Here is a 57,671-nt window from a genome sequence, read left to right as displayed (position 1 = left end):
TTACAACTTTTGTCGGTGCTGAATAAAGACAATGTGAGCGACTATTATAAGCAGGCATTAAACTTATTGCCGGTCATTGCCACGGTAACGGAAACCGAAGATGGACCGTTAGCTGATTACGATGACGTTTTTGTGGCAAGAGAATTAGCTATTTTTGTCGATTGGTTACTAAAAGAGCATTTAGATTACGCATTGACGGATAATGAGCAACAAATGATTGCGGCTACGTTTGCAGCCTTAACCGACAATGCACTGGCGCAGCCAAAAGTGGGCATGCATCGTGATTACCATAGCCGTAATTTACTGATAAATGATCAAGCGTTAGCGGTGATTGACTTTCAAGATGCAGTCCATGGGCCGGTGACTTATGATGCGGTATCATTGCTGCGCGATTGTTACGTGCGTTGGCCAGACGATATCGTTAATCACTTGATGCGATATCATTATCAACTTGCTATAGCTCATCAATTGATTGATGAAAATGTTGATTTTGCTACCTATACAAAGTGGTTTGATTTAATGGGATTACAACGTCATATCAAAGCTGCGGGTATTTTTGCGCGGTTATATCATCGTGACGGTAAGCGCGGTTATCTGGCTGATATTCCATTAACCTTGCAATATGTCGCAGATATTGGGATGAAATACCCACAAATTGCCGATTTTAGTCTGTGGGTTCACAGGGTGATTTTACCGTTAGTAAACCACAAAAATACTCATGAGGCGGTAAGCGAAGCATGAAAGCGATGATACTGGCTGCAGGACGCGGGGAGCGTTTGCGCCCGTTAACCGACTCCTTACCTAAACCATTAGTGAGCGTTGCAGGTAAACCTTTAATTGAATATCACTTAGAAAAGCTCGCGTTAATTGGCGTGACTGAGGTCGTGATCAATCAAGCTTGGTTAGGGCATAAGTTACCTGAAATGCTAGGCGATGGGAGTCGATGGGGTTTGCAGATTAACTACAGCGAAGAAACCACGGCGTTAGAAACCGCTGGGGGTATCAAGCAAGCATTACCTTGTTTGGGGGACGAACCTTTTTTGGTGATCAATGGTGATATTTTTATCGATCACTTGCCCGACATCAGCTTGGCTTATCAACGCGTTTGCCAAGGTGAAGCACAAGCTTTTTTGTGGTTAGTGGATAATCCAGAACATCATCCACAGGGCGATTTTGCTATTGATGCCCAAGGTCAATTAACCTTGAGCGATGAAAAAAGGTTAACGTTTGCTGGACTGGGGATTTATCATCCTCAATTATTTAGCCAGTTGCCTGAAGGTAAACAGGCTTTGGGGCCTTTGCTTAAACAAGCCATTGGCCAGCAACAAATACAAGGTGAGCATTTTGATGCTTATTGGTGCGATGTCGGCACACTTGAGCGCCTGGATAAATTACAGCGCCGGTTAGTTGATATAGAGACTCAGTTACCGCTTTAAGCTACGCCTTTGATAATGGCTAGCTGTTTATTAATTATTAACCGTAGTGGAAAACAACATGCGAATTTGGGGTAAAGTTTTTGGATTTATCATTGGGTATATGTTCGGGCGTTTCTTTGGTGCAATTTTAGGATTATGGTTAGGCCATGCTTTCGATAGGCGCCAAGGGTTAACCTCGATAATGCGTAAAGGCAGTGAACGTCAGGCGATGTTTTTTAATTCAACATTTGCCGTAATGGGCCATGTTGCTAAAGCGTCAGGGCGAGTGACTGAAACCGATATTCGTATAGCGACCATGTTAATGGATCAAATGAAGTTGTCTGGTCAGTCACGTATCGATGCGCAAACGGCTTTTCGTCAAGGCCGCCAAGCTGATTTTGATTTGCTAAAGCAGCTAGAACTGTTTCGACAAGCCACTCAAGGACGAGTCGAGTTAGCGCAAATGTTCTTGGAAATCCAAATTCAAACAGCCTTGGCCGATGGTGAATTACATGCCAATGAAAAGCAAATATTGTCGGTTATTGCCACTAAGCTTGGCCTTGCTGCACAACTGGATGCTTTACTGGCACGTTGGCAAGCTGAGTTTAGTCATCATCAGTCGCCACAAGGTAATAAAATGCCGCTTACTGATGCCTATGTGCTGTTAGGCGTGCAAGAATCTGCTAGCGATCAAGACGTAAAACGAACTTACCGTAAGTTGATGAATGAACATCATCCAGACAAGCTTGTGGCTAAAGGCTTACCTGAAGAGATGATGGAATTAGCCAACACCAAAGCACAAGATATTCAAGCCGCTTACGAGCGCATTAAAACCTCTAGAGGAATGCGTTAGCGCAAGCCAGTAACGTATTTTTGTAAACAATGGAATGGGGCAATAAATGAAAATAGTGGTATTAGATGGTTATACACTTAATCCGGGTGATTTGAGTTGGCAAGCGCTTGAGGCTTTAGGCGAATGTGATATTTACGACCATACCACACTCGAACAAATCGTCAGTCGCTGTCAAGGTGCGCAAATCGTGCTGACCAATAAAACGCTATTGAGTGCCGCGACCTTAAAGCAACTGCCCGCATTAAGCTATATCGGTGTTCTTGCCACAGGAACCAATGTGGTCGATGTTGATGCAGCAACCGCGCAGGGTATTGTTGTCACTAATATACCTGCTTATGGTCCTGATGCCGTAGCACAAATGGTGTTTGCCCATATTTTACATCATAAGCAACAAGTTGCCTTACATGACCAAGCCGTAAAACAAGGACAATGGGTAACGCAACGAGATTTTTGTTTTACCTTATCACCCTTAACCTCATTAAAAGGCCTCACGCTGGGTGTGGTAGGTTATGGTGATATTGGCCAACAGGTTGCCAATTTAGGTGTCGCGTTTGGCATGAAAGTGTTGATTACCAGTGCTAAACCTAAAACCAATTTACCTGATGCTATTCAATGGTGTGAACGCGACATCCTGCTTCAACAAGCCGATATTATTTCGCTGCATTGTCCGCTGAGTACAGCAACCAAATACATGATCAATAGCGACAGTTTACGCTTACTTAAACCGGGTTGTTTATTAGTGAATACCGCCCGTGGCGATTTGATTAATGAAAATGATCTCGCTCAATGGCTTAACAATGGTAACGGCTTTGCGGCAGTTGACGTGTTATCCACTGAGCCGCCAAGTAGCAATAATCCGTTACTTAGTGCAGCCAACATTACTATCACGCCGCATATTGCATGGGCGACATTACAAGCTAGGCAAAATCTACTTAATATTGCGCTTGAAAATGTTCTCTATTTTCAACAAGGTAAAATGTTGAATAGAATTAACGGCTAAAGCTATCACTAAACCAACCACTTTTAACCAGTTTAGTCTCGAGTTTAAAGCTTAGATTAAAATTTAGAGTCTCGAGTTTAGAGTCTCGAGTTTAGAGTTTAGAGTTTAAAGTTTAGAGTTTAAAGCTTAAAGCTTATAACTTAGATATAGTGCTGGGTGTTTAGATCTGTCATTTATAGCGTTCGATTAACACTCACAACTAGAGCGGATAACGACACATGTCACTATGGAAAGTCCTGTTTGATTTTGTTGATAAAGAACGTAGCAGATTTAATAATGTGCGCCACGATACCCATGCGCTGCAATTTGAAATTGAATCAAATATTCATTTTGTTGTGGATGGTTTGGCGCAACAACTCAGTGCAGCCGAGATTATCAAGGGGCTAGAAACCCAAGCGTTCGATAAAGCGATACTGTCGGGATTACATATTCGTCAGGCTAAGTTAGTACCGCGAACTATTGAGGGTTATAAAGAGTTCGATAAATACCTAGGTGAGCCAAGCGGCGTGTTGATTAAAAAACTGTACATAAAAATAACGGTACTGAAAAAACTGATTCACGCGGGTAAGCTTGATCAAGATCTTAAACTTAAAGCGCTGTTTCGTTTGCTAATGTTAGTCCACTTTCACTTAGCAGATAAACCACTGCCTAAACCAATGCCAACAGTAAAAAACTAAGCCGCAGATACTCCACGGCTTAGTTCATCGATATTCAGCTAGGTGACAGAACAATATCCTGTGACGTTAAAATAATATCCTGTGACGTTAAAACAGTACCTTGATATGGCTGGCAACGGTTTTCGCTTTTTCGACCGCTTGTTCTACCGAGTTATCGCGGGCTAGCGCTACACCTAAGCGCCGGCGGCCATCAATGTCTGGCTTACCAAACAAGCGTAATTGAGTATCGGCTGGCGCTAAGGCGGCAGCCATACCCTGGTAACGGATATTGGTGGATGTGCCTTCAGCAAGAATAACCGCAGAAGCACTCGGACCATGCTGCACAATATTGCTTATTGGTAAGCCTAAAATCGCACGTACATGCAAGGCAAACTCAGATAAATCCTGGCTGATTAAGGTCACTAAACCTGTATCATGTGGCCTTGGCGACACTTCAGAAAAATACACTTCATCACCACGAATAAATAGCTCAACACCAAAGAGTCCATATCCACCTAATGCCTCAACAACTCGTTGGCTCATGGCTTGTGCCTTGTGTAATACCTCAGCCGACATCGCCTGCGGTTGCCACGATTCACGATAATCGCCATCTTCTTGTCTATGGCCAATTGGGTCGCAAAAATGGATGCCATTTACGGCGCTAATCGTCAGTAAGGTAATTTCGTAATCAAACGGAATAAAAGCTTCAACAATTACTCGTCCTTTACCTGCACGACCACCTTCTTGGGCGTAAGCCCATGCTTGCTGAATGGTTTGTGCTGACTTAATCACACTCTGGCCTTTTCCAGACGAACTCATTACTGGCTTAACCACGCATGGAATACCAATGTCAGTAACGGCCTGTTCAAATTCAGCTAGAGTGTCACAGAAAAAGTACTTTGATGTTGGTATCGCTAAGGTTTCTGCCGCAAGTCGGCGTATGCCCTCACGGTCCATAGTGAGTTTGGCTGCGTTAGCGGTTGGCACCACATGCAAACCTTGTTGTTCTAGTTCCACTAACGTTTGGGTGGCAATAGCTTCAATTTCTGGAATGACTAAATCCGGCTGTTCAAGCTCGATAACTGCTTTTAATGCTTTTGCATCCAGCATGTTAATCACATGAAAACGATGGGCAATTTGCATTGCTGGGGCATTGGGGTAGCGATCAACTCCGATAACTTCAATTCCGTAACGTTGTAGCTCAATGGCAACTTCTTTGCCGAGTTCACCGCAACCTAATAGCATCGCCTTAATCGTGCCAGAAGTATTTGCTGTGCCAAATGTAGTAGCAATAGACATGGTAATTTACAGCCTCTGTGTAGGGATATTCTTATATGCCGAACAGTGTAACGAGATGAGGTATTAAAAATCCAATATAAAATGCACTAATTGGCTAAAAACGCCTGTATTTCGAGGTTTTTTGTGATGAAAGATTGTATTTAATTACGACAAGTCTAGATGTATCGGTGTGTAGAAGTGTCGTTGTTGAAAACACCAAGTGTGAGTGGGTAAGTGTCATAATACTATAGTGTTGAATTAGAGGGTGCTGACTCAAAAGAGTAAGTTAAAAAAGCCAACATTATTGGATTAATGTTGGCTAGATTCTATTTGAATTTGGCGTTAACTAAGGTTTAACGAGTAACTCAGCAGCGGTTAAAATTAGCTCTGGCGCAGGGCGAACCTTGTAGTTTGGATTCACATATTGAAAATGAATTAAACCACTTTTATCTGCCAAATAGACAGCTGGCACGGGTAACACTAAGCGTTTTTCACCTGCAGGGGTAGTAAACAGTTCATTGGTTACCGCTAAACTGGCAGTATATTTTTTAGTGATATCTGCACTGGTGTAATAGGCTAAACCAAATGCTTGCGATACCGCCATTGAGGTGTCAGACAGCAATAAATAATCGAGTTCTTGTTTATTCATCGACGCGCGCATCTTTTCTGGCGTGTCTGGTGAAATTCCCACTAATTGAAAACCCATCTCAATCAGTTTTGGTTCAATGGCTTTTAACTGACCCATTTGCGAATTACAAAATGGACACCAACCGCCACGGTAAAAGAAAAATATAGTCGGCTTTTGCGCCACAAGTTTACTGAGTTCAACCGCTTTACCATCAACATCTTGCAGGGTTATTGCTGGTATCTGGTGGCCATTGAGCAGTGGCATGACATTGTTCTCGTCACTGGCAATAGGCTTAGCCACACTGGCTAAACTGGTTAACGTAAGTGCGGTGGCAATAAGCAGAGTTTTTAACATGATAAGTCCTTATAGAGTAATGTCCCGACTAAAGTAGACCTCATAATCACACAATTCATTTCATTCAAACACAAAAAAAGCGCCTAAGCGCTTTTTTCTATTACCATTAACTCTTTCAAGTTGAGTTATTTAATCTTTTTGTATTTAACCGTGCTGCTGACTTTACCCACTTTAACACGACGTCCGTCCATGTTTTTCTCAGCAATCATCTGGGCGCCAGCGTTATCACCACGTTGTTGTTTTTTAGCAAAACTACGGCGCTTTTCAATCTGCTTAAGCAGTACTTCACGGCTACCGACTTCATAACCCGGTACTGTGACTCGACGAATTGGCTGACCGATGAGCTTTTCAATATCAGCTAGAGTGCGTTCTTCTTCGCGGCTCACAAACGAAATTGCCACACCGGTTTTACCTGCACGACCTGTACGGCCAATACGGTGCACGTAATCTTCGGCTAAAAATGGTAAATCGTAGTTAACAACATATTCAAGATTTTTAATATCAAGCCCACGAGCGGCGACTTCGGTGGCCACTAATACGCGAATTTTACCTTCAACAAATTCACGTAACGCACGACGACGGCTGCCTTGTGCTTTCTCGCCATGAACCACACCCGATGGAATACCATCTAAGTTAAGCTCTTTGACCAATTTGTCTGCTGCGTCACGAGTCGCGGTAAACACCAACACTTGTTGCCAGTTTTTGGTACCAATAAGTTCAGATATTAATTCACGCTTACGGCGCTGCTCTACTGGATATACCACCTGGCTAACGGTGTCGGCAGTAGTGTTTTGTTTATCAACAGTAATCACTTTAGGCTTTTCAAGCATGTCATTCGCCAGCTTTTTAACCTCAGAAGAGAAGGTCGCAGAGAACAACATGTTTTGACGCTTTTTGTTTACTGCCTGGAGAATCTTTTTAATGTCAGCACTAAAGCCCATATCAAGCATACGGTCGGCTTCATCGAGTACTAAAAACTCAACATTCGACAAACTTAAGTTACACGCCACAATGTGTTCAAGTAAACGACCTGGTGTAGCAACAATAACGTCGGCACCGCGTTTAAGTTTTTGTGATTGGGTCTCTATTTTAACGCCACCATAAATGGTTAATACCGTTAAATTAAGATGCTTACTGTAAGCGCTAATGTTGTCTGCAACCTGTGCGGCAAGCTCACGAGTTGGAGTCAGAATTAAGGTACGAGTGTTAGACGGCATCGTCTCTTTTGGGTTATCACACATTCTTTGTAATATAGGCAGTGCAAATGCTGCTGTTTTACCCGTGCCTGTTTGAGCGCTTGCTAGGACATCTTCACCACGACGGATCGCTGGGATCGCTTGTTGTTGAATTGGCGTCATAGATTGATAACCGCACTCAGCGATCGCGCGTAATATTTCTGGGGCGAAGCTAAAAGATTCGAATTTCATGGTGCGGTTCCTGTATGTACATCAAGACAAAGCGATTTAGTTGCAACAAGCTAAGTTAGCTGCACAAGGTCAATCTAGAGTATTTGGGCCTATAGCCATTGTTAATGGCAGATATCATGCTTAACTGGGTTGATTAACGTCTTAGGATAGTTGAAAAACGTTAAGCTTGAATGATACACCCAATTGAGTGCCATCGATAAGCGGCCGCGGAGTATAACAAACTTTTGTTTAAATCCTGAACTTTATCTGTGTCAAAAGGGAAGATTTTTTAGAACAGAATAGTTTAGATGATATGGATTGATAGTCATGGCAATTACAGCATCTTAAGTGCGGGGCTGCTAACTCGTTTTTGAACATTTCCGAGTTAGAACATTAATCAATTTATATTTTTTCAGATAAGGTTTTGTACTGAAAACTGCTGAGTCAGTGGTAAAATTCACAGCTCGACTTCACAATTGCACAGACTACTGTTCACAACTGATACCTTCTACTGGTGAGCTCGGCACACTCTGCTGATTAAATTGCCTTCTTCAGCGCAACAAAAAGCCCCAATGATTGGGGCTAATTTAGGAGTGAATAAGTTAACAACATTAAACGCGACCTAAATTCGATTGGTCATACCTGTCCTGATAAATATTCTCTATTGGTTTTTTACACATTCACTAACAATAACTCCATAATTAGATATGTCTTTTCGCACCCTTAAGAAAATATTCCAAGTCCCCTTTATTACTTTTGCTATTCCTTTTACAACCTCACCACAAGAAATATCCAACCCACCACTCTCCTTTAGGGCTACATAGCTTCCAAGCCTAATTGATTTCTGATAGAGCTCTTTTGCTTTAGTTAAATTAGGTTGAACACCATGCCCGTAACGATAAATACGAGCTAACATCAATGTGGCTACTAGTCCGTCCATATTCGCAGCTATCAAATACAACTGTTTTGATTTTATGTAGTCTTGATCCACACCGACACCGAAAAAGTAAAGCCTTCCAAGAGCTGTATAAGCATACATGTCATCACTTAAATCAATCGCTTTTTTATAATATGTAGCCGCTTTTGAAAAGTCTTGTTCAATAGTCGCTGTTGATGGCATTTCATACAGCCGCCCTATTTCGACCAACGCCTCATCTATTCCATTTTTAGCCATACTTTTATATAGATAAATAGCTTGGTCGTATTTATTTTCACTCACCAGACGTATTGCATCATCCCATAAAGACAGTTCATCATACTCTGGATGCATTATAGAGCCCTCTTCAGTTTATTCCTCCCCCAACACCAGATATTGAAACACATTAATGGTATGAGGAAAAGTAAGCCAAATGAAGTTCTACTGAACTGAGTGGGTAATCGGCCCTAACATTGAAAGGGGCATAAATGATTTGCATACCTTGCTCGCAATTGGTGTGATTCAACTCAGAACTTGAGGACGTTGAAGAAAATAGCGTGAGCCTGACAGGACGTCAGGCTAGCTTTCGTTGGCCAGGGATGGCCTATCGGAAGCGTTAGCATTTTCGAATAAGGCCGAAGCAAGTTTCAAATGAAATTAAAAGCTCATTCAATCCCCATGGCGACCTTTTCGCAGCTGTTGTTTTGTAAATAGCGAAAATGTTGCGGGGCGGCTGGGATTTCCAAGAGGGAATAGCCGTTGATTTCCTCTTGGTCTGGTGTGGGCGAAGCACCACGACGTTAGTGACCGCAGGTCATAGCCTAACCAACGTTGGGGCAAAACCAAGTTAGCTTATATGGTTGTTGAAAACAAAAAGGCCAGCCTCGGCGGCTGGCCTTAATATTGAATTTATAATTGAGTTTATAATTGAGTTTACAATTGGGTTAAATCGCCCCGCCACCCATGTAAAAGGCGACTAAACCAAGGGTGATTAAGATAACCCCAAGTCGCAGTTTACGCCATTCGCCGCTGCATATGCGGCCAATAACCAAGGTAACAAACCCAAGCATAATCCCAGTAACGATATTACAGCTTAAAATAATAAATACCGCGCAGGTTAGGCCTGCCATTGCGTCCACTTTATCGTCAAAATTAAGCTTGGTGACGTTACTCAGCATCAGTAATCCAACATACATTAGCGCTGGAGCTGTCGCATAAGCAGGTACTAAAAAGCTTAACGGCGCTAAGAACATCATTATCAAAAATAGTAAGCCGACGATGGTCGCGGTCAGGCCGGTTTTGCCACCTGCTGCAGTTCCCGCTGCGGATTCAATATAAACAGCGGCTGGAGCGCCGCCGACTACGCCAGCAAAAATACTGCTGACTGAATCTGATGTCAGTGCTTTTCCACCACCAACAATATTGTCTTTATCATCGAGAAGTTCCGCTTGCCCTGCAACCGCTCTAATTGTGCCAGTTGCATCGAAGATAGCGGTCATCACTAATGCCAACACAATAGGCAGGACCACTGGATTCAGTGCGCCCATAATATCGAGCTGGCCAATTAGCGACGTTTCAGACATCAAGTCAGGTAAAGCAAATAGGCCTTGATAAGTCACGCTAGGATCAAATATTAACCCAAAGATCGATAGCCCGACGATGACCAACAATATGCCACCCGGTGTGCCTCGGCGCTCAAGCCCAATTGTCATAGCAAGACCAATTATTGTTGCTATAACCGGTAAACTATTAATATCACCAAGCTTTACGGGTAAACCGGCATCGTTTGATACAATCAATTTCACGCTATTGGTCGCGATAAGGAGTAAAAACAAACCAATACCAATACCCGTACCGTGAGCAATACCGGTTGGCAGGTTAGTGAGTACCCATTGACGAATGCCAGTGACACTTACAAGTGTAAATACGATACCCATTAGGAAAATAGCGCCAAGGGTGACAGGAATCGATATTCCCTGACCTAGCACCATGCTAAATGCAGTAAATGCGGTGAGTGATATTGCACAACCAATGGCCATTGGCAAATTAGCCCATAGCCCCATGAGCAACGAACCAAACGCGGCAATTAAACAGGTAGCGATAAATACCGCCGCAGGGTCAAATCCCGCAGTGCCCAACATGTTTGGCACCACAATCACCGAATAAACCATAGCCAAAAACGTCGTTAAGCCAGCAATGACTTCACGTTTTAAGGTACTTCCACGGGCAGAAATATTGAAATAGCGATCCAAAAACGAATCAGAAACAGCAGCAGAATTAGAGAGAGTCTGTTCAGACTTCATAGTGATTATACCTTTTGATCTCTTAAATTATCAGTTAACCAATGGTTATTCATTGGCGACACGGCTATGGCAGGTAGAGCCCCAAACGAGAACGACTTAGGTGAGAGATCCACTTGGCGCATATAGCGTTAGTGACCTGCGAGTATTGTGGTAAACAAATTTGTTATTCACATGTCTGGTAAAATTTACTCTTACCAACACAGCCTTTGTTGGCGCGGAGTTTACAACAATCGACAATGGGGAAATAGGAAGCGGCTAACATTTTTTTGCTATGTGGGTAAAAAACGCACCACAAAAACAGATTGCTCGTATATCTCACCATAAAAGTCACTCGTTGTGGTAATGACAGCCTTTGAGCATTTATCACTAATAACTGATTACCGTCTTGGCATGGCAATTTAATACCATTTTTTAGGAATTATAATGTTTGCTGTGAGTAGGTAGATTCACTGGCGTTTTAGTTTGCACTTGATGGTGCTTTATTTAAAAGGGCTTTGGACTTGTTATTGCTCCAAAGCCCTATATTCAGTGCTTACGCGTTATGTTCAACTGGATGGCACTTAAATCGCGACAGTCACTTTATTGAGCCATGCTAACTCGTCACCTTGCATTAATGGCGCTAAGGTTTGACGTACTTTTTGTTGATATTGATTAAACCAATTCACTTCAAAGTCGGTTAGCAATGATTTGTCGATTAAGCGTGCATCCATTGGAATATGGGTTAATACATCAAACTCATACATTTCACGCTCTGCACCTGCCAACGCTTGGCAATGTTGCACGGTGACGAGGTTTTCGATGCGAATACCAAAACCATCGGCGCGGTAATAACCAGGCTCATTCGACAATACCATGCCTGGCAGTAATGCCACGCCATTGACGTTTTTACCAATGCGCTGCGGGCCTTCGTGAACACTTAAAAAGTGACCGACTCCATGGCCAGTACCGTGGTCATAATCAAAACCATGTTGCCATAAATATTGGCGAGCAAACGCATCGAGTTGCACACCAGAGGTGCCTTTAGGGAAGCGGGCTGTATCAAGGGCTATGTGGCCTTTTAATACCAGCGTGACCATTTTTCTCTGCTCGTCTGTCACCTTGCCAATGGCGATGGTGCGGGTGACGTCGGTGGTGCCGTCTATGTACTGAGCGCCAGAATCGACCAAGTAAATACTGTTCATGGTCATGGTGCTTGGGGTGCCATTATTATGGTTGTAATGGCACATAGCGGCATTGGCACCAGTGGCAGAAATAGTGTCAAAGCTTGGCTCGCGGTACAGCGAGTCTTGTAATCTAAAGCTTTCTAATTTGTCAGCCAGTTGTGCTTCATCGTGCATAATGTTCTGTTCAACTTGGCTGTCTAACCAGGCTAAAAAGCGGCTGACGGCAACACCATCACGAATATGACACGCTCGTATACCAGCTAATTCGGCGTTATTTTTTTGTGCTTTAGGTAATGCAACCGGGTCGGTACCCACAATCAGTTTAGCACCGCCTTTTTGTGCCAGTAATTGCGAATAGGCGTTGGCAGAATGAGGGTCGGCCAATAGCTTAACCCCATTCATTTGCGCTAATACGGTTGCCAGTTCTGCTTCATCTTTAAAGCTCACCCCAGCACCTACGTGTTGTTCAATATTTTGCGGCACTTTAGCTAAATCGGTAAAAAAGGTCATATCGCCATTACTAGATAATAATCCGCAGCCAAGTATGACGGGGAAGCGTGGAACATCGTTTCCACGGATATTTAGTAACCAACAACATGAATCTAATGCGGCAATAAGGGCTACATCGGCGCCTTGCTTGTTAACCAGCTGACCAATTTGTTGACGTTTGTCGACGCTATTACGTCCTGCACCTTGGTGGCTAAATAAAGTCATGGTGGATGCTGACGGTGCAGGGCGGTCTAACCAACTCACATCAATCGGGTTGTTATCTACTTCAACTAAATTGATTTGGGCTTTATCAAATTGCGCTTTGGTTTGTTGATACCAAGCAAGGGTATGTAGGCGACTGTCGATGCCGACGTTAGCGCCTGCAGCTAATGTATCAATTAACCAGTCAATTTGCGGGTCGTCATACAGGCTTAAATATTCAAATAAGTTACCGTCTACTTGTTGGCGTACTTGCACTGTGTAACGGCCGTCGGTAAATATTGCTGCGCGGTCTTTTAACACGATTGCCATGCCAGCAGAACCCGTAAAGCCAGTGGCCCAATGTAAACGCTCGTTACGAGCAGGGACATACTCACCTAAATATTCGTCAGCGCGAGGAATGATGAATGCATCTATTTGGTTTACTTCAAGCTGTTGGCGAATGGCGTTAAGACGCGTAGCAATAATATTGGACATGGTTTCTCCGTTGGAGGCGACTGATGAACTCAGCTCTGTAGAATGAACTGCGATTATCGCAAGCGTGACGGCAAACTGGCAAGTGAAGTCGCTGACATAATGTGGAGCAGACTGATTAAAATTGTAAACTTATATTGTATACAATGGTAACAAAGCGATACAGACGGTATCCTTGTCGGTATTGATTATCTTGTATATTGGAACAAGGTAAGACGATTTGATTTCCACAGACTCTAGATAAATAACAATAAAAATAACCAAAGGAAAACCTATGACAATCGGTGTCGGCGGCGTTAGCCCGCAACAAGCATTAGCCACACTCACGAATATGACTCACGGTGTAGCAGCGATAAGTGATGATGAATTTAATCAACGAATTCAACATGCACAACGATTGATGGCGCAACATGGTTTAGAAGCAATCTATGTGAATGCTGGTACTAATTTGTACTATTTTACGGGTACTCGTTGGTTTTCTAGCGAACGTATGGTGGGTGCTATTATCCCCGCTGTGGGTGAGGTTCAGTATATTGCACCTGCATTTGAACTCGACACGTTACAGGGTTATATGACCATAAAAGGTCAAGTAAATACGTGGCATGAAGATGAAAGCCCATATCAGTTATTTGCCGACGTGCTGGATAACATCGGCTTGAACCAAGCAAAAATCGGTATTGATGAGTCAACCGCCTTTTTTATTAGCGATGGCATTGCCCAAGCAGCTCCTCAGCATCGATTTGTAAGTGCGACAACAGTAACGGCAGGGTGTCGGATGATTAAGTCGGTTGCTGAAATTGCCTTAATGCAACGCGCTAAAGACATGACCCTTGAAGTGCATAAAGCCACCGCCAGTATCTTACGTGAGGGCATCACCACTACAGAAGTGGAAGACTTTATTAACCAAGCTCACTATGCCGTGGGCGCAGCCAAAGGTTCGTATTTTTGCATCGTGCTATTTGGTGAAGATACAGCGTATCCGCATGGGGTTAAATCACCTAAAGCGCTTGAGAAAAATGACACGGTATTGATTGATACCGGTTGCCAGTTACAAGGCTATAACTCTGATATTACTCGTACTTACGTATTTGGTGAGCCTAATGCTCGTCAGCGTCAATTATGGCAACTTGAACAGGATGCACAAATTGCTGCGTTTGATGCTGCTACCTTAGGAACCTTGTGTAGTGAAGTGGATGCAGCTGCTCGTGTCGTGTTAGAAGCCGCAGGCTTTGGTCCAGATTACAACGTGCCAGGTTTACCTCATCGTACTGGTCATGGTATCGGTTTAGATATTCATGAATGGCCATATTTGGTGCGTAATGATGTTACGCCACTGGCGGTTGGTATGTGTTTTAGCAACGAGCCAATGTTATGTGTACCTGGGGAGTTTGGGATCCGTCATGAAGACCATTTTTACATGACAGCGCAAGGGCCTAAATGGTTTACAGCGCCAGCGAAGTCGATTGATGATCCGTTTTATCTAGCATGATAATCAAATATTTATGGAGTAAAGGCTCAATTGCAATAACCAAGAGCCGATAATCAATAGTAAAAAGCCTCCGACATGGAGGCTTTTTCATTTTCTGCTTAAACTGATCTTCATTGCTGATTAGTTGATTTCAAATAACTCAACATCAAAAATCAGTACTGAGCCACCTTCAATTTTACCTGTTGAGCGATTGCCGTAAGCCAATTGGCTTGGAATATAAAAACGGAATTTATCGCCAATATTCATGAGTTGTACACCTTCAGTCCAACCGGCTATCACTTGATTTAAACCAAAGCTGATTGTTTCGCCGCGATCAACAGAGCTGTCGAATACGCTACCGTCAGTGAGTGTGCCGTGATAATGCACGGTAACCTTGCTTTTTGCGCTAGGGTGTTCAGTATTATCGCTTTTAACGAGTACTTCATATTGTAAGCCAGATAAGGTTTGGCTGACGCCTTCGCGTTTGGCATTTTCAGCTAAAAAAATCTTACCTTTCTCAATATTTTCTTTAGCGGCTTTAGAATTGTTAGATTGAGTGAAAAAATAAAAAATAACGCCCGCAATGACCAGTACGGCCAAAATCATACGCATAATTGATCTCGAATTGTTAGGTAGATAGTGTGGCTAGTTTAGCGTAAAAATTGCTGGGCTAATACTCATCAACACGATTGAAGCGATAATTGAACCAACAGCTTAACGGTATGCATCGAATAACGGATGCCACTGCTGATAACACAATAAGCTGACTCCAACTGAGTTGAGTACGATGCAACACCACAATATCCGTTTAAAAGACGATTTTTGGGTTTTATGACGTAAGTGATACTGGCCGAGTAGCGCTGCTGGCCAGCCGCCAATTAAAGAAAAAAACTGTAAGGTACTTTCTTTTATGCGCCATTGCCCCTGTTTAGCGGCCGATTTATCACGATAATACAAACTAAAAGTGACCAGATTAATTAGGCCATATACCCCAGCTAACCAGGGCTGAATAGTGGCAAAAATAGCGCTAATGAGCAGCAACATCAACCAAGCAAACTTATTCATTTTAGTGCCTGCTCTGTGAGATTAATTTTATCATATTGATTTCGTCATACTGATGAGATTAATCAGCATTGCACACAATGGTAGTTGCATAGATTCTTCTTTTAAGTGTATATGTTTCATTAGCTTGTGCGGGAGACTAATACACGCCAAAGCTTTTCTAATGGGCCTTGATTGAATTTGCGTAAATAGACATCCGCTAACAACAGTTGAAATACACTGTAGATAATCGCAATTGAGACGTAACCTATCCGGTCTAGTGAGTACAGCCAGTCTGGTGCGATATAACGTAACAGTAAAATACCGACTATTGACTGGAGAATGTACAAACTAAACGCCATCCGCCCGACGTTTTGCAGTAGCTTCAGTCTATGTGGCGTATTTTGGCAGAATTTAACAATAATGTGGATGTAAATCAAAGCCGTCGCAATAGCGCTGAACCACAATAAAAGATCAGACATCGACTCCAACATCTGATTGCCACTTAGACTTAATATCGAGTCTAATGATGCTAATGTGATGGCCCAAAATACACATTGCCACAGGGTTTTATTATCCAATCCATCAACAAAGATATTGCGTCTATATAACGCCATCCCTAAAAGCATTAAGCCGGTGATATACCACATTAACGTTAATGGAATAACCGCCAGCATGTACGCAAACATGGTTAGGTGCAGGGTCAGTTGTTGTTGGTAGCTGCCTGTCCAAGCAGCAAGTTGCTCGATGAAGAAAGCAGAATCTCGTGAATAAACTTGATCGTCTGGCATGAGCGAAATAAGTGCGATGGGTATAAATGATAAAAAGATAAACCATTTAGCTTTACGAATTAGTTCATCGGCACTGAGGCTAATGTAGCGAAAAGCCAATAATCCACTGACACCATAAGACAATAATATATCGCCAGGAAAGATGAAAATAGCGTGTATTACGCCAAAGGCAATTAACCAATACAGACGGCTTTTTATGCGTTTATTCTGCTGAGTAGTGGTGGCTGTCTCCATTCTCATTTGCTGGCGTTGGTATTGGATTAGCATTCCCACCCCAAAAATCATCGCAAATAGGCTAAAGAAACGACCTTCTAAAAAGAAATTGCTAAAAATGAGTAGGATAATGTCGCTGGTGGGTTGAACCTCATGAGGAGCGTAACCGAAAAAACTATTGCCCATAAAATAGATATTAAGGAAGAAAATACCTAATACGCCAAGCCCTCTGATAGCGTCAAGATTAGCCAAACGAGCTTGTTGGACCGGAGCGCTATGCTCATCCATGTAGGTTACAGTGTTAATCGCTTAATTCCTTTTATTTTTAGCTGTTTATAAACCCTCTTTATTCATTAAAGAGGCGCTGTTAGAGATTACCAGCCAAAAGCGGTAATGCAACTAGATAATACGTTTAGGTGAGGCAAGATGATGATAAAAAACCAAGCGTTCAGTATTAATACCGAACGCTTGGTTTGTGAAGTATGCAGTTTGGTTTATTTGGTTGTTTGCACTTCAAGAAACGGGATAGTACCAGTAGGTAGCATGGTTGTTGGTAAGCGCCCATCCCAACGTTCCGCTTTAGTCAATTCAACTAAATTTTGATTTTGCGCTAGCGCTTCAGCACGAATTTTAATGGCTGATGCTTCTGCGTTACCTTTAATACGGATACTTTCTGCTTCGGCAATTGCGCGGGCCAATTGTGAGTCTGCTTCCGCTTGTGCTTGAGTGACAGCAATTTGGGCACTAACACGCTCTTTTTCAAGATTCTGTAATTGGGTTTGTACTTCTACTTCTGCACGCATTCTGTCTTCTACTGATTTCTCGTATGCGTTGCTAAAGTCGATATTTTCAATCTGTACCGAATTAATGGTCACCGGGCCTTTAATCGATTTAGTAATGGCGTCAGTCACATCAATACCAAACTTGATACGTTCTTGGACGGCAGAAATAGCAGTGTATTTACCAAAAATATTCTCAATTTGGGTTGGCACTTGGCGGTCGAGTAAGCGCGACACCATTAAGTCGATACTTTTGAAATTAGCATATACTTCTTCAACACGATCTGGCGGTATGCTAAATGTGACAGATGCGCGTAAGGTGGCTGGTTGTTGATCGCGGCTATACGCCTGTAAACCTTGGTAGTTTGCGGTGTGAGTTTGGGTTGATATTTTAACCACGGTATCCATCAGTGGAATTTTAAATCCAAGACCGGGTTCTGCAGTATCAATAATTTTACCGTTACGCAGCAATACCCCACGTTCGCCCTGATCAATGGTATACCAGCTACCATATAAACTGATCAGCATTAGCAGTAAAACTACGACAGGAATGATTTTACCGAGATGATTTGTGTTAGCTTGCGCCAGACCATTTTTTAACATTATGCTTCCCTAGCAAAAGTGAATAAAGGTGATTAAATTACTTAGTTATTTTTGAGGTTTCTCTGAAATCCATAGCTTAATATGCCCTTGGACCACCACAACACCGTTAGTGTCATAGGCTTTTACGTCGACTAACATATCACCCACTTGCCATTGTTCTGGTTTTACCTCTGCCACACATAAAATGTCGCTGCCCGCTTTGGCGGTGTAATCAACGCTCATGCCTTTAGGGATCCAGCGTAAATGAGCCGGGATAGATGCTTCTGCCATCGTACCCATGGCCATTTCCAGACCATTACAAATGGCAATCACATGCACGGTTCCAATATGATTTTGGACTTTCTTGCGCTTTTTGATTAAACATTCGCAGCGGTTAACGCGTAAATCACTTATGTAAGGGTGTACTGTGCCAAAATAGGGCGCCATTCGAGACACCATTTTAGAAAAAATCTGTTTACCAAATGGATAAGCAGTGACTTTCTTATATAGCGACATGACTTTATTGGGTTTAGTTGGGATCATAAATGAACTCTAATCGTTATCTGGTCGGACGAGATTAACATTGTTGTAACCTGCGGAAAAGCCCCGTTGAATATTTTCCATCGCTCATTGCAAAGGGCACAGGTATAATTTACGTGATTAGACACATTAAGGATGAATTTTGAAAACTGACTCACTGTTATTGAATTATTTCAAAGGTATGGCCATGGGCGCTGCAGATGTTGTGCCGGGCGTGTCGGGTGGCACTATTGCGTTTATTACCGGTATTTTAGACCCATTATTGGATGGCATTCGCAAAATAAACTGGTCGTTAGTGGGCATTATCAAACAAAAAGGCATTAAAGCCGCCTTTTTACACATTAACGGTCCTTTTCTCGTGTGTGTATTTGGTGGGATCCTCACCAGTATTTTTACCTTAGCTAAATTGATTTCTTGGCTATTGGTTACTCACCCCATTCCTGTGTGGTCGTTCTTTTTTGGATTAATTTTATTTTCAGTGGTTCATATGCTTAAGCAAGTGAACAAATTCACTGCTATGCGGATTGCCATGTTCATTGTCGGTGTCGCCTTTGCGTGGGCTATTACAGTGTTACATCCTATTGAAATGCAGGTGAGTTACCTTAATTTCTTCTTTTGTGGTGCTATTGCTATTTGCGCCATGATATTACCTGGGATTTCAGGCAGCTTTATTTTGTTGCTTTTAGGGATGTATCCAGCGGTATTAGCGGCAGCTAAAGGCTTTGATATTGTTTATTTAGCCTGTTTTGCGATTGGTGCTGTGATTGGATTATTAAGTTTTAGTCATGTGTTATCGGCCTTGTTACGTAAATTCCATGACACGACGTTATTATTTTTAACGGGATTAATGCTCGGGACGCTAGGTAAAATTTGGCCATGGAAACAAGTGATCAGTTGGCGCGAGAATTCTAAGGGTGAATTAGTGCCTTTGGTTGAGCAAAATTTATCTCCGTTTCAGTTTGAGCAAATCACTGGCGAATCATCACAAATTATCATTGCCATAGTGTGTCTGCTGGTGGGGATTGGTTTGGTGTGGGGATTAGAACGCGTCGGCAACAAAGCGAATAGTTAATCCTGTTGAAGCTTAATCTGGGCCGTTCAGGTGGAAGACAAGTAAAAGATGAATAATGAAGCAGAACTTAGGTTCTGTTTTTTTGTGTGCGTTATTTGACTAATATGTAGGCTCATATTGCAAAAACGATAAATAACCCTATAAATAATGAACTTAATGGGTGTTTTATTCGTATTTTTGCTTAATAGTATATGTAGTTAGCATGACATCTTTTTTTATCCCACTTTGGGAATATTACAGTTGCCACAGGAGTGCATAATATGCCAAATATCGATACATTTGTGCCAGAAAAAATCCAAATTGGGATCAGCAGTTGCTTGTTGGGTAACCAAGTCCGCTTTGATGGCGGACACAAAAACTCTTATTACTGTAGACAAGAAATAGAACCATTTTTTGAATACACCACTGTTTGCCCTGAAATGGCGATTGGCATGGGCGCACCACGCAAAAGTATCCGTCAAATACGAGATGGCGATGTAGTGCATATTCGCAGTGCTGATGGAACGCTCGATGTGACAGACAAGCTTAATGAATACTCCCAAGCCAAAGTGGAAGAGCTTGATTACCTTGGCGGTTATATTTTATGTGCCAAATCACCAACCTGTGGCATGGAAAGGGTTACCGAGTACAAAATTGGTACCAATCATGGCACTAAAACCGGCATCGGTGTTTTTGCAAAAAAATTAATGGAACGCTACCCATTTCTGCCTGTAGAAGAAGAAGGCCGTTTGCATGATTTGCCATTAAGAGAAAACTTTTTTACCCGTGTATTTGCTTATAACGATTGGAAGCAAATGACTAAATCGGGCATCACTAAGCATAAGTTAATGCAGTTCCATTCGCGTTATAAGTATCTATTAATGGCCCACAGCCCGCAGTGGTATCGCGATTTAGGACCTATACTGGCTGATATTCAAGATGTTGAGCAAACTGCGCAACAATATTTTGAAGGCTTTATGACGGCACTTAAAATTATTGCCACCCGTAAAAATCACACCAGTACTTTGCAGCATATTCAAGGCTATTTTAAGAAGCAATTGACCGCTGAACAGAAAGAAGAGTTGAGTGAGTCAATTTTAAAGTATCGCCAAGGGTTATTGCCTTTGCTGGTGCCAATCACCTTGATTAACCATTATGTACGTGAGTTTCATACCCCGTATATTCAAGAGCAGGTGTATTTAAATCCACATCCAGAAGCGCTTAAGCTTCGTTATGCTTATTAGGTCTATTGTGAATGACTTCTATGAATAGTTTGATGTGGTTTAGGCAAGATTTACGGGTGGCAGATAATCCGGCTTTAGTGGCTGCGTGTGAGTTTGCTGCCAGTAATCATAGTCATGTTCGAGCTGTGTATTTTGTCACACCAGCACAATGGGCGCAGCATGATGTTGCACCGATACAAATTGATTTTATCCAGCGACATGTCAATTTGTTAGCGCAGGCATTGGCGGTGTTAGGTATTCATCTAGATGTGTTGCACGCACAAGACTTTGATGAAGTACAAACCCTGTTAGCCGCTTATATCGCACAACATGATATAGCAACTGTGTATGCTGCTAATGAGCCTGAAATAAATGAACGTCGTCGAGACCGCGCTTTAATCGATAGCGGTGTACCATTAACGTTAATCGACCAAGATTGTGTATTAGCAGCTGGGCAAGTGAAAAACTTGGCTGGTGATATGTACAAAGTCTTTAGCCCTTTTGCTAAAAAGTGGAAAAGCATTGCCGGCCAGCGCGCGATTGTTCCGGTCGCGGTGCCTGCGCCAATCGCTGCTGTACTTCCAGCCCCTAGCGAAATCGTATTTAACTGCGATAAAATGTCTAGTGAGCAATGGTCTGCTGGAGAAGGCGCTGCAAAGCGAATACTCGATCAATTTCTGGCAAACCAAGTTGCAGATTATCAAGCTGAGAGGGATTTTCCAGCCCTTGAAGGAACCAGTCGATTATCGCCTTTTTTAGCTATTGGGGTTATTAGTTCTCGTCAATGTGTCGCAGCGATATTAGCGCGTTATCCTCAAGCCTTAGTTGATGACACTTGCCCCGCAAAAACGTGGTTAAATGAATTGATTTGGCGTGAGTTTTATCGCCATTTACTGGTGGCATTTCCACGCTTATCCATGAACCATAACTTTAATGAGTTAGGCGACGGCATTGTGTGGCGTAATAATCTTGCTGAGTTTACCGCCTGGTGTGATGGCCAAACAGGCTATCCAATTATTGATGCTGCTATGCGTCAATTAAATCAAACCGGTTGGATGCATAATCGATTACGCATGGTGGTAGCCAGCTTTTTAACTAAACACCTATTGGTGGATTGGCGTTGGGGCGAGCGATATTTTAGGCAAAAACTAATTGATGGTGACTTAGCCGCCAATAATGGTGGTTGGCAATGGTCAGCAGGAACAGGCTGCGATGCGCAACCTTATTTTCGCGTATTTAACCCAATGACCCAAAGTAGCAAGTTCGACCCTGATGCCAGTTTCATAAAGCATTATGTTCCCGAATTGTCTACTTGGTCTTTGGCCGATATTCATCAACCCAAAACCATCAATGTTAATGACTTATTTGCACAACGCCAGGATGACCGATACCCACAACCTATTGTTGAACACAAGATGGCACGCTTGCGGGCGATAGAAGTACTAAGTGCGCTAAAGCGTGGTTAATTGTTTCGATCAACATTTAACGCAGTTAGCAAGACAAAGGGCTGTTTGAGAGCCGTTTTTTATCTTGAACTCAGGTTACTGAGTCCATTTTAGTTCGAGAAATCAGCAACAACACAATTAAGCCGCTATTATCTCTTATGATAATAGCGGCTTTTTTTGCGTTAGATCACACTATGAGCTTGGCTGGTGAGTGGATTGATGAGTATTGATTGAAGCACATCAATTAACAGCATAGAATGGCTATATTAAAGATTTATATATTATACATGTTTAAATCTTGTTGATGTTAATCCACTAAGTGAGTGCACTGCTTATGCTGAATATTGATGATCCTGCTGAAATTGATAACACTCCTGCAATATGGCGTTTGGGTTTTAGACCGTTTTTTTTAGGTGGAGCAAGTGTCGCAGCGTTATACATCCCGTTGTGGTTAATGGGCTGGTTTACTCCGCAATATAGCTTATTTAACAGTGAGTTTTGGGCCAATGTTGTGCCGCTATGGTGGCATCCTCACGAAATGTTATTTGGTTTCGCTATGGCTATTGTGTGCGGTTTTTTACTCACAGCAGTACAAGCGTGGACCAATCAACCCACCATTACGGGACGCGCGTTAATGGTCACCTTTGGTTGTTGGCTCATTGCCCGCTTAATGTTGCTATTACCAATGAACATTCCTTTGATACTACCTGCAATATTTGACAGCTTATTTTTAGGGTTAAGTGCGTTGGCATTGTGGCGCTGTATTTATCCGGTTAAACAATGGCGCAATATAGGTTTTCCTATCATGCTGGTGGTCGCATTGTTGGTTAATTTAGCCAGTTATTACGCCTTGTCCGAACGTAACTTTTCGTTATCGACCCAATTATGGCAAGGAATGATTTGGTGGCTTGCCATGGTTATTACCATTGTTGGCGGTCGAGTGATCCCATTTTTTACCGCAATGAAAATTCAACAACCCAAGCCTGATCCCATTAATGTGTTAGAAAATACATTATTATTAGCAATGGGTTTACTGTTTATTCAAGCAATAAGTCACTGGTTCCCCAAAGGAGTTGAACAAGCACTTTTAGCAGTAGCAGGCATATTGCATTTAGTCCGTTTTGCTCGTTGGCAAGCACATAAAACCCTAAAAGAGCCGATGCTGTGGTCATTGCATATTTCGTATCTATCGTTGCCAATCACATTGTTATTAATGGCAATCAACATTGATAACGAATATGCCTATCGTACCTTATTGCATTTATTTGCTATTGGCGGCATCGCATCATTATGTTTATCAATGATTTCTCGCGTTTCACTTGGGCATACTAGTCGCAATATCTATCAAGGCCCCAACATGACGTGGGCATTTTTATGTTTGCCTCTCGCTGCTGTTTTACGTGCAGGAATGCCTTTGTTGATGCCTGAGTACACCCAAATTTGGTTATGGGCAGCTGGAGCATGTTGGTTTGTCGGTTTTGGTTTATTTGTGTGGTTTTACGCGCCGATTTTACTACGACCACGTCTTGATGGCCGTCCTGGATAACGTGAGCTAAATTGATGACGCAAGTTAACGAAACAGTTAACTATACTAAACAGTTCAAAAGTAGTGCTACAGACTTATCGAACAGTGTAGCGCTGTAAATTAAGAGATTGGAGAAAGGTTAGCAATATGATGGATCTACTTATCGATGTAATAATGAAAGCGACTCGGCCAATGCGAAGCAAGGTAGGGTTAAGCATTATTATTAGCGCAATGGCATTGCTGAGTTTAACGTCTTGGTCGCTTCAAAGTGCTGAAGTGGATCCTAATCAACTTAAGTTTCCACAACAATATGACTCTTGGCAAGCAACAGAAGAACAAGTCGAACGAGACGATATACTGGCGCAATATCCTGCCAATATCATTTTATGGGCGGGTTCGTCATTTGCCAAAGAATACCATAGCCCTCGAGGGCATCAGTTTGCTGTTGCTGACGTGACGCATACCTTGCGTACTGGTGTTGCAATAGCTGAAGGCGACAAAGGTTTATCTGCCAGTTGCTGGACCTGTAAAACACCTGATGCTCCTAGATTGATCAAAGAAATGGGTATGCAAGGTTTTTCAGGTGCTAATTTTGTCGATTTAGGCCGTGAAATCAAATCCGTTGTTTATTGCAGTGATTGTCATGTTGATGGCAGTGCTAAACTCGCATTACCACGCCCTCATGCGCAAAATGCGATGGAAAAAATTAAACTGCCTTTTGATAAGCAAGACCGCAGCATGCAAGGCGCTCAGGTTTGTGGTCAATGTCATGTGAGTTATTATTTCCAGCCTGAAAATAATAACAAAGTTAATATTCCATGGATTTTTGGCAGCACTGCTGATGAAATTGAAAAATATTACGACACTCGTCGCTTTTACGAATGGATCCACCCCATTTCTAAAACCCCAATATTAAAAGCGCGTCATCCAGAGTTTGAGCATTGGAGCCGTTCGGCTCATGCTAAGCAAGGTGTGACGTGTATAACTTGTCATATGCCGCCTGCGACCGATGAAAAAGGCGCTACATTTACTGACCATAAGGTGGGTGGCGCATTAGACAATTTTGATCGTAGTTGTGCAAATTGTCATAGCAGTAAAGCGGCCATCACCAAAAAGCTTGATAAAACCAAAGCCAATATTGATGCTAAATCACGAAATGTAGAGTCATTGCTGATTAAAGCACATTACGAAGCCAAAGCGGCTTGGGATGCCGGAGCCACATGGCCGCAAATGAATGATGCGATTATGGCTATTCGTCATTCACAATGGCGCTGGGATTTTGCCACCGCATCGCATGGTATGTACGCTCATAATCCTAAAGAAGGGATTGAGTTACTGGATAAATCAACTGAACAGGTTACGTATGCCCGTGAAGCATTAGCCCGCATATTGAGTCAAATGTCTGTTACCGAAGTTGAGTATCCAGATTACAGTACCAAACAAAAAGCCCATGCCGCTATTGGATTTATTGAAGCTGATGCCATTAAAGCCAAACAAGCTTTTATTAAACAAGAAGTTGATAAGTACTGGCAGCCGGTAGCCAAAAAGGGTTACTAAAGAACAGTTTCAATTTATAAACGTTATTAACGCCTAAGCCATGCTTAGGCGTGTTACTTTGTGATTCGTTTAAAGGGTGATCTACTTCCTGCGCTATCTCGTATGGATACCAAGTTAGTTTTTATTTACTGCACGGCCATGAAATACTGTTATCTTATTGTCATATAAGGCATTGTTATATCTGGTTGCGTGTATTCTTTCTTGGTCGTGTAATAGGAGTCCGTTAATGCAAGGTGCACAGTCGACAGTTGATACTCAATCCGAATCATTAAATGCTGACCGCTCTGCGTCCGTTAATGGTCATCCGGTTATTGTTGATGACTTTATTAATATGTATCAACAGCTTAATAAAGATAATCTATTCTTACTACGTCAAGTTTATCGGGATGATATTTGCTTTCGAGATCCCATGCATCATGTAGAGGGAATCGAAGCATTAACCGATTATTTTGCCAACATGTATCAAAATGTCACCCACATTGAATTTGATATTAAAGAAGTGGTGATCAGTGCTGATAAGCAACAAGCTGCATTGTATTGGACTATGAGCTATTCACACCCTAAATTAAGTAAGGGACAGCTGATTAATGTTGAAGGCATGTCACAACTTAAATTCTCTGATAAGATTTTTTCTCACCGTGATTATTTTGATCTGGGCCAAATGCTGTACGAGCAAGTGCCGTTTTTAGGTGGATTAATTGGCTTACTCAAAAATAGGGTGACTAAGTAATGGCAATGGTTTCTGCGGATACAACAGCGGTTTTGATAACCGGTGCAAGTTCTGGTATTGGTTTAGCTTTAGCGGAGCATTATCTGGCTAAAGGCGTGGCCGTTATAGCCTGTGGTCGAAATGCCCAAGCCTTACAAGCCATAACTGGTGCCACTCCGCTTGAATTTGATATTACCGATAGTTCTCAGGTACAAGCCGCCGCCGCCAAACTTAAGCAACTGTTACACGATAATCACTGGCAGTTGCAGCAGGTGATTCTTAATGCTGGCAGCTGTGAATACATTGACGATGCATTGCATTTCGACTCAGCGCTATTTGCCAGAGTCATCAATACTAATGTGGTTGCCATGGGTTACTGCCTTGAGCATTTTTTACCTTTATTGAGCCGTGGTGCGCAACTCGGGTTAATGAGTTCAAGTGCCACTTATTTACCGTTTCCGCGTGCCGAAGCTTATGGTTCATCAAAAGCGGCTATTGGTTATTTAGGCCGTAGTTTACGAGTTGACCTTGCTCAGCATGGTATTGGGGTGAGCGTTATTTGTCCGGGCTTTGTTAAAACCCCGTTAACCGCCAAAAACGACTTTGCTATGCCAATGCAAATCACCGCTAAGCAAGCGGCTGAGGCTATTTATAATGGTATGCAGCGTCAACGCCGTGAAATCCATTTCCCAACTAAATTTACTTGGTTACTTAAATTAGCCTCTTTATTGCCAGAAAAATTACTAGTATTTTTGCTGGCACCTAAATAGTAAACCCAAGTCAATTCACCACAAGAACAAGTATTAGCGTCAAGGATTAACTAAATGAAAAATATTGCTGTAATTGGTACTGGGATTTCGGGGTTAACGTGTGCCCACCTATTAAGCCGTGAACACACGGTAACCGTGTTTGAGGCTAATGATTATATTGGTGGCCATACAGCGACCATTGATGTGGAAGTAGCAGGGCAGCAATACGCAATAGACTCTGGTTTTATTGTGTTTAATGACCGGACTTATCCGCTATTTGAAACATTAATGGCACAACTTAATATTAAGTCTTTACCGACTGAAATGAGTTTTAGTGTTAATAATGCACTCACTGGGCTTGAATATAATGGTCATAATTTGTGGAGCTTATTTGCCCAACGTCGTAATTTGTTACGCCCAAGTTTTTACCGGTTTTTAGGTGAAATTGTTCGTTTCAACAATGGTTGTAAAGTTATTTATGAGGCCGACAATTACCCAACGTCTTCACTCGGTGAGTATCTTGATCAACAAGGTTTCTCAGCCTTTTTCTGTGAGCATTACATTTTGCCTATGGGCGCGGCGATTTGGTCTGCCAGTATTGATGATATGCGCGGCTTTTCATTGCGATTCTTTATTCGTTTTTTCCAGCATCATGGTTTATTAAATATTAATGATCGCCCGCAATGGTATGTACTTGAAGGTGGATCGCGCAGTTATATCCCAGCCTTAACCGCACCGTTTAAAGAACGTATCCAGCTTAATTCTCCAGTGAGTGGTATCAAACGTAGCGATGATGGTGTGTATGTTCAAGTTGCTAACGGTGAATGGCAGCACTTCGACGATGTAGTGTTGAGTTGCCATAGCGATCAAGCGTTAGCGATGTTAACCGATGCCACTCAAGATGAGATCGACGTGTTAGGCGCAATGGAATATCAAAATAATGAAGTGGTGCTGCACACAGATATTAATTTATTGCCTAAGCGTAAAGCGGCATGGGCAAGTTGGAACTATCGTTTAGATGGTGTTAATCAGCAAGATATTGCTCAGCGTCCGGCTAGCGTGACGTATAATATGAATATTTTGCAGTGTTTACCGAGTAGTGCACCTACATTTTGTGTCACCTTAAATCAAACTGCATCGATTGATGAAAGTAAAATTTTGCGAAAGTTTAATTATGCTCACCCAGTATTTAATGATGCCAGCATGAAGTCGCAAGCGAAAAAATCACTCATTAATGGTAAACATAATACCTATTTTGCTGGTGCTTACTGGCATAATGGATTTCATGAAGACGGCGTTCGTAGCGCAGTTGAAGTATGCGATCTGTTTGGGATTAGTCTATGAGTCAAACCACATCGATAATGGAACATGATCAATTAAACAGTGGCATTTATTGCGGCAAGATAAACCATCGCCGTCATACGCCTAAGTTGCACAGTTTTGGTTATAACATTGCGATGATGGCAATTGATTTAGATGAACTGCCGGCATTAACGGCGGTCAGTAAATTGTTTTCCACAGACAAGTTTACTCCGCTTAAATTTATCCCTGGCGATTACCTCAATTCCCTAAAGCAGCAATTTGGTGAGCAACTTGTGCTGAGCTCGGCGAGCCGAGGGGATGATGCCGGCGCATTAAAGCAACGCGTGTTGGCAACCATTAAGCATTTAGGTGCCACACAAACATGCGATAAAGTGATATTTTCTGGGCAGATACGCCATTTTGGTTTTTATTTTAGTCCGGTCAATTTTTACTTTTGTTATCATCAAAATGACATGGTTTATATGCTTGCCGAGGTCAGTAATACCCCTTGGAATGAGCGCCATTGTTATCTGGTTGATATTGCGAATACCGTTCAAACAGACAAAGTCTTTCATGTGTCTCCGTTTATGAATTTAGACATGCATTACTTGTGGCGTATTACGCCTCCGGCCAAAAACTTGAAAGTGACCATCGAAAATCGAAATGCCAATAACGATAAATTATTTGATGCCGGTTTAGTGTTAAAACGCCAATCGATAAATTCGCGATCTATGCGCCGATTTATGCTGAATTATCCCTTGATGACTAGCAAAATTATGCTGGGTATTTATTGGCAGGCAATGAAGCTATTTATTAAACGAATCCCTTTTGTAGGCAAGCAAACGATTAAAGCTAACTAATTTTACAAAATGTAAACCAAATAGATGCTTATCACGTATTAGTCTTTAATTACGCCAATAAAGCGAACGAATTAGACAGTGTATGAACTGGAGAGATGACATGGAAAATACGGCGACAGAAAGCAGCATGACTCAAGCGAGTTTGTCTGACAGCCTAGCAAGGAAAATTCTTCTTCGTGCATTAGCACATCTTGCAGAAGGTCATTTAACCATTGTCGATGGTAATCAAACATCAGAGTTTGGCGATCCTAAAAGCGAAGTTCACGCAACTATGCAAGTTCAGCATGCCAACTTTTATCGTCAAGTGGTATTTGGTGGTTCAATTGGGGCTGGCGAAGCTTATATTCAAGGCCATTGGTGTAGTCCTGACTTAACCAAAGTGGTTCAGGTTTTTGCGCAAAACTTAGCACTACTAGACAACATAGAACGTTATTTTTCATGGTTGAGCAACGGCGTTAATCGCATTAAGCATATATTTAATCGTAATTCTGAAACGGGTTCAAAACGCAATATTCTGGCTCATTACGACTTAGGTAATGACATGTATAAGGAGTTTCTTGACCCAGAAATGATGTATTCAAGTGCACTTTATCCTGCAGATGACAGCAGCTTGAATGAAGCGCAATTACATAAATTGCACACCATTTGCGAGCGCTTAGAGTTAACCCCAGGTCAAACCTTGCTTGAAGTAGGAACTGGTTGGGGCGCGTTGGCCATTTATGCTGCAAAACATTATGGCGTACATGTGACCACTACTACCATTTCTGATGCCCAGTTCGATTATGCACAGGCGCGAGTAAAGCAAGAAGGGCTTGAAGACAGGATTACCTTACTAAAACAAGATTATCGTTTACTGACTGGTGAATATGATCGCGTGGTTTCAATTGAAATGATCGAAGCTGTGGGACACGAATATTTAGCAGGATTTTTTGAAAAGCTACAACATCTGCTTAAGCCAAGCGGTCGCATGCTCATTCAAGCTATTACTATTTCCGATCAACGTTACGACAGTTATCGTAAGAGTGTTGACTTTATTCAGCGTTATATTTTTCCCGGTGGTTGTTTACCGTCGGTGAGTGAAATGACCAAACATATTGCCAAGAAAACCGACATGGTAACCTGGTCTATCGACGATATGGGCAAGGACTATGCGCGTACCCTAAAACACTGGCATGAAAATTTTGATGCTGCCTACGATAAAATAAAAGCCTTAAATTACGGCGATGACTTTATCCGTATGTGGAAGTTTTATTTGAGCTACTGCGAAGGTGGGTTTTTAGAGCGCACTACTAGCACGGTTCACCTTGTTGCCGTTCGACCGCAATACCGCCCACTATAATATAGTTCTACAGCCCAATAGCCATTATATTCCCCGGTAATACGTTGCCGGGACGTCTCATCCTGTTAGTGTGAGGTGTTATGTCTTCTTACGGTATTCCTCCAAAATTATATATTTTAATCAATGCATTGTGCTTTCAATTGGTGTGGTGGGCAGGCGTATTAGCTCATAACCAACTTATCTTACTGTCTATTTTATTGCTCATTGGCCATTTTTTGTTATCAACATCAGTTCGTCATGATGCACTGGTAATGTGTGTCTGTGGTGTGATTGGCATCGCGGTTGACAGTCTATTGGTGTGGTTTGGCGTATTTAAGTTCGCCAATATTCCTTACTGGTTGGGATTGTTGTGGTTCTACTTTGCGCTTTGTTTGGATTACAGCTTAGCTTTTTTTAGAAAGTTTCCTATTTGGTTACAAGCCTTATTTGGTGGAGTATTTGGCTGTTTAAGTTATCTCGCAGGAGCTAAATTTAACGCAGTAATGTTGCCTTTAGGCGAGATGTGGAGCGCGTTTATACTGGCATTGATCTGGAGTTGCTTATTTCCCGTATTGCTAGCTGTTAGCTCTCGAATCACAACGGTGGATCTTGCTTTGGAGAATCGTAGATGAAAACTTTACATAATGGCGTCAAGTCGCAACCACACATTAAGTTACATCAATCATCACATTGGTTGGTCGAACTACTGTTCGGTGTGGTGGGCGCATTAGTGTTAACGTTGATTGTTGCGGTGAGCATTAACGATGCGTTTGCAAATGATATCAACGATAAGGGCGAAAAAAGTGATATAAGCGGTAAGAGCGATATAAGCGATAAGAGCGATATAAGCGATAAAAACGATATAAGCGATATAAGCGATATAAGCGGTATAAGCGATAAGAGCGATATAAGCGATATAAGCGACAAGAACGATATAAGCGATGCGACATTGATTCAAGTTGGCACTGCCGATATGAGTCTGTTATGGCTTGATATTTATAGTGCGAAGTTATTCTCTATTGACGGTAAATACCAAGCTAATCGCTTTCCAATGATTCTCGACATTCAATACCACCGCGATATCGATGCTATTGATTTGGTTGATGCCACTATTGAACAATGGCAGCACTTAGGTTTCACCGAAGCCAATATTGAATTGTACAGGCAGCAGTTAGTTAATGCCTGGCCAGATGTTAAACAGGGCGACAGGCTGACCTTTAAGGTTAACACCCCTGAAGATGCGGCATTTTTACTCAACGACACCCCTTATTATCAAGTCAGTAACGCCCAATTCCCAGAGGCGTTTCTTGACATTTGGTTGTCTGAGAAAACCAGCCGTCCTGAGTTACGTAACCAACTGATTGGAGTTAACTAATGCGCGCGATTTTATTATTCATCCGTAAGCAGCGACATTTTTCCGCCCGAATGTTAACTCAAGGGTTAACTCAACAATTAACTAAGCAATTAGCGCGAAAGCTGGCTCAAACCAGCTTATATGTTGCACTAGCATTAGGCGTTATGTCATGTTCATCAGCATCGATTGAAGATTATCAACAAACGACTCCAACGTTAGATTTAGCCACGTTTTTTGATGGTAAATTAACGGCCGCTGGAGTAGTACAAGATTTTTCAGGCAAGGTGACCCGCAAATTTACCGTCACCATGGAAGCGCACTGGGTTGATTCGCCTGAAGGTAAGCAGGGTGTGATAAACGAATGGTTTATTTACGATGATGGCGAAAAGCAAACTCGTGTGTGGAACATTACTGACAAAGGAAATGGCCTCTATGAGGGCACCGCCAATGACATATTAGGCATTGCTCAAGGTGAGTCTCGCGGTAGTGCATTGCGATGGCGTTATGACATGATATTGCCAGTTGATGGTAGTGAATATGAAGTCCATTTTGATGACTGGATGTTTCTGGTCGATGAGCAAACCATTATCAATAAAAGCGATATTATTAAATTTGGTATCACAGTCGCTCAAGTCACCTTGGTGATTTCTAAACAGCCTGACTAAGTGGTATCGCTAAGTCATTGAATAGTTAAATCGACTAAGCATAAAAGCTGAGCCCTGAAAGTGTTAAGCAATAGTCGGGCACTAAGTTAGAGCGTACAGTCACTTTTACTAAATCTAAATAGACATGAAAACAGACACAAAAATGGACTCATTAGAGTCCATTTTTCGTTTGCTCAACAGGCCATGTTAGCCTTTAAGTTTAGACGCGTCTGACTGTTTCTTATCGTAATACTCAAATGGAAACTGGTTACGAATTTGCTGGATTAAATTATCGCCAATATTGGCCGACACGTGTAAACGTACGTCACCAGATTTTTCAGCTCTGACTGTGCAAGTCAGTTTATTAGATTTGGCTATGGCACGACAATCACGTTCAAACTTCTCCGGTATTTTGCCTTTATGCTTATTGAGCTTGCCATCTTTAAAATGCATCTCAAAAAGTGTTAATCCACGGTTACCACTAAAAATCAGTTTATAGGCCAGAAAAAATAACCCTGCGATTATCAGTATTTTTATGATGGTATCAGCCATAGTTCGCTCCTTTGTGCCGTATATTCAACGGTTGCTATAACAATAAGATACTCTGGTATGCCATGGATGCAATGCTATTTTATTGAAATCTATGCGCAAGATCTAAATTATATCGCATCAATAAAACCTCATTTATGAATCCATCAAATGTTGTCATATCATTTTTTCATATAAGTGCTTTAGATTAGCAGTTCATTGTTTGACTCATATTAATTGAATGCGTGTTTCTTTTTTATGAAACAAAATTTCTTTTAAATCAGCTAAAAGCTTAATTGGTATGTGTGTGGCGTTTTTTTAAGCTGATTTACGGTGTAAATATAGCTTTCTAAAAAAGTGGGCTGTGCTACATTAATGTACATACATGAACGCATGTAAACGGATGTACAACTTATTTAAGGATTGAAAAATGCCATTATCTAATGCTGATCGTTGGGCCGAAATTTGTGAGATTCAATCATCACTGATGCGTAATTTAGCCAGCCAGTTTCCGCAACGAAACGAGCAATTACAAAATCTTGCTGATGGTTGGCAATGCGTTAAAAAACAAGCCCTAGGGCAGCCGCTAACAGGTTTGAATACTAAGTAATTTCCGTTTTTTCTTTTGTTGTATCGCTACTGTTTTTCGTTAAATATTAGTCATAAAAAAACCGCCATTGGCGGTTTTTTTGTTTTTAAGACTGACTTGTAATCATGGGTACTGATTAACTCACTCGGCTTAGAACGCGTAACTAACGCTCGCTAATAAAGTACCGGTGTTTTTATATAGATCAGAACTTACTTCATTATCACCATCAATGTCGGTGTCTAAATACGCAACCGAGATGCCAAAACCTGACACTTCTGTTGATACACCAATAGAGTAGTCTGAATAGCTGTCAAAGCCTTCTCCGTCATCAATGGCGTCGCCAAAATTGTAACCATAATGCAAATCTAGGCTCCAGTTTTCAGCAAACTCCCAGCCATAATTGATTTCGGTGTAATGTAGGTCAAGATCGCTGCCACCATAATCATTAGTAAACCAGTAAGCGGCTCTAAAACCACTAAAGTCGATACCTGCGCTGACTTCTAGATAGTCTAAATCACTTTCTCCAGGGTAGTTATAACGGTACAAGGTTAAGTCATAACTAGTGTCATCGTTAATTTCACCGTAATAACCAGCATACAAATCAATCTCTACATCTGGGCCATTGTATTCAGGCTCATCAAAATCAATGGTACTTGCCCAAGCACCGACGAAAAATCCGCTATCATGGCTCCAGTCAATATTACCTTGTAGTGCGGGATCTGCTGCACTTTGTGACACACCTCGGAAGCGGTAGTCGTTGGTTACAGTGATTGCACCAGAGACTTCTGCCGTAGCGAGTGGAGCCAGTAGGGTAGCTGATAATGTTAATCCAGTTAACAGTGCAATTCGCGTTCTTTTTAATGTGTTCGACACGATATTATCTCCATTTACATAAAATACAGTTGTTGGTATTTAGGTACACAACGGCTGCGAATGCCACTTATCAGACCTAAAACCGTAACGATTTAGTCTGTACCGCATGGCGGTTAAACACTATGTTTGTTCAAGCTGTTGTTCAAACATAACGTAGATTTTTTTACAATGATTGACGACTTCCCATGTGCCGGTAAAGCCAGCAGGAATAACAAATTTATCACCAGCATTGACGGTTAAGCTTTTGCCTTGGCTGTCGGTGATAATGCTACAGCCTTCGAGAATATCGCAATACTCATATTCGCTATAATTGATATTCCAACTGCCCGGTTCACTTTGCCAAACACCAACATTAAACTGCTTGCACGGGCTTTCGAAATGGTTTTGCACTGACTGCAGTGGATCACCAGTAAGCAGTTTTTCATCCGTTAAGTGATACGACTCAACCGCAGTTGATTGACTACTAAAAAGCGTAATATCGTTAATATGCTTCATCGTTGGCTTCACTTATTTCATGGTCGGCATAATAAATGCCGAAGGTTCATTAGTGTCGGTTTTAGCTTGTGGCCAGCGAGCGGTAATGGCTTTGCGCTTGGTATAAAAACGAACGCCATCAGGTCCGTGCATGTGCAGCGGCCCAAATAGCGATCGTTTCCAACCGCCAAAGCTATGAAATGCCATCGGCACCGGAATCGGCACATTAACGCCGACCATGCCCACTTCAACATGGTGACAAAAGTGACGAGCTACTTGGCCACTTTGAGTAAAAATAGCGGTGCCATTACCAAATTCGTGTTGGTTAATCAGCGTCAATGCATCGGCATAGTTATCGACGCGGACGATGGCTAACACAGGACCAAAAATTTCCTGTTGGTAAATGCTCATCGTTGGCGTGACATGGTCAAATAAGCACGCACCTAAAAAGTAACCTTGCTGGTGGTCTTGAATACTGATGTCTCGGCCATCAACGACTAATGTTGCACCTTCCTTAACACCCGCTTCGACATAATCGCGTACTTTAGCTAAATGCTGGGCCGAAATTAACGGTCCCATGTCCATTTCAGGGGTAATACCGCTGCCAATTTTTAAGGCACTAATTTGCGGTAATAATGCCTCGACTAATTTGTCGCCCACATCGCCGACCGCGAGTACCACCGAAATAGCCATACAGCGTTCACCTGCACTACCATATGCTGCACCCATTAATGCATTGACCGCTTGATCTAAGTCAGCATCTGGCATTAATAACATGTGATTTTTAGCCCCGCCCAATGCTTGCACTCGTTTACCGTGGGCAGAGGCGGTGCTGTAAATGTATTCGGCAATCGGGGTTGAGCCAACAAAACTAATCGCGTGAACATCGGGATGAGTTAATAAAGCATCAACGGCTTCTTTATCGCCATTAATCACGTTAAACACGCCATTTGGCAGGCCTGCTTGTGTCAGTAATTCGGCAATAAACATTACTGCACTGGGGTCTTTTTCAGACGGCTTCATGATAAAGGTATTACCGCAGGCTATTGCGATAGGGAACATCCACATTGGCACCATAACAGGAAAGTTAAACGGTGAAATACCGGCGACGACACCCAACGATTGGTTAACAGACCATGAGTCAACGCCACCACCCACTTGTTGAGTATGTTCACCTTTGAGTAAATGCGGAATGCCGCAAGCAAACTCAACAACTTCAAGCCCTCGGGTAATTTCACCTTTAGCATCATCCAACACTTTGCCATGTTCAAGAGTGATGAGTTGGGCCAATTTATCAATATTTTGCTCTACTAACGCTTTAAACTTAAATAATACCCGAGCACGATTAAGTGGCGTCACTTGCGACCAAGTCTGATAGGCATTTTTGGCAACCGTTACCGCCAAGCTTACTTCATCGTGACTCGCCAGTGATACTTGGCCACGAGTTTCCCCCGTAGCAGGATCATAGATGGTTTGATTACGTTGACTGGCTGGAGTGTGTTGCCCATCGACAAAATGAGTGATGTTAAGCATGAACGGGATCCTTTTAAGCAAAATATGTATTCAGAAAATATTAACTAACAGCGTTAACCAACAGTGTTAATTGCATCGGTAATGTAATTAACCATGTCGTCGATTTGTGACTTTTCCACTATAAGTGGCGGAGATATTGCAATAATGTCAGCCGTTGCCCGTACTAACGCGCCATGCCTAAAGCAATGATCAAAAATGTCATAACCTCGTTTACCCACGCCTTTATCACTTGGTGCTAATTGAATACCTGCAACTAAACCGGTATTACGAATATCAATGACGTTTGGTAAACCTTTAAGGCTGTGAACCGCTTGCTCGAAATAAGACTCAAGCCCTTTTGCGCGTTCAAATAATTGCTCATCTTCATATATGGATAAGGTCGCAAGTGCTGAGGCTGCCGCGACCGGATGACCGGAATAGGTATAACCATGGAAAAACTCTATTAATTCATCAGGGCCATGCATGCAGGTGTCGTGAATGGTATTGCTAACAAATACCGCCCCCATTGGAATTGCACCATTATTAATGGCTTTGGCTGTGGTGATCATGTCTGGGGTAACTTGCCAGCGCTCGCTGGCAAAGGCGGCACCGACTCGGCCAAAGCCGGTGATCACTTCATCGAATATTAATAAAATGCCGTGCTTTTGGGTGATTTCGCGTAACCGCGTTAAGTACCCATCTGGCGGTAAAATAACCCCAGCAGAACCAGACATAGGCTCAACAATGACCGCGGCAATGTTCTCGGCGCCATGTAAGGCAATCAGTTGCTCAAGCACTTCGGCTTTATCCAAACCGTGTGGCGGTAAACCGTGGCTAAAGGCATTATTGGCAATATCGAGTGTATGAGGCAGGTGATCGATCCCCTGGAGTAATTGCTGACTAAAGGTTTTGCGATTATTACTGATCCCACCGACTGAAATCCCGCCAAAACCGACACCATGATAACCAAGCTCGCGGCCGATAAACCGAGTACGCGTGGCTTGACCATTAGCGCGATGATAACAAAGCGCCATTTTTAGGGCGGTATCTACCGATTCTGAACCGGAATTGGTAAAAAACACCTTATCCAATCCGTCAGGGCTCAGCTGACTGAGTTTATGCGCTAATTCAAAGGCGAGCGGATGGCCCATTTGAAAAGACGGTGCATAATCCATTTGGCTAATTTGTTTGCTTACCGCTTGGGAAATTTCTTGGCGGCCGTGGCCAGCATTGCAACACCATAAACCGGCAGTAGCATCGAGTACTTTATTGCCTTCAATATCGGTGTAATACATTCCTTGTGCCGAAACCAAAAGCCTAGGATTAGTCTTAAATTGCTTATTGGCAGTAAACGGCATCCAAAAATGTGCCATGTTCGGCAATGTTTGCGATGAATCGCCAGTTCCATTTTGCTGATATTCGCTCATAAATTGACTCTACATTGATAGCTACAATTACTAGGGATTCATCTCAAATTGATTAAATAATGAGTGACGAATATTCGCTATGCTATGTCAAAAATAATGAACGTTAAAGTGTTTTGTGCATTTATTTAAACTAAATGTGCCTATTTTGTAAAATATATTGAAAATATCTTGCTGTTGAGCATAATCAGGTGACAATATTCATCAAGGTTATTGTGTCGATAATCCATTTTATGTGACACAAATTTTAGGTTTAGCACCTGCTTTTTAGCGCAGTTTGGTGCTTATCAATCCATTTATTATTTCGAGGTCACAATGAGTACTCCAACAAGTCGTAGCGATTGGGAAGCACTAGCAGCAAGTCTAAAAATCACTGGGCAAGCTTTCATTAATGGTCAATATCAAGGTGCCGCTTCTGGTGACACATTTGACTGTATCAGCCCTATTGATGGCCAAGTATTAGCTAAAGTGGCTAGTTGTGATTTAGCCGATGCTAACCTTGCTGTAGCGAACGCGCGTGAAGTGTTTGAAGCGGGTACTTGGTCAATGTTACCGCCAGTAAAGCGCAAGCAAGTCATGATTAAGTTTGCTGATTTACTCGAAGAAAATGCCGATGAATTGGCGTTACTTGAAACGCTTGATATGGGTAAGCCGATTCAGCATTCCAAAGGTGTTGATGTGGTCGGTGCCGCTCGTGCTATACGTTGGTATGGTGAAGCGATAGATAAAATTTATGATGAAATTGCTCCCACTGCTCATAATGAAATAGGCATGATCACTCGCGAACCCGTAGGTGTGGTTGCAGCCATTGTGCCATGGAATTTCCCAATGATTATGGCATGTTGGAAGCTTGGGCCTTCACTCGCCACGGGTAATAGTGTGATTTTAAAGCCATCTGAAAAATCACCACTTACGGCTATTCGCATGGCGCAATTAGCGATAGAAGCGGGTATTCCGGCAGGGGTATTAAACGTATTACCAGGCTATGGTCATACAGTTGGTAAAGCGTTGGCACTGCACATGGATGTCGATACTTTAGTATTCACTGGTTCAACTAAAATTGCTAAGCAGTTAATGATTTACGCAGGCGAGTCGAACATGAAGCGCGTGTGGTTAGAAGCGGGCGGTAAGAGCCCTAATATTGTGTTTAATGACGCACCAGATTTAAAAGCCGCTGCAGAAGCCGCCGCAGTCGCCATTGCTTTTAACCAAGGCGAAGTGTGCACTGCGGGTTCTCGTTTATTGGTTGAGTCAGGGGTAAAAGATGAGTTAATCAAGCTTATTGTTGAAGAAATGCAAGGGTGGCAACCTGGGCATCCACTTGATCCTAAAACAACCTGCGGCGCAATGGTCGATCAACAGCAACTGACCAACGTGCTTAATTACATCAAGGCCGGTAGCGAGCAAGGTGCTACCTTAGTTGATGGTGGTAAACAAGTGATGGCAGAAACCGGCGGCATGTACGTGCAACCAACCATTTTTAGTAATGTTAGAAATGACATGACCATTGCCAGCGAAGAGATTTTTGGCCCTGTGTTATCAGTTATCGAGTTTGATGGCATGGAACAAGCCGTCAAGATTGCCAACGACACTATGTATGGTTTAGCGGCAGGTGTGTGGACATCAAACTTAAGCAAAGCTCACAAAACAGCCAAAGCGCTGCGCAGCGGTATGGTATGGATTAACCATTATGATGGTGGCGACATGACTGCACCGTTTGGTGGTTATAAACAGTCAGGTAATGGCCGAGATAAATCATTACATGCGTTTGATAAGTACACCGAAATCAAAGCAACTTGGATAGCCCTATAACAGGCATTTTAATGTAGATTAATAGCAAGCCCTTTAGCAATAAAGGGCTTTTTTATTGGTCATATTAGCGCTGGACAACTCATAGCAATGACTCAAATTTTGTTTAACAAGTGCATCTATATTGCTGAGGCCTTAATGCGAGCGGAGGTTAAGCAAAATTAACGCTAAAATGCTAACTATTCGTTGTAGACTCAAAGGCATTATTTACCTCAACATGTCATACACGGATGAATACAGATGACCCATAAGAGCTTCTCTCGTTTAGCTATTATTGTTGCTGGTGGCTTTTTTAGTTTTATTTTGTGGATTATTTACCTCGCCAATACTGGCAGTCAAAGTGTGTTTTTCGACGTAATAAAACATGTTCCCTATGGTGACAAGATTTGTCACATGTTGTTATTCGGGTTATTAACTTTTGTGGCCAATTTAGCGCTGCAGAGTCGTCATTTTTGTATCGGGCGTCTTCCGCTTTATTACGGCACTGTGTTAGTGTCGATATTCGTCCTGAGTGAAGAAATCAGCCAGGGTTTTATCCCATCAAGAACATTAGACATCATCGATTTAGTTGCCGATGCTGTAGGTATAATTTTATTCAGTTATTTAAGTGGGTTAACTCAGCGTTATATAGACAATCATCATGAGAGTACTCGTGTGAGTTAGCATCAATATTTTCAATCAATATTTGCCATCAATTGTAAGAGAGGTTTAATGTGAATTTTCCTTTAGTGACCACCGATTGGTTAGCGCAACACTTAGAAGACCCAGACCTTGTATTACTAGATGCCAGCATAGACATTGTGCTGGGAAAAGAACCACTTGTTTATGATGAGCTTTACGTTATTCCTGGTGCATTATCGTGCCAAATAGATAAACTTTTTTTCAATCATCAATCTCCACAAACTCACGCTATGCCCACGGAAGATCAATTTACTGTTGCAACTAAATCATTAGGAATAAGCCATAATAGCACCGTAGTTATTTACGATGACCAAGGCATTTATTCTGCACCGCGTGCGTGGTGGACCTTTAAAGCAATGGGATTTGATAAGGTATTTGTACTCGATGGCGGTTTACCACAGTGGCGCAGTGAAGGGCGAGACACAGTGCGTCAGTTTGCGACAGCAACTGACTCTGGTGATATTAAAGGCCGCTTGCAGCAATATAAGGTGTGTGACACTGAGTTTGTGTTAACCCATCTTGGTCATGCAAAAGTTGATATTATTGATGCGCGAGCAGCAGGGCGGTTTAACGGTACGTCACCAGAACCTCGTGTTGGCATGCGCAGTGGTCATATACCCGGTTCACTCAACTTGCCTTTTGCACAGGTATTAAACGGTTTTAAAATGAAATCTATCCGTGAATTGCATACAATTTTCGCCACCTTAGATACCAGTAATAATGCTCAACGGGTGTTTAGCTGTGGTTCAGGAATTACCGCCTGTATTTTGATTCTGGCTTCATATGTAGCAGGGCATCATCAAGCAGCTTTATATGATGGTTCTTGGGCAGTTTGGGGCGGCGATGCTGCGCTTCCTATTGAATAATAGGCTTAATTTTTTATGGCCTGTGGCCACTAACGCTTAAGATCGCAAGGTTCCACCCTGCACGGGCTATTAGATTATGGCCTACGGCCACTAACGTCGTGGCGCTTCACTCACACCAGACCAAGAGGAAACCAACGGCTGTTCCCTCTTGGATCTCCCAGCCGCCACATCAAAATCATCTGAAAAGCGATAATTTCGCGACGTGGTCAGATCCAGCTTTTAACTTCATCTTAGTGTTCTTCAGCCTTATTCGAAAATGCTAACGCTTCCGATAGGCCATCCATGGCCACCGAAAGCTAGCCTGACGTCCTGTCAGGCTCACGCATTCTTTTATAAAGAGTCTTCAACGGCCTCAAGTTCAGAGTTGAATTTGGGCATGACTAATTCGTTTCGGACACAAAAGTGGCTTAAAACTTATCTTTTTATAAAAGTTTATGCGGACCCAATTAAATTCCCAGCTTTTAACTTCGTCTGAGTGTTCTTCGGCCAACTCTTTATGATAAAGAATGAAAATGCTAACGCTTCACATAGGGAGTCTGATGTGAATGGATTCACAAATGTCGTGATGGCATGGTCAATGATGTTCCCTACATCATTATGACATTTCCAATATCCATATAGGTCAGATGTGCGAGAAAGGCCATGTCAGGCTCACGCATTCTTTTATAAAGAGTCCTCAACGTCCTCAATCAAGCTGAAACCGGATGGTTAAAGTAGCAAAATAATCTTAAAGCTATATAGTCCAACGACCTGCAATGATAAGTCTCTGGCGATAATGTTCAGTTAGAGTCTGATTAATCAATATTATCGAGGGCGTTACATTATTTACTTGTGAATAATGAGCTTGTTATGCTAATTTTTTGCGAACTCAACATCATGATGGAATATGAATGTATTATCTACTGCTAGCCATGCTGCTAACCTTAACTGGTTGCGCAAGTAAACAACCCTCTTTTAGTCTTGTTATCGACCCCTTATTGCCCTCTGTCATTAATTATAGCGGTGAAATTGATCCAGATAATGTTGCCGCCTTTGAACAAAGCATAGCAAATAGTTCAACTCAAATAACCTCATTGGTTATTACCAGTGGCGGGGGCGATGTGTTTGCTGGCATACGATTAGGTGAGTTGGTATATCAGCACAAATTAAAGGTCTTAGTAGACAAAGTCTGTGCGTCATCTTGTGCCAATTATATTGTAACAGCCAGTGATAACGTGACGATAAAACAAGATGCTTTATTAGGTTGGCATGGTGGGGCGTTACAACCACTTTTATATGACCCAGAAAGTATTCCTTTGCACTTAGAAGGCATGAAAGAATATGTCACACGCTGGGCAGAAGCCGAGCGCATCTTTTTTGATAAGGTTAAGGTTAATCAAGCTGTCACTGTATTGGGGATGATGCCAGGCTTAAATGATAAACGAAACACGCCATTATATAGTTATGATCCACAGACGTTAAAGGCGTTAGGTTTACATATTACTTTTGAAGACAAGCAAGCAACAGTTTCTAAAACCGGCGAAGAAATTGTACAAATATTTAGCTTAAGCCCTGAAGTATTAGACACTTTACTGATGCAGCATGCACAAAGGTTGCAGCAATTGTAATTAAGTTAGCTTGTCTTTTAAGCGATGGCCTACGGCCACTAACGCTTAAGATCGCAAGGTTCCAGCCTGCACAGGCCAAAAGGGGGTCAACAGCAACCCCCTTTTTATTCTTTATTAAAGAATTGGCCCCTGCCGTTCCGGCAACATTTTCGCTATTTAACCAAACAACAGCAGCGAAAAAAATTGCGACGGAAATTGATCCAGTCTCTGGCCGCGTATTTAACCATCTTCGGCCCATCTTATTAATAAAGATTGAAAATGCTACGCTTCAAATGCATCTCTTCCCCTCGAAAGATAGCCTAGCATCGATCTCAGGACTCATACTATTTTCTTCAACGTCTTTAATGTATTTGAACCTGATAGTTACAAGTCATAGAATTTACTTTTACATGTTAAAAAATTTTATAAAATGAACTTAATAAATTGTGTGTCAGAGTAGCTTAATTGCTTTATTACAAGGTGACAGATAGGATAAAGTTATGTTAACAAATGGTTTATGTTCATTTTTTTAAGTGAGCTATTTAATAAGCGTTAGCCGCTAAAGTTAAGGATAAAATCGTGCAGCCTAAATCTCACACACTGTTTCATTTCACAAAAAATGTAGACTTTCTGAAAGATATTTTAAAAAATGGATTTTGGCCGAGATATTGTCTTGAAGATGTAAGGTGGTATAGCGGTAATGAGAGCCAATCCGCTTATCCAATTGTTTGTTTTTGCGATATACCTCTTTCTAGAGTAGATGAGCATGTTGATTTTTATGGACGTTTTGGAATCGGTGTTACTAAAAGTTGGGCCTTATCACATAATCTATCACCAGTAATTTATATAAATGAAGGTAGTCCCCAACATTTATCAATAAAAAAATTGTTTGGAAAAAACTTGGTTGATGAAGGTTTTTATAAAGACGCATCTGACGATATTAATAATCTAATGACTCATATTAAGCCTATTGAAGGTAGAATGTTTGTTCATGGGAAATTTATTTTAAAGGACTTTTATCAAGAAAATGAGTGGCGATTTGCTGTAAATGGAAAATATTCTGATTTAAAAATTAATGCTTTTCTCTATGAGAAACACTTCCAAAATAATAACATACTGGATTTACAAAATAAGTTATCTAAAGAGACATACAGCCTCAAAGTGTCCCCAACGGATATAAAATATCTGTTTGTAGATTCTGATTCTGATATTCCAGATTTAATAAATTTTATCCAGACTGAATTAGATCATTACACTAGTGCTGAAATAAAAATTTTAATATCTAGGGTAATATCTATAGAAACAATCAGTCGCGATATGTGATCGATTAAAGGTCGTTATTTTTTAATGCCTTATCGTACTTGGTTTTTGAATTCAGTCTCAGTCCACATTGTGCAGAGGCCGTTGAAGAAAATGGCGTGAGTCCAGACATGGATGTTTGGCTAGCTTTGGAGGGGAAGGGACGCCCCATCTGAAGCGTTAGCATTTTCGAATAAGGCCGAAGAACACTAAAATGAAGTTCAAAGCTGGATTAATCCCCATGGCGACCTTTTCGCTGTTTGAAAATGTTGCGGGGCGGCTGGGAGTTCCAAGAGGGAACAGCCGTTGGTTTCCTCTTGGTCTGGTGTGGGTGAAGCGCCACGACGTTAGTGGCCGCAGGCCATAAAAAGAACAAAGGTTGACCCTTTTGCCAACCCGCAGCAAATCCATCAACCTATAGCAAATCCTTCATCCTATGATAAAACATTCCAGCTGCAAGCAATGGTGATCGCAACATGGGTCCGCCTGGGAAGGTCATGTGTTTAATGTCATTAAACACATCAATACGTTGTGATTGCTGGCTAATGGCTTCAGCAATTAATCTTGCTGCCATATGCGTAGCGTTTACCCCGTGTCCGGCATAAGCTTGAGCAAAGTAGATGTTGGCGGCGTCAGGTAAACGGCCTATTTGCGGCATGCGATTGGCGCCGATGCCCATCATTCCGCCCCATTCATAATCAATTTTGATACCTTTTAATTGTGGGAAGACTTTTTCAAGATTAGGTCTTAATTCGGCTTCAATGTCTTTTGGGTCTTTACCAGAATAAGTGCATAAACCACCAAACAATAAACGACGGTCTGCTGATAAATGGAAGTAGTCTAACGCCACGCGCATATCGGCAAATGCCATGTTTTGCGGGATGATACTGGCACATTGTTGCTCGGTTAATGGCTCAGTGGCTAATAAATAGGTGCCTGTTGGCAACACTTTTCCACCAAGGAAAGGGCTTAATTTGTTACCGATATAACCATTACCGGCCATGACTAGATAGTCACAAGTTACTTCGCCTTCAGCGGTAATGACTTTGGGTTTAGTGCCTTTAATAATTTTTTCTGCGGCGCTGTATTCAAATAATTGTGCACCAAGTTCGCGGGCGACACGCGCTTCGCCTAGGGCTAAATTAAGTGGGTGCAAATGTCCGCTGCCCATATCGACCAAGGCGCCTTGATAAAAGTCTGAACCGATAACTTCACCAATTTGTGAACGATCAAGCAGCTTGATTGTTTTTTGATAACCTTGGTCTTGAAGATCTTGGTATTCTGCCGCTAAATCATCCATGTGCCGTGGCTTTACGGCTAAATCACAATAACCCATGTGTAAGTCGCAATCGATTTTGTGCTCGGCAATGCGCTCGGTGACAATATCAACGGCTTCAAAACCCATTTGTTGAATAGATTTTACACCTTCGTCACCAATTTCATTTCGAAATTGGCTAGCGTCATGACCGATCCCACGGATAAGTTCACCACCATTTCGGCCAGATGCGCCCCAACCAATCCGTTTGGCTTCGAGCAATGCGACACTGTAGCCGCGTTGTCTGAGTTCAATTGCAGTATTGATCCCGCTAAATCCACCGCCGACAATACACACATCGACAGTAATGTTTTCGGTTAGCTTGGGGTGCTGATAAAGCTCTTTGGCGGTCGCGACATAAAAGGAGTCTGGGTAGTGTTGGCTATGAATCGGGGATTTATGCGACATAAATTCTCCAAGCTATTGATTATAGTTGTAATAATAACTTTTAAATGAATAGTTAGATGCAATCTAAGCCATCTGCGGTGTGCATTTTATTTAACACTTATTTGGTGTAAAATACAATTGCTTTGATTTAAGTAAGATATCATGCTTAATGAATACAGATTTTTGGTAAAGTGTTAATAATCTGCAACACTTTAGCAGCAGGATATTGGTCAACATTTACTAGGAGAACGAATTTGGATATTGGTACAAGCCTAAAAGCTGTTCGTAAATTGAAAGGGTTATCTCAGCGTGAGTTAGCCAAGCGTGCAGGGGTTACCAACAGTACAATTTCAATGATTGAGAAAAACAGTGTTAGCCCTTCGGTGAGTTCACTTAAAAAGGTTTTAGCCGGGATCCCGATGTCATTAGTGGATTTTTTCTCTATTGATGATGGCTCTATCGGTGACCAAAAAGTGGTTTATCGGGGTAATGAGTTGCTGGATATAGGTACGGGTGAATTAGTCTATAAGCTTATTGGCCGTGATTACCCAAACCGTGCGATGTCGCTAATGAGTGAAACATATCCTGTCAATGCTGATACAGGCGCTGAAATGCTGCAACATAAGGGTGAGGAAGGTGGCATCATTATAGAAGGTAAGCTTGAGCTTACTGTTGGCGAAGAGGTTTTTATCCTCGAAAAAGGCGATAGTTACTATTTTAATAGTGAACAACCTCATCGATTTCGTAACCCATTTGATGAACCTTGCAAGCTAACTAGCGCCACAACACCAGCTGATTTTTAATGATTTATTATTCAACTTTTTCTGCTTATATCTACTACGTTTGTTCAAGGGAATAGCCCAAGATTATCAATTAATCTTGCTATTCCTACTTCTCAAAAAGCTAATTGCTAACTCACTTTTAGCCTTTGTCGTATTACTTCCTAGCATGAGATTATTGGCTTGTGTAAAGAATATTAAGCAACAAATTCCCTTTTTTCGTGCATTGCCCTCCCCATTTTGGCGCATTTCTTTATGATATTTAATCAAAGTTACTTAGAATATTTTTTTATGCATTGCGGTTAATTTAAAGTTACTATTTTGTTTTTAAAGTGTTTTAATTTATTTTTGTTAAAAGTTGTTTTTATCATCAGTTATCCTCTTGCCTAGCTAAAAAAATCCGTGTAGTGTGTGAAAAAACGAACACGTAAAACATTAAGTTCGTCACATTCTTTGCTAAAGGTGAGATATGTCTCTGTCAGGTCTTCCCCTCATAGGGGTAGTAGCGTGCAACCAGCAAATTGGTCTTCATCCATTTAACATTGTGGGTGAGAAATACTTGTTAAGTGTAGTTAATGGCGCTAAAGGGTTCCCCTTAGTCATCCCATCACTGGGCGTAGATACGCCTATTGACGCTATTCTTGCTCGTCTCGACGGAATCCTTTTTACAGGTTCTCCATCGAATGTTGAACCTCATCATTACCAAGGTCCTGCTAGTGATGATGGAACCCATCATGATCCCAAGCGTGACGCATTAACCTTACCACTGATAAAAGCCGCTATTGATGCAGGGATCCCTGTATTAGGTATTTGTCGTGGTTTTCAAGAAATGAACGTTGTTTTTGGTGGCAGTTTGTATCAGAAGCTACATGAAGTTGGCACGTATATTGAGCATCGTGAAGATAAGAAAGCCCCATTAGATGTGCAATATGGTATTTCGCATCCAGTTAATCTGGTTGCTGGCGGGCTTCTTCACGATGCATGGGGCTGTGACACCGCAGAGGTTAACTCTGTTCATACTCAAGGCGTTGAACGTCTTGGTGAGGGGTTACAGCCAGAAGCATTCGCTCCAGACGGTTTAGTAGAAGCATTTTCTGTTAAAAATGCTAAAAATTTTGCATTGGGAGTCCAATGGCATCCAGAATGGAAAGTAACCGAAAATGCATTCTATACTGCAATTTTCGAAGCATTCGGACAAGCCTGTAGACAACATGCGGCAACACAAGTGAGATAAAAATGGATAAGTTAATCGCTTTTTTAAAAGACAAAAAAATTACCGAAGTAGAATGTGTTATCAGTGATATGACTGGAATTGCACGAGGCAAAATTGCCCCAGTAGATAAGTTTGTATCCGAAAAAGGCATGCGTTTACCAGAGAGCGTGCTATTGCAAACGGTCACCGGTGATTTCATTGATGAAGAAATTTATTATCAACTTCTCGATGATGCCGATATCGATTTTGTCTGTGTTCCAGACGAAAATGCAGTATTTATGTTGCCATGGACCGTTGAAGCCACGGCTCAGGTTATCCATGATTGTTATGATCGTATGGGTAATCCAATTGAATTGTCACCGCGTAACGTGTTGAAGAAAGTACTTAAGCTTTATGAAGATAAAGGTTGGGAACCGGTGATTGCTCCTGAAATGGAATTTTACCTCACCAAACGTTCAGATGATCATGATTTACCGCTTAAGCCACCTATTGGGCGCTCTGGCCGCCCAGAAGCAGGCCGTCAGTCTTTCTCTATCGATGCTGCTAACGAATACGATCCATTGTTTGAAGATATGTATGATTGGTGTGAAATCCAAGGGTTAGATATTGATACTTTGATTCATGAAGACGGTCCAGCACAAATGGAGATTAACTTCAGCCACGGTAATGCATTGTCATTAGCCGATCAGGTGTTTATTTTTAAGCGCACCTTAAAAGAAGCCGCATTAAAGCATGATGTGTGTGCCACCTTTATGGCTAAGCCTGTTACCGATGAACCTGGCAGCGCGATGCACATTCACCAGAGCGTACTGGACATTAAAACCGGTAAAAACATTTTCACTAAAGAAGATGGCACTCAAAGTAAATTATTCCTCAGCTATATTGCGGGTTTACAACAGTACATTCCTGAATTGTTACCGTTAATGGCGCCAAGTGCTAACTCGTTCCGCCGCTTCTTACCGGGCACTTCTGCTCCAGTAAACTTGGAATGGGGCGTGGAAAATCGTACTTGTGGTCTTCGTATTCCTGAATCATCGCCACAAAATCGTCGTATTGAAAACCGTATTCCGGGTGCTGATGCTAACTGTTATCTTGCGATTGCTGCCAGCTTATTATGTGGTTATATCGGTATGGTTGACGACTTAAAACCTTCTACACCTGTGACAGGAAAGTCGAACGAAAGCCGTACTAATAACGAAAACTGCTTACCTTTGACCTTAGAAGAAGCGTTAGTTGCGATGCAAAGCAGTGATGCTTGTATTGAGTATTTAGGCCAATCTTTTACCACTGGTTTTGTGGCGGTAAAACAAGCTGAACTTGAAAACTTTAGACGCGTTGTGAGTTCGTGGGAACGTGAGTTCTTATTACTAACAGTGTAATGATGGCTGAGCGTATTGGCTTACATTATTAATGTGTGTGGATAGCAGCAGATAGCAAATACCAACGGATTTGCTATCTGTTTGAAAGGATACAAGTATGACAAAACCATTATCGACAGATGCGATGATCCAGCAGCAAAAGCTTGAACGTCTGCAAACAGCAGACAAACAGCATTTTATTCACCCATTTACCGATTCAAAGGGGTTAGCTGAAAAGGGCACTCGGGTGATCGAACGGGCTGATGGAGTATATCTGTGGGATGTAATGGGTCATAAACTGTTGGATGGCATGGCAGGTTTATGGTGTGTCAATGTGGGCTATGGTCGGCAGTCAATTGTGGATGCTGTCAGCAAACAAATGCAAAAGCTGCCCTTTTATAATAGTTTTTTCCAATGCTCTCATCCTCCAGCGATTGAATTAGCACAAAAAATTGCTTCTCTTGCCCCTGCGCACATGAACAATGTGTTTTTTACCGGGTCGGGTTCTGAGTCAAATGACACCAACTTACGTATGGTGCGACGTTACTGGGATTTAAAAGGCAAACCAAGCAAGAAAACTATTATCAGTCGGGTTAATGCTTACCATGGTTCTACTGTCGCGGGTGCCAGTTTAGGTGGTATGTCGGGCATGCATGAACAAGGCGATTTACCTATTCCTGGCGTGGTGCATATTGCGCAACCTTATTGGTATGCAGAAGGTAAAGATTTATCCCCAGAAGAATTTGGTTTGAAAACTGCGCAAGCACTGGAAGCCAAAATTATTGAGCTAGGCGAAGACAATGTTGCCGCTTTTATTGCCGAACCTTTTCAAGGCGCAGGTGGGGTGATTATTCCTCCATCAACGTATTGGCCTGAAATAAACCGCATTTTAGCCAAATACGATATTTTATTTATTCTTGATGAAGTGATCAGCGGTTTTGGCCGTACCGGAAAGTGGTTTGCCGCTGAGTATTTTGATTTGCAGCCAGACCTTATCACGATCGCCAAAGGCATGACGTCCGGTTATGTGCCAATGGGTGGGGTGATTGTGTCAGACAAAGTGGCCGAGGTTATTAAGCAAGACTGCGGCGAATTTACCCACGGTTTTACTTATTCTGGTCATCCGGTTGCCGCAGCAGCTGCATTAGAAAATATTCGTATTATTGAACAAGAAAAATTAGTTGAACGTGTGGCTAACGATACCTCGCCGTATTTACAGTCGTGCTTACAGCAATTGGCCGAACATCCATTAGTGGGTGAGGTGCGTGGTGTTGGGTTAGTTGCAGCTATAGAGTTAGTCAAAGATAAATCGTTACGACAACGATTTGATGCCAACGTCGGCGTTGGAACATATTGCCGCGATGCGTGTATCACCCATGGTTTGGTGATGCGTTCTGTCGGCGACACCATGATTATTTCACCGCCATTAACCATTAGTCATAGTGAGATTGACGAGTTAGTCGCGAAAGCGACGCAAGCGTTAAATGATACTTATCAACACGTAAAAACCATGGAGTGATGTCCCGTTACTGAATGATTATTGCAATATAGTGATTTTTTAACCAATTGCATTTACACGATCTAGTAATCGAAAGTGTTTTTGATAGAATCGCGTTGAAGGAAACAAGTAATGTCGCGTTAACCATACCGATGCATAGTTAAGTTGTAGCATTGGATAATTTCTTTCATTAGAAAGAAGATTTTACACGCTGGTAAGACCTAGCGAAAAAAACAAATGTCAGTCCCATTCTGACCATTATCCAACAGGGAGAAAGTATGAAGCTATTAAACAAACTATCCACATTGGCCTTAATTACTGCGGGTGTGTTTTCAAGCACTGCTATTCAGGCTCAGGAAGTGGTTAAAATGTACAACTGGTCGGATTATATTGCCGAAGATACCTTAGCCAATTTTGAGAAAGAAACCGGTATTCATGTTATTTATGACGTGTTTGACAGTAATGAAGTACTTGAAGCGAAATTACTTTCTGGCCACAGCGGTTATGACATTGTTGTTCCGTCTAATCACTTTTTAGCTAAGCAAATTAAAGCGGGTGCATTTCAAAAGCTTGATCGCGCTAAGTTGACTAATTATGCCAACTTAAAGCCTGATTTAATGAAACAGCTACAAAAAGCTGATCCGGCCAATGAGCACGCAATTCCGTATTTATGGGGCACTAACGGTATTGGATATAATATCGAAAAAGTGAAAGCGGTATTAGGTGAAGATGCGCCATTTGATTCTTTAGAGCTTATCTTTAACCCTAAGTATGCTGAAAAAATTGGCTCATGTGGTTTCTCGATGCTTGATTCTGCCGACGACATGTTACCTCAAGCCCTGATTTACTTAGGCTTAGATCCAAACAGTAAAAATGCTGCTGATTATGAAAAAGCCGCCGCAGTGTTGGAAAAAGTACGTCCTTACGTCACTTACTTCCATTCATCGCGCTACATTTCAGACTTAGCTAACGGCGATATCTGTGTCGCGTTTGGTTTCTCTGGTGATGTATTCCAGGCTGCTGCACGTGCTGATGAAGCCGGTAACGGTAATAAGATTGGCTATTCTATTCCAAAAGAAGGCGCCAACTTATGGTTTGATATGTTAGCCATCCCACAAGATGCCACTAACGTAGATAACGCCCATAAACTGATTAACTACTTACTTCGCCCTGAAGTGATTGCACCTATCAGTAACTATGTTGCTTACGCTAACCCTAACGCTCCAGCACAAGCCTTAGTTGACGAAGCGATTCGTAATGACCCAGCCATTTACCCTCCACAGTCGGTAATTGATAAGTTGTACATTGGCGATATTCGTCCATTAAAAATTCAACGTGTAGTAACGCGTGCATGGACCAAAGTGAAGTCAGGTCAATAACCTAACCTCACTAGCACTCAGGGCGAGCCCTCTCGCCCTGTTTTTATAGCAGTATTGATGTATTTATTGGCTAATTTTGCCACTTTAACAGATTGTTACGTGTGCCCAGAAACAGGCTGTTCTGTTGCGGTACGCATACTCCAAAAGGCGGAGCAGTATTATGGTAAACACCTCGAGCGTCACTAATAAACCAACCACAAAGACGCAAGATAAAGTGCTGCTCAAAATTGAGCGTGTCAGCAAACTTTTCGATGATGTGCGTGCAGTAGACGACGTCTCGTTAACCATTAACCGTGGCGAAATATTTGCGCTTTTGGGTGGTTCAGGTTCGGGTAAATCAACCTTGTTACGCATGCTCGCGGGTTTTGAAAAGCCAACTGAAGGGCGTATTTTTCTTGATGGTGTCGACATTACTGATATGCCACCGTACGAACGCCCTATTAATATGATGTTCCAATCGTATGCTTTATTTCCGCACATGACGGTTGAACAAAATATTGCTTTTGGATTGAAGCAAGACAAGATGCCTAAGGCTGATATTGCTGTGCGGGTTAAAGAAATGCTTAAACTGGTGCACATGGACAAATACGGTAAACGTAAACCGCATCAGTTATCGGGTGGTCAACGTCAGCGTGTCGCCTTAGCTCGTTCATTAGCAAAGCGACCTAAATTATTATTACTTGATGAGCCAATGGGCGCATTAGATAAAAAGCTGCGTACTCAAATGCAGTTAGAAGTGGTCGATATTTTAGAAGCGGTAGGTGTTACCTGCGTGATGGTAACCCATGACCAAGAAGAAGCCATGACCATGGCCGGACGTATTTCGATTATGCATGAAGGTTGGATTGCCCAAACCGGCAGCCCAATGGACATTTACGAGTCGCCAGCTAGCCGTATGGTTGCTGAGTTTATTGGTACGGTTAACTTATTCGAAGGTGAAATCATTAAAGATGAAGTTGACCACGCAATTATTAAATCGCCAACTTTATCGCAACAGTTTTACATTGGTCACGGTATTTCAACCAGTCTAGAAAACAAAAATGTATTTTTAGCCCTACGACCAGAAAAAACCATTATTACCCGCCAAAAGCCTGAAAGTGAATATAACTGGGCTCACGGCGTAGTGCATGACATCGCCTACCTAGGTGGTTTGTCGGTGTATTACATTAAGTTAAAAAACAACCAAATCGTTCAATGCTCAATGATTAACCGTGAACGCCGCGCCGATCACCCAACGTGGGAAGATGAGGTTTACATCAGTTGGGAAGACACCAGCGGGGTTGTATTAAACTCATGAAGAATCCATTGAAAATATTCAAAGGCCGACATCTCACCATGGGGATTCCATACCTATGGTTGTTACTGTTTTTCGCCTTACCGTTCGCCATAGTATTAAAGCTGAGCTTTTCTACTGCTGCGATTGCCATTCCACCGTACGAGCCAACGTTTAATTATGTTGATGAGGCGCTAAATATATTCGTTAATCTGGGTAACTATTTATTGTTGCTGCAAGATTCAATGTATTACATGGCGTACTTAACCTCATTAAAAATGGCCTTTGTTGCCACACTTGGCTGTTTGGTGCTTGGTTTTCCGATGGCTTATGCCATTGCCCGCGCCCCAGTAAGAATGCAGGCGGTATTGCTGCTACTGGTGATGTTGCCGTCGTGGACCTCCTTTTTGATTCGGGTATACGCATGGATGGGTATTTTAAGTAACAACGGTTTAATCAATAACGCCTTGACTTGGTTAGGTATTATTTCTGAACCAATACAAATGCTGAATACTAATTTTGCAGTATACATTGGTATTATTTATGCCTACTTACCGTTTATGATTCTGCCGCTATACGCCACCCTTGTTAAATTAGATTTAAGCTTACTAGAAGCAGCTTCAGATTTAGGGTCTAGCAGTATCAATACTTTCTGGAAAATTACTCTGCCATTATCAATGGGCGGTGTAATCGCTGGCTCGATGTTGGTATTTATCCCTGCCGTGGGTGAGTTTGTTATCCCTGAACTGCTGGGTGGTCCTGACTCATTAATGATTGGTAAGGTGTTGTGGCAAGAGTTCTTTAATAACCGCGACTGGCCGGTAGCTTCATCATTAGCGATTGTTATGCTAGCGTTATTGATTGTCCCAATTACTTTGTTCCACCGTTATCAGTCACGCAACATGGAGAGCGACGTATGAAGAAGTTAAGTTTCTCTAAAGTGATGTTGTGGGTGGGGTTAATCTTTTTATATGCGCCAATGCTTATTTTGGTCATCTATTCATTTAACGACTCAAAACTGGTTACCGTGTGGGGAGGATTTTCGCCTAAATGGTATGGCGAGCTATTTGAGGACCAGCAAATATTAAATGCAGTCTGGACCAGTTTACGCATTGCCTTTTATAGCTCCACCATGGCAGTGATTATTGGAACGATGGCAGCGTTTGTGATGACCCGTTTTAGACGCTCATGGGCTAAGTTAACCTTGTCTAACATGATCACCGCACCTTTGGTTATGCCTGAAGTTATCACTGGTTTGTCGTTGCTACTGTTATTTGTACAAATGTCAGAAACCTTTGGCTGGCCAACTGAGCGCGGCATGTTTACGGTATGGATTGCCCACTCTACTTTCTGTGCTGCTTATGTTGCGGTAGTGGTATCGTCAAGACTGCGTGAACTGGATTTGTCGATAGAAGAAGCGGCGATGGACTTAGGTGCAACGCGATTAAAAACCTTCTTTTTAATCACCATACCAATGATAGCGCCATCACTTATTGCCGGTTGGTTGTTATCATTTAGCTTGTCGTTAGATGACTTAGTGATTGCCAGCTTTACCTCTGGTCCTGGTTCTACAACCTTGCCTATGGTGGTGTTTTCGTCAGTACGCTTAGGGGTTTCACCTAAGATTAACGCGCTGGCGACGATTATTATTTTAGCGGTATCTTTAGTGGCTTTCTTATCTTGGTATTTTGCACGCCGAGCAGAGAAAAAAGCTAAAATTGCGATGGAATAACAATACTTAATAAACACAATGTAAAAGCCACGCTGATGTCAGTGTGGCTTTTTATTTTCGATAATCTATTTGCTATATTCTACTGACACAGGTGTTTTATATATTCAACAAAGTGTCAAAAATTACGCGATTAATGCTAGTTTTTAAATTTGCATAAGTGTAGGATGAGTGAGTTGAATTACGTTTTGAATCTATAAAGGAAGTGCTATGTCCGCCACACCTCATGCTAGTTCATATTATGCTGCATCGGCTAATGATAAAGTCGAACGTCCTCGCTTAGAATCTACAATTGAAACAGATGTTTGTGTTATTGGCGCGGGCTATACTGGTTTGTCTTCTGCGTTACATTTATTAGAAAGCGGCATGAAAGTTGTGGTGCTTGAAGCGGCAAGAATTGGCTGGGGAGCATCAGGTCGAAACGGCGGTCAAATTGTCAATTCTTTTAGTCGTGACATTGATTCTATCGAAGGCGTTGTCGGCAAAGAACAAGCTAAACTTTTTGGTCAAATGGCGTTCGAAGGTGGTCAGATTATTCGTGACCGTATTGCCAAATACAACATTGATTGCGACTTAAAAGAGGGTGGTGTTTTTGCCGCCATGAACGCCAAGCAAATGGGCCATTTACAGAGTCAAAAATCATTATGGGAAGCTCATGGTCATAACAATCAATTAGAGTTACTCGACCAGGATGGCATTCGCAAAGTGGTTAATACCGATTTATATGTCGGTGGTTTACTCGATAAAAGCGGTGGCCATATTCATCCTCTAAACCTTGCATTAGGTGAAGCCCGTGCGGTGGAATCCCTTGGTGGATTGATTTTTGAAGATTCAGCTGTCATTAAAGTGGACGATGGCGCATCACCGGTTGTGCACACAGCACAAGGCCAGGTTAAATGTAAATTTGTAGTGGTAGCTGGTAATGCTTATTTAGGTAAATTACTGCCAGAGCTACAAGCTAAATCCATGCCTTGTGGTACTCAAGTGATTACCACTGAACCATTGTCAGATGAAATGGCTGCAAGTTTACTACCGCAAGACTATTGCGTTGAAGATTGTAACTACTTATTAGATTATTACCGTCTTACTGGCGATAAACGCCTTATTTTTGGTGGTGGCGTGGTTTATGGTGCTCGCGATCCGGCCAACGTTGAAGCCTTGATTATGCCTAAACTATTAAAGACCTTTCCGCAGTTAAAAGGGATTAAAGTTGACTATGCTTGGACGGGTAACTTTTTAATGACGTTATCGCGCCTGCCACAAGTGGGACGTATTGGCGATAATATTTATTACTCACAAGGCTGTAGTGGTCATGGGGTTACCTATACTCATTTAGCCGGTAAGTTAATTGCCGAAATGCTTAATGGTCAAGCCACACGTTTTGATGCCTTTGCCGCATTGCCGCATTATCCATTCCCTGGCGGGCATGCACTTAGAGTGCCGTTTAGTGCCTTAGGTGCGTGGTATTACACGTTACGTGACAAGTTTGGCATATAACCATCAGTTGATTACCAGCTGGCTGTTAATGATTGATTAATCAATGATTAACTGAGTTTTATTAGAATTTAGTAGGAGCGCATTGTGATTTTAAATGATCCAAGCTTATTGCATGAACAATGTTATATCGATGGCCTATGGGTGGGTGCTAACAGTGGCGAAACGGTTGCTATAGCTAACCCTGCTACCCAAGAAATCATCGGTAATGTGCCTGTTATGGGCAAAGCAGAAACCGAAGCAGCCATTACAGCAGCCAATAATGCCTTACCTGCATGGCGCGCGCTGACTGCAAAAGAGCGTAGCCAGAAGTTACGCCGTTGGTTTGAGTTAATGCATGAAAATGCTGAAGACCTAGCGTTAATGATGACGACCGAGCAAGGTAAACCGCTGGCAGAATCAAGAGGTGAAGTAACCTATGCTGCCTCGTTTATCGAATGGTTTGCCGAAGAAGCTAAGCGTATCTATGGTGATACCATTCCTGGTCATCAAGCAGATAAAAGACTGACTGTTATTAAGCAACCTGTTGGCGTGACTGCGGCGATTACCCCGTGGAATTTCCCTGCTGCGATGATCACCCGTAAAGCCGGGCCTGCACTAGCAGCCGGTTGTACTATGGTCGTTAAGCCTGCGCCGCAAACTCCATTTACCGCATTAGCATTAGCTGAGCTTGCACATCGTGCGGGCATTCCTGCTGGTGTGTTTAGTGTTATTACTGGTGATGCGATTGCGATTGGTAATGCCTTATGTGAAAGCCCTATTGTGCGTAAATTATCTTTTACTGGTTCAACTGCGGTAGGAATTAAGTTAATGGAGCAATGCGCTCCAACACTTAAAAAACTGTCATTGGAGCTAGGTGGTAATGCACCGTTTATCGTTTTTAATGATGCCGATATTGATGCCGCCGTTGATGGCGCAATGATTGCTAAATACCGTAATGCCGGTCAAACCTGTGTGTGTGCCAACCGTATTTATGTCCAAGCAGGGGTGTATGAGCAATTCACGCAAAAATTTGCTGCAACAGTGGCTAAATTAAGCGTCGGTAATGGCGTGGATACAGGGGTGAATATCGGCCCGTTAATCAATGCTGATGCAGTGACTAAAGTACAGCGTCATTTAGCCGATGCTGTTGCTAAAGGCGCAAGTATCGTCACTGGCGGTAAAACACATAGCTTAGGTGGCTTTTTCTTTGAACCTACTATTTTACGTGACGTTGATAAATCGATGTTAGTTGCCAAAGAAGAGACTTTTGGCCCATTAGCACCGCTATTCAAATTCGACTCAGTAGATGATGTGATTA

General features: G+C 42.2%; 52 protein-coding genes (2 of these 52 only partly in view). 35 read left to right on the top strand and 17 right to left on the bottom strand.

Annotation, left to right across the window (positions count from 1 at the left end; all coding sequences use genetic code 11):
- From GUY17_RS16285 to GUY17_RS16265, 5 genes are all read left to right on the top strand, one after another.
- Nucleotides 1–741: the 3' portion of an aminoglycoside phosphotransferase family protein gene (locus tag GUY17_RS16285; RefSeq protein WP_162023749.1), read on the top strand. It extends 288 nt beyond the left edge of the window; only the last 741 of its 1,029 coding nucleotides appear in the window; its start codon lies beyond the left edge, outside the window; its stop codon occupies nucleotides 739–741.
- Nucleotides 738–1,436 (top strand): N-acetylmuramate alpha-1-phosphate uridylyltransferase MurU, encoded by a 699-nt coding sequence (gene murU / locus GUY17_RS16280; RefSeq protein ID WP_162023748.1) that lies wholly within the window; start codon nucleotides 738–740, stop codon nucleotides 1,434–1,436. The genes GUY17_RS16285 and murU overlap by 4 nt, the downstream gene beginning before the upstream one ends.
- Nucleotides 1,437–1,494: 58 nt before the next feature.
- Nucleotides 1,495–2,268: a co-chaperone DjlA gene (djlA, locus tag GUY17_RS16275; RefSeq protein WP_011638516.1), complete on the top strand. Its 774-nt coding sequence runs from the start codon at nucleotides 1,495–1,497 to the stop codon at nucleotides 2,266–2,268.
- Nucleotides 2,269–2,314: 46 nt separating this feature from the next.
- The gene (locus GUY17_RS16270) at nucleotides 2,315–3,268 is read left to right on the top strand and encodes a D-2-hydroxyacid dehydrogenase (RefSeq protein WP_162023747.1); all 954 of its coding nucleotides are present in this window, start codon (nucleotides 2,315–2,317) and stop codon (nucleotides 3,266–3,268) included.
- 218 nt (nucleotides 3,269–3,486) lie between these two features.
- Nucleotides 3,487–3,945 (top strand): hypothetical protein, encoded by a 459-nt coding sequence (locus tag GUY17_RS16265; RefSeq protein WP_162023746.1) that lies wholly within the window; start codon nucleotides 3,487–3,489, stop codon nucleotides 3,943–3,945.
- 87 nt (nucleotides 3,946–4,032) lie between these two features.
- On the opposite strand, the gene purT is transcribed toward GUY17_RS16265, so the two are convergent.
- From purT to GUY17_RS16235, 6 genes are all read right to left on the bottom strand, one after another.
- Complete coding sequence (purT, locus tag GUY17_RS16260; protein WP_162023745.1) at nucleotides 4,033–5,223, bottom strand: formate-dependent phosphoribosylglycinamide formyltransferase; 1,191 nt, start codon at nucleotides 5,221–5,223, stop codon at nucleotides 4,033–4,035.
- A 325-nt stretch (nucleotides 5,224–5,548) separates the two neighbouring features.
- A complete protein-coding gene (locus tag GUY17_RS16255) occupies nucleotides 5,549–6,184 on the bottom strand; it encodes a peroxiredoxin-like family protein (RefSeq protein ID WP_162023744.1) in 636 nt (211 codons plus the stop codon).
- Nucleotides 6,185–6,309: 125 nt separating this feature from the next.
- Nucleotides 6,310–7,611: a DEAD/DEAH box helicase gene (locus GUY17_RS16250; RefSeq protein ID WP_059744719.1), complete on the bottom strand. Its 1,302-nt coding sequence runs from the start codon at nucleotides 7,609–7,611 to the stop codon at nucleotides 6,310–6,312.
- 640 nt (nucleotides 7,612–8,251) lie between these two features.
- Complete coding sequence (locus GUY17_RS16245) at nucleotides 8,252–8,860, bottom strand: tetratricopeptide repeat protein (RefSeq protein ID WP_123777245.1); 609 nt, start codon at nucleotides 8,858–8,860, stop codon at nucleotides 8,252–8,254.
- A gap of 590 nt (nucleotides 8,861–9,450) precedes the next feature.
- Complete coding sequence (locus tag GUY17_RS16240; protein ID WP_162023743.1) at nucleotides 9,451–10,809, bottom strand: NCS2 family permease; 1,359 nt, start codon at nucleotides 10,807–10,809, stop codon at nucleotides 9,451–9,453.
- 560 nt (nucleotides 10,810–11,369) lie between these two features.
- On the bottom strand, nucleotides 11,370–13,157 hold the full coding sequence (locus GUY17_RS16235; protein WP_162023742.1) for an aminopeptidase P family protein: 1,788 nt from the start codon (nucleotides 13,155–13,157) through the stop codon (nucleotides 11,370–11,372).
- A 271-nt stretch (nucleotides 13,158–13,428) separates the two neighbouring features.
- Here GUY17_RS16235 and GUY17_RS16230 point away from each other — a divergent pair, with 271 nt between their 5' ends.
- Nucleotides 13,429–14,643 carry a Xaa-Pro peptidase family protein gene (locus GUY17_RS16230; protein WP_162023741.1) on the top strand — a complete coding sequence of 405 codons (1,215 nt, stop codon included), beginning with the start codon at nucleotides 13,429–13,431 and terminating at the stop codon, nucleotides 14,641–14,643.
- Nucleotides 14,644–14,763: 120 nt separating this feature from the next.
- On the opposite strand, the gene GUY17_RS16225 is transcribed toward GUY17_RS16230, so the two are convergent.
- The 5 genes from GUY17_RS16225 to GUY17_RS16205 form a co-directional block, all read right to left on the bottom strand.
- Nucleotides 14,764–15,234: an FKBP-type peptidyl-prolyl cis-trans isomerase gene (locus GUY17_RS16225; protein WP_162023740.1), complete on the bottom strand. Its 471-nt coding sequence runs from the start codon at nucleotides 15,232–15,234 to the stop codon at nucleotides 14,764–14,766.
- A 102-nt stretch (nucleotides 15,235–15,336) separates the two neighbouring features.
- On the bottom strand, nucleotides 15,337–15,687 hold the full coding sequence (locus tag GUY17_RS16220; protein ID WP_123776436.1) for a DUF1294 domain-containing protein: 351 nt from the start codon (nucleotides 15,685–15,687) through the stop codon (nucleotides 15,337–15,339).
- Between the two features lie 119 nt (nucleotides 15,688–15,806).
- Nucleotides 15,807–16,955: a DUF418 domain-containing protein gene (locus tag GUY17_RS16215; protein WP_162023739.1), complete on the bottom strand. Its 1,149-nt coding sequence runs from the start codon at nucleotides 16,953–16,955 to the stop codon at nucleotides 15,807–15,809.
- Nucleotides 16,956–17,161: 206 nt separating this feature from the next.
- Nucleotides 17,162–18,049: a prohibitin family protein gene (locus GUY17_RS16210; RefSeq protein WP_162023738.1), complete on the bottom strand. Its 888-nt coding sequence runs from the start codon at nucleotides 18,047–18,049 to the stop codon at nucleotides 17,162–17,164.
- Between the two features lie 45 nt (nucleotides 18,050–18,094).
- Nucleotides 18,095–18,571 (bottom strand): hotdog fold domain-containing protein, encoded by a 477-nt coding sequence (locus tag GUY17_RS16205; RefSeq protein ID WP_101088780.1) that lies wholly within the window; start codon nucleotides 18,569–18,571, stop codon nucleotides 18,095–18,097.
- 178 nt (nucleotides 18,572–18,749) lie between these two features.
- Between GUY17_RS16205 and GUY17_RS16200 the strand changes: the two genes are divergently transcribed.
- The 13 genes from GUY17_RS16200 to GUY17_RS16140 all read left to right on the top strand — a co-directional run bounded on the left by GUY17_RS16200 (nucleotide 18,750) and on the right by GUY17_RS16140 (nucleotide 32,326).
- The gene (locus tag GUY17_RS16200) at nucleotides 18,750–19,640 is read left to right on the top strand and encodes a DUF368 domain-containing protein (RefSeq protein WP_162024389.1); all 891 of its coding nucleotides are present in this window, start codon (nucleotides 18,750–18,752) and stop codon (nucleotides 19,638–19,640) included.
- 269 nt (nucleotides 19,641–19,909) lie between these two features.
- The gene (locus tag GUY17_RS16195; RefSeq protein ID WP_162024388.1) at nucleotides 19,910–20,863 is read left to right on the top strand and encodes a DUF523 and DUF1722 domain-containing protein; all 954 of its coding nucleotides are present in this window, start codon (nucleotides 19,910–19,912) and stop codon (nucleotides 20,861–20,863) included.
- An 11-nt stretch (nucleotides 20,864–20,874) separates the two neighbouring features.
- The gene (phrB, locus tag GUY17_RS16190; protein WP_162023737.1) at nucleotides 20,875–22,308 is read left to right on the top strand and encodes a deoxyribodipyrimidine photo-lyase; all 1,434 of its coding nucleotides are present in this window, start codon (nucleotides 20,875–20,877) and stop codon (nucleotides 22,306–22,308) included.
- 313 nt (nucleotides 22,309–22,621) lie between these two features.
- Nucleotides 22,622–23,833 (top strand): NnrS family protein, encoded by a 1,212-nt coding sequence (locus GUY17_RS16185; protein ID WP_162023736.1) that lies wholly within the window; start codon nucleotides 22,622–22,624, stop codon nucleotides 23,831–23,833.
- Nucleotides 23,834–24,043: 210 nt separating this feature from the next.
- The gene (locus tag GUY17_RS16180) at nucleotides 24,044–25,369 is read left to right on the top strand and encodes an ammonia-forming cytochrome c nitrite reductase subunit c552 (protein ID WP_254439939.1); all 1,326 of its coding nucleotides are present in this window, start codon (nucleotides 24,044–24,046) and stop codon (nucleotides 25,367–25,369) included.
- Nucleotides 25,370–25,700: 331 nt separating this feature from the next.
- Nucleotides 25,701–26,099 (top strand): nuclear transport factor 2 family protein, encoded by a 399-nt coding sequence (locus GUY17_RS16175; protein ID WP_049763600.1) that lies wholly within the window; start codon nucleotides 25,701–25,703, stop codon nucleotides 26,097–26,099.
- Complete coding sequence (locus GUY17_RS16170; RefSeq protein ID WP_162023734.1) at nucleotides 26,099–26,848, top strand: SDR family NAD(P)-dependent oxidoreductase; 750 nt, start codon at nucleotides 26,099–26,101, stop codon at nucleotides 26,846–26,848. The genes GUY17_RS16175 and GUY17_RS16170 overlap by 1 nt, the downstream gene beginning before the upstream one ends.
- 54 nt (nucleotides 26,849–26,902) lie before the next feature.
- On the top strand, nucleotides 26,903–28,171 hold the full coding sequence (locus GUY17_RS16165; RefSeq protein WP_162023733.1) for an NAD(P)/FAD-dependent oxidoreductase: 1,269 nt from the start codon (nucleotides 26,903–26,905) through the stop codon (nucleotides 28,169–28,171).
- On the top strand, nucleotides 28,168–28,989 hold the full coding sequence (locus tag GUY17_RS16160; protein WP_162023732.1) for a DUF1365 domain-containing protein: 822 nt from the start codon (nucleotides 28,168–28,170) through the stop codon (nucleotides 28,987–28,989). The genes GUY17_RS16165 and GUY17_RS16160 overlap by 4 nt, the downstream gene beginning before the upstream one ends.
- A gap of 100 nt (nucleotides 28,990–29,089) precedes the next feature.
- Complete coding sequence (locus GUY17_RS16155) at nucleotides 29,090–30,328, top strand: cyclopropane-fatty-acyl-phospholipid synthase family protein (RefSeq protein ID WP_162024387.1); 1,239 nt, start codon at nucleotides 29,090–29,092, stop codon at nucleotides 30,326–30,328.
- Nucleotides 30,329–30,408: 80 nt separating this feature from the next.
- A complete protein-coding gene (locus tag GUY17_RS16150) occupies nucleotides 30,409–30,939 on the top strand; it encodes a DUF2878 domain-containing protein (RefSeq protein ID WP_101088789.1) in 531 nt (176 codons plus the stop codon).
- Nucleotides 30,936–31,682, top strand: a complete 747-nt coding sequence (locus tag GUY17_RS16145) for a chalcone isomerase family protein (protein ID WP_162023731.1) — start codon at nucleotides 30,936–30,938, stop codon at nucleotides 31,680–31,682. The genes GUY17_RS16150 and GUY17_RS16145 overlap by 4 nt, the downstream gene beginning before the upstream one ends.
- Nucleotides 31,683–31,825: 143 nt before the next feature.
- On the top strand, nucleotides 31,826–32,326 hold the full coding sequence (locus GUY17_RS16140; protein ID WP_254439938.1) for a DUF3833 domain-containing protein: 501 nt from the start codon (nucleotides 31,826–31,828) through the stop codon (nucleotides 32,324–32,326).
- Between the two features lie 186 nt (nucleotides 32,327–32,512).
- On the opposite strand, the gene GUY17_RS16135 is transcribed toward GUY17_RS16140, so the two are convergent.
- Entirely contained in the window at nucleotides 32,513–32,857 is a 345-nt protein-coding gene (locus GUY17_RS16135; protein ID WP_101088792.1) for a DUF3634 family protein, read from the bottom strand.
- Nucleotides 32,858–33,263: 406 nt separating this feature from the next.
- Between GUY17_RS16135 and GUY17_RS16130 the strand changes: the two genes are divergently transcribed.
- Entirely contained in the window at nucleotides 33,264–33,443 is a 180-nt protein-coding gene (locus GUY17_RS16130; RefSeq protein ID WP_101088793.1) for a hypothetical protein, read from the top strand.
- A gap of 129 nt (nucleotides 33,444–33,572) precedes the next feature.
- Here the strand turns inward: GUY17_RS16130 and GUY17_RS16125 are convergent, their stop codons facing one another.
- The 4 genes from GUY17_RS16125 to GUY17_RS16110 form a co-directional block, all read right to left on the bottom strand.
- Nucleotides 33,573–34,295 carry a TorF family putative porin gene (locus GUY17_RS16125; RefSeq protein WP_162023730.1) on the bottom strand — a complete coding sequence of 241 codons (723 nt, stop codon included), beginning with the start codon at nucleotides 34,293–34,295 and terminating at the stop codon, nucleotides 33,573–33,575.
- A 120-nt stretch (nucleotides 34,296–34,415) separates the two neighbouring features.
- Nucleotides 34,416–34,790, bottom strand: a complete 375-nt coding sequence (locus tag GUY17_RS16120) for a cupin domain-containing protein (RefSeq protein WP_011638468.1) — start codon at nucleotides 34,788–34,790, stop codon at nucleotides 34,416–34,418.
- Nucleotides 34,791–34,802: 12 nt separating this feature from the next.
- The gene (locus tag GUY17_RS16115) at nucleotides 34,803–36,302 is read right to left on the bottom strand and encodes a CoA-acylating methylmalonate-semialdehyde dehydrogenase (RefSeq protein ID WP_162023729.1); all 1,500 of its coding nucleotides are present in this window, start codon (nucleotides 36,300–36,302) and stop codon (nucleotides 34,803–34,805) included.
- 53 nt (nucleotides 36,303–36,355) lie between these two features.
- A complete protein-coding gene (locus GUY17_RS16110) occupies nucleotides 36,356–37,708 on the bottom strand; it encodes an aspartate aminotransferase family protein (protein ID WP_162023728.1) in 1,353 nt (450 codons plus the stop codon).
- A gap of 312 nt (nucleotides 37,709–38,020) precedes the next feature.
- Here GUY17_RS16110 and GUY17_RS16105 point away from each other — a divergent pair, with 312 nt between their 5' ends.
- From GUY17_RS16105 to GUY17_RS16085, 5 genes are all read left to right on the top strand, one after another.
- A complete protein-coding gene (locus GUY17_RS16105) occupies nucleotides 38,021–39,517 on the top strand; it encodes an aldehyde dehydrogenase (protein ID WP_011638465.1) in 1,497 nt (498 codons plus the stop codon).
- A 237-nt stretch (nucleotides 39,518–39,754) separates the two neighbouring features.
- Complete coding sequence (locus GUY17_RS16100) at nucleotides 39,755–40,177, top strand: VanZ family protein (RefSeq protein WP_162023727.1); 423 nt, start codon at nucleotides 39,755–39,757, stop codon at nucleotides 40,175–40,177.
- 50 nt (nucleotides 40,178–40,227) lie between these two features.
- A complete protein-coding gene (locus tag GUY17_RS16095; protein WP_162023726.1) occupies nucleotides 40,228–41,061 on the top strand; it encodes a sulfurtransferase in 834 nt (277 codons plus the stop codon).
- A gap of 890 nt (nucleotides 41,062–41,951) precedes the next feature.
- The gene (locus GUY17_RS16090; protein WP_162023725.1) at nucleotides 41,952–42,668 is read left to right on the top strand and encodes a hypothetical protein; all 717 of its coding nucleotides are present in this window, start codon (nucleotides 41,952–41,954) and stop codon (nucleotides 42,666–42,668) included.
- A gap of 558 nt (nucleotides 42,669–43,226) precedes the next feature.
- A complete protein-coding gene (locus GUY17_RS16085) occupies nucleotides 43,227–43,970 on the top strand; it encodes an abortive infection system antitoxin AbiGi family protein (protein ID WP_162023724.1) in 744 nt (247 codons plus the stop codon).
- Nucleotides 43,971–44,361: 391 nt separating this feature from the next.
- On the opposite strand, the gene GUY17_RS16080 is transcribed toward GUY17_RS16085, so the two are convergent.
- A complete protein-coding gene (locus GUY17_RS16080; RefSeq protein ID WP_162023723.1) occupies nucleotides 44,362–45,669 on the bottom strand; it encodes an FAD-binding oxidoreductase in 1,308 nt (435 codons plus the stop codon).
- Between the two features lie 233 nt (nucleotides 45,670–45,902).
- On the opposite strand from GUY17_RS16080, the gene GUY17_RS16075 reads away from it, so the two are divergent.
- The 10 genes from GUY17_RS16075 to gabD form a co-directional block, all read left to right on the top strand.
- On the top strand, nucleotides 45,903–46,451 hold the full coding sequence (locus GUY17_RS16075; RefSeq protein ID WP_101088804.1) for a cupin domain-containing protein: 549 nt from the start codon (nucleotides 45,903–45,905) through the stop codon (nucleotides 46,449–46,451).
- 445 nt (nucleotides 46,452–46,896) lie between these two features.
- Nucleotides 46,897–47,661, top strand: a complete 765-nt coding sequence (locus tag GUY17_RS16070; RefSeq protein ID WP_101088805.1) for a gamma-glutamyl-gamma-aminobutyrate hydrolase family protein — start codon at nucleotides 46,897–46,899, stop codon at nucleotides 47,659–47,661.
- Between the two features lie 2 nt (nucleotides 47,662–47,663).
- Nucleotides 47,664–49,019, top strand: a complete 1,356-nt coding sequence (locus tag GUY17_RS16065) for a glutamine synthetase family protein (RefSeq protein ID WP_162023722.1) — start codon at nucleotides 47,664–47,666, stop codon at nucleotides 49,017–49,019.
- 97 nt (nucleotides 49,020–49,116) lie between these two features.
- Nucleotides 49,117–50,517 (top strand): aspartate aminotransferase family protein, encoded by a 1,401-nt coding sequence (locus GUY17_RS16060; protein WP_208062785.1) that lies wholly within the window; start codon nucleotides 49,117–49,119, stop codon nucleotides 50,515–50,517.
- A gap of 257 nt (nucleotides 50,518–50,774) precedes the next feature.
- Complete coding sequence (locus tag GUY17_RS16055) at nucleotides 50,775–51,875, top strand: polyamine ABC transporter substrate-binding protein (protein WP_101088807.1); 1,101 nt, start codon at nucleotides 50,775–50,777, stop codon at nucleotides 51,873–51,875.
- Nucleotides 51,876–52,035: 160 nt separating this feature from the next.
- Nucleotides 52,036–53,172: a polyamine ABC transporter ATP-binding protein gene (gene potA, locus GUY17_RS16050; protein ID WP_162023721.1), complete on the top strand. Its 1,137-nt coding sequence runs from the start codon at nucleotides 52,036–52,038 to the stop codon at nucleotides 53,170–53,172.
- Nucleotides 53,169–54,068, top strand: coding sequence for an ABC transporter permease subunit (locus GUY17_RS16045; protein ID WP_101088809.1), 900 nt, complete (start codon nucleotides 53,169–53,171; stop codon nucleotides 54,066–54,068). The genes potA and GUY17_RS16045 overlap by 4 nt, the downstream gene beginning before the upstream one ends.
- On the top strand, nucleotides 54,065–54,880 hold the full coding sequence (locus GUY17_RS16040; RefSeq protein WP_101088810.1) for an ABC transporter permease subunit: 816 nt from the start codon (nucleotides 54,065–54,067) through the stop codon (nucleotides 54,878–54,880). The genes GUY17_RS16045 and GUY17_RS16040 overlap by 4 nt, the downstream gene beginning before the upstream one ends.
- Before the next feature lie 207 nt (nucleotides 54,881–55,087).
- Nucleotides 55,088–56,374, top strand: a complete 1,287-nt coding sequence (locus tag GUY17_RS16035) for an FAD-binding oxidoreductase (RefSeq protein ID WP_162023720.1) — start codon at nucleotides 55,088–55,090, stop codon at nucleotides 56,372–56,374.
- An 84-nt stretch (nucleotides 56,375–56,458) separates the two neighbouring features.
- Nucleotides 56,459–57,671 carry the 5' portion of an NADP-dependent succinate-semialdehyde dehydrogenase gene (gene gabD / locus GUY17_RS16030; protein ID WP_162023719.1) on the top strand. Its footprint extends 236 nt past the window's final position, so only the first 1,213 of its 1,449 coding nucleotides appear in the window; it begins with the start codon at nucleotides 56,459–56,461; its stop codon lies off the right edge, out of view.

The sequence above is a fragment of the Shewanella sp. Arc9-LZ genome, assembly GCF_010092445.1.
In the GTDB taxonomy this organism is placed as follows: domain Bacteria; phylum Pseudomonadota; class Gammaproteobacteria; order Enterobacterales; family Shewanellaceae; genus Shewanella.
The sequence above is the reverse complement of the archived record's forward strand: the minus strand, read 5'-3'. Positions and strand labels throughout refer to the sequence as shown.

Excerpts from the sequence above, each read along its gene's own strand:
- GUY17_RS16110 (WP_162023728.1), bottom strand. The coding sequence starts at position 37,708 with ATGAGCGAATATCAGCAAAATGGAACTGGCGATTCATCGCAAACATTG.
- GUY17_RS16170 (WP_162023734.1), top strand. The coding sequence starts at position 26,099 with ATGGCAATGGTTTCTGCGGATACAACAGCGGTTTTGATAACCGGTGCA.
- GUY17_RS16230 (WP_162023741.1), top strand. The coding sequence starts at position 13,429 with ATGACAATCGGTGTCGGCGGCGTTAGCCCGCAACAAGCATTAGCCACA.
- GUY17_RS16225 (WP_162023740.1), bottom strand. The coding sequence starts at position 15,234 with ATGCGTATGATTTTGGCCGTACTGGTCATTGCGGGCGTTATTTTTTAT.
- GUY17_RS16270 (WP_162023747.1), top strand. The coding sequence starts at position 2,315 with ATGAAAATAGTGGTATTAGATGGTTATACACTTAATCCGGGTGATTTG.
- phrB (WP_162023737.1), top strand. The coding sequence starts at position 20,875 with ATGACTTCTATGAATAGTTTGATGTGGTTTAGGCAAGATTTACGGGTG.
- GUY17_RS16235 (WP_162023742.1), bottom strand. The coding sequence starts at position 13,157 with ATGTCCAATATTATTGCTACGCGTCTTAACGCCATTCGCCAACAGCTT.
- GUY17_RS16090 (WP_162023725.1), top strand. The coding sequence starts at position 41,952 with ATGTATTATCTACTGCTAGCCATGCTGCTAACCTTAACTGGTTGCGCA.
- GUY17_RS16165 (WP_162023733.1), top strand. The coding sequence starts at position 26,903 with ATGAAAAATATTGCTGTAATTGGTACTGGGATTTCGGGGTTAACGTGT.
- GUY17_RS16140 (WP_254439938.1), top strand. The coding sequence starts at position 31,826 with ATGTCATGTTCATCAGCATCGATTGAAGATTATCAACAAACGACTCCA.
- GUY17_RS16070 (WP_101088805.1), top strand. The coding sequence starts at position 46,897 with ATGTCTCTGTCAGGTCTTCCCCTCATAGGGGTAGTAGCGTGCAACCAG.
- murU (WP_162023748.1), top strand. The coding sequence starts at position 738 with ATGAAAGCGATGATACTGGCTGCAGGACGCGGGGAGCGTTTGCGCCCG.
- GUY17_RS16240 (WP_162023743.1), bottom strand. The coding sequence starts at position 10,809 with ATGAAGTCTGAACAGACTCTCTCTAATTCTGCTGCTGTTTCTGATTCG.
- GUY17_RS16080 (WP_162023723.1), bottom strand. The coding sequence starts at position 45,669 with ATGTCGCATAAATCCCCGATTCATAGCCAACACTACCCAGACTCCTTT.
- GUY17_RS16210 (WP_162023738.1), bottom strand. The coding sequence starts at position 18,049 with ATGTTAAAAAATGGTCTGGCGCAAGCTAACACAAATCATCTCGGTAAA.
- GUY17_RS16245 (WP_123777245.1), bottom strand. The coding sequence starts at position 8,860 with ATGCATCCAGAGTATGATGAACTGTCTTTATGGGATGATGCAATACGT.
- GUY17_RS16065 (WP_162023722.1), top strand. The coding sequence starts at position 47,664 with ATGGATAAGTTAATCGCTTTTTTAAAAGACAAAAAAATTACCGAAGTA.
- GUY17_RS16035 (WP_162023720.1), top strand. The coding sequence starts at position 55,088 with ATGTCCGCCACACCTCATGCTAGTTCATATTATGCTGCATCGGCTAAT.
- GUY17_RS16160 (WP_162023732.1), top strand. The coding sequence starts at position 28,168 with ATGAGTCAAACCACATCGATAATGGAACATGATCAATTAAACAGTGGC.
- GUY17_RS16200 (WP_162024389.1), top strand. The coding sequence starts at position 18,750 with ATGGCCATGGGCGCTGCAGATGTTGTGCCGGGCGTGTCGGGTGGCACT.
- GUY17_RS16145 (WP_162023731.1), top strand. The coding sequence starts at position 30,936 with ATGAAAACTTTACATAATGGCGTCAAGTCGCAACCACACATTAAGTTA.
- GUY17_RS16185 (WP_162023736.1), top strand. The coding sequence starts at position 22,622 with ATGCTGAATATTGATGATCCTGCTGAAATTGATAACACTCCTGCAATA.
- GUY17_RS16175 (WP_049763600.1), top strand. The coding sequence starts at position 25,701 with ATGTATCAACAGCTTAATAAAGATAATCTATTCTTACTACGTCAAGTT.
- GUY17_RS16135 (WP_101088792.1), bottom strand. The coding sequence starts at position 32,857 with ATGGCTGATACCATCATAAAAATACTGATAATCGCAGGGTTATTTTTT.
- potA (WP_162023721.1), top strand. The coding sequence starts at position 52,036 with ATGGTAAACACCTCGAGCGTCACTAATAAACCAACCACAAAGACGCAA.
- GUY17_RS16105 (WP_011638465.1), top strand. The coding sequence starts at position 38,021 with ATGAGTACTCCAACAAGTCGTAGCGATTGGGAAGCACTAGCAGCAAGT.
- GUY17_RS16130 (WP_101088793.1), top strand. The coding sequence starts at position 33,264 with ATGCCATTATCTAATGCTGATCGTTGGGCCGAAATTTGTGAGATTCAA.
- purT (WP_162023745.1), bottom strand. The coding sequence starts at position 5,223 with ATGTCTATTGCTACTACATTTGGCACAGCAAATACTTCTGGCACGATT.
- GUY17_RS16100 (WP_162023727.1), top strand. The coding sequence starts at position 39,755 with ATGACCCATAAGAGCTTCTCTCGTTTAGCTATTATTGTTGCTGGTGGC.
- GUY17_RS16265 (WP_162023746.1), top strand. The coding sequence starts at position 3,487 with ATGTCACTATGGAAAGTCCTGTTTGATTTTGTTGATAAAGAACGTAGC.
- GUY17_RS16040 (WP_101088810.1), top strand. The coding sequence starts at position 54,065 with ATGAAGAAGTTAAGTTTCTCTAAAGTGATGTTGTGGGTGGGGTTAATC.
- GUY17_RS16220 (WP_123776436.1), bottom strand. The coding sequence starts at position 15,687 with ATGAATAAGTTTGCTTGGTTGATGTTGCTGCTCATTAGCGCTATTTTT.
- djlA (WP_011638516.1), top strand. The coding sequence starts at position 1,495 with ATGCGAATTTGGGGTAAAGTTTTTGGATTTATCATTGGGTATATGTTC.
- GUY17_RS16205 (WP_101088780.1), bottom strand. The coding sequence starts at position 18,571 with ATGATCCCAACTAAACCCAATAAAGTCATGTCGCTATATAAGAAAGTC.
- GUY17_RS16150 (WP_101088789.1), top strand. The coding sequence starts at position 30,409 with ATGTCTTCTTACGGTATTCCTCCAAAATTATATATTTTAATCAATGCA.
- GUY17_RS16045 (WP_101088809.1), top strand. The coding sequence starts at position 53,169 with ATGAAGAATCCATTGAAAATATTCAAAGGCCGACATCTCACCATGGGG.
- GUY17_RS16215 (WP_162023739.1), bottom strand. The coding sequence starts at position 16,955 with ATGGATGAGCATAGCGCTCCGGTCCAACAAGCTCGTTTGGCTAATCTT.
- GUY17_RS16060 (WP_208062785.1), top strand. The coding sequence starts at position 49,117 with ATGACAAAACCATTATCGACAGATGCGATGATCCAGCAGCAAAAGCTT.
- GUY17_RS16155 (WP_162024387.1), top strand. The coding sequence starts at position 29,090 with ATGGAAAATACGGCGACAGAAAGCAGCATGACTCAAGCGAGTTTGTCT.
- GUY17_RS16055 (WP_101088807.1), top strand. The coding sequence starts at position 50,775 with ATGAAGCTATTAAACAAACTATCCACATTGGCCTTAATTACTGCGGGT.
- GUY17_RS16120 (WP_011638468.1), bottom strand. The coding sequence starts at position 34,790 with ATGAAGCATATTAACGATATTACGCTTTTTAGTAGTCAATCAACTGCG.
- GUY17_RS16115 (WP_162023729.1), bottom strand. The coding sequence starts at position 36,302 with ATGCTTAACATCACTCATTTTGTCGATGGGCAACACACTCCAGCCAGT.
- GUY17_RS16250 (WP_059744719.1), bottom strand. The coding sequence starts at position 7,611 with ATGAAATTCGAATCTTTTAGCTTCGCCCCAGAAATATTACGCGCGATC.
- GUY17_RS16255 (WP_162023744.1), bottom strand. The coding sequence starts at position 6,184 with ATGTTAAAAACTCTGCTTATTGCCACCGCACTTACGTTAACCAGTTTA.
- GUY17_RS16180 (WP_254439939.1), top strand. The coding sequence starts at position 24,044 with ATGGCATTGCTGAGTTTAACGTCTTGGTCGCTTCAAAGTGCTGAAGTG.